The organism is Desertimonas flava (genome assembly GCF_003426815.1).
Classification (GTDB): Bacteria; Actinomycetota; Acidimicrobiia; order Acidimicrobiales; family Ilumatobacteraceae; genus Desertimonas; species Desertimonas flava.
Map to the genome: position 1 here is coordinate 55,681 of NZ_QKYK01000019.1, position 55,504 is coordinate 111,184.

Annotated in this window: 52 protein-coding genes, 1 tRNA gene and 1 riboswitch (1 of these 54 cut by a window edge); of the genes, 25 read left to right on the forward strand and 28 right to left on the reverse strand. The window is 70.3% G+C overall.

The window, feature by feature from the left end; genetic code table 11:
* From DN771_RS19340 to DN771_RS19355, 4 genes are all read right to left on the reverse strand, one after another.
* Window positions 1–492, reverse strand: partial view of a carbohydrate ABC transporter permease gene (locus DN771_RS19340; protein ID WP_116999201.1) — the 5' portion only. Its footprint begins 474 nt before the window's first position; 492 of the gene's 966 nt are visible here — the first part of the coding sequence; the start codon lies at window positions 490–492; its stop codon lies off the left edge, out of view.
* Between the two features lies 1 nt (window position 493).
* Window positions 494–2,569, reverse strand: a complete 2,076-nt coding sequence (locus DN771_RS19345; RefSeq protein ID WP_116999202.1) for a carbohydrate ABC transporter permease — start codon at window positions 2,567–2,569, stop codon at window positions 494–496.
* A gap of 129 nt (window positions 2,570–2,698) precedes the next feature.
* A complete protein-coding gene (locus tag DN771_RS19350) occupies window positions 2,699–4,237 on the reverse strand; it encodes an extracellular solute-binding protein (RefSeq protein WP_162942149.1) in 1,539 nt (512 codons plus the stop codon).
* A gap of 144 nt (window positions 4,238–4,381) precedes the next feature.
* Window positions 4,382–5,341 (reverse strand): putative zinc-binding metallopeptidase, encoded by a 960-nt coding sequence (locus DN771_RS19355; protein ID WP_116999204.1) that lies wholly within the window; start codon window positions 5,339–5,341, stop codon window positions 4,382–4,384.
* A gap of 116 nt (window positions 5,342–5,457) precedes the next feature.
* On the opposite strand from DN771_RS19355, the gene DN771_RS19360 reads away from it, so the two are divergent.
* On the forward strand, window positions 5,458–6,279 hold the full coding sequence (locus DN771_RS19360) for a crotonase/enoyl-CoA hydratase family protein (protein WP_116999247.1): 822 nt from the start codon (window positions 5,458–5,460) through the stop codon (window positions 6,277–6,279).
* Window positions 6,263–6,940, forward strand: a complete 678-nt coding sequence (trhA, locus tag DN771_RS19365) for a PAQR family membrane homeostasis protein TrhA (RefSeq protein WP_116999205.1) — start codon at window positions 6,263–6,265, stop codon at window positions 6,938–6,940. Before DN771_RS19360 ends, trhA begins: the two co-directional genes overlap by 17 nt.
* Before the next feature lie 19 nt (window positions 6,941–6,959).
* Here the strand turns inward: trhA and DN771_RS19370 are convergent, their stop codons facing one another.
* Window positions 6,960–8,201 carry a serine hydrolase domain-containing protein gene (locus tag DN771_RS19370; RefSeq protein ID WP_116999206.1) on the reverse strand — a complete coding sequence of 414 codons (1,242 nt, stop codon included), beginning with the start codon at window positions 8,199–8,201 and terminating at the stop codon, window positions 6,960–6,962.
* Window positions 8,202–8,260: 59 nt separating this feature from the next.
* On the opposite strand from DN771_RS19370, the gene DN771_RS19375 reads away from it, so the two are divergent.
* Entirely contained in the window at window positions 8,261–9,499 is a 1,239-nt protein-coding gene (locus DN771_RS19375) for a CaiB/BaiF CoA transferase family protein (protein ID WP_162942150.1), read from the forward strand.
* A gap of 48 nt (window positions 9,500–9,547) precedes the next feature.
* A complete protein-coding gene (locus DN771_RS19380) occupies window positions 9,548–10,564 on the forward strand; it encodes a sigma-70 family RNA polymerase sigma factor (protein WP_116999208.1) in 1,017 nt (338 codons plus the stop codon).
* Between the two features lie 63 nt (window positions 10,565–10,627).
* Here DN771_RS19380 and DN771_RS19385 read toward each other — a convergent pair whose 3' ends face one another.
* The gene (locus tag DN771_RS19385; protein WP_116999209.1) at window positions 10,628–11,431 is read right to left on the reverse strand and encodes a hypothetical protein; all 804 of its coding nucleotides are present in this window, start codon (window positions 11,429–11,431) and stop codon (window positions 10,628–10,630) included.
* Window positions 11,432–11,644: 213 nt separating this feature from the next.
* Here DN771_RS19385 and DN771_RS29665 point away from each other — a divergent pair, with 213 nt between their 5' ends.
* From DN771_RS29665 to DN771_RS19395, 3 genes are all read left to right on the forward strand, one after another.
* The gene (locus tag DN771_RS29665; protein ID WP_162942151.1) at window positions 11,645–11,977 is read left to right on the forward strand and encodes a hypothetical protein; all 333 of its coding nucleotides are present in this window, start codon (window positions 11,645–11,647) and stop codon (window positions 11,975–11,977) included.
* A gap of 95 nt (window positions 11,978–12,072) precedes the next feature.
* Window positions 12,073–13,176 carry a TerC family protein gene (locus DN771_RS19390; protein ID WP_227462412.1) on the forward strand — a complete coding sequence of 368 codons (1,104 nt, stop codon included), beginning with the start codon at window positions 12,073–12,075 and terminating at the stop codon, window positions 13,174–13,176.
* A 60-nt stretch (window positions 13,177–13,236) separates the two neighbouring features.
* Window positions 13,237–15,759 (forward strand): DEAD/DEAH box helicase, encoded by a 2,523-nt coding sequence (locus DN771_RS19395; protein WP_227462413.1) that lies wholly within the window; start codon window positions 13,237–13,239, stop codon window positions 15,757–15,759.
* Between the two features lie 57 nt (window positions 15,760–15,816).
* Here the strand turns inward: DN771_RS19395 and DN771_RS19400 are convergent, their stop codons facing one another.
* The 11 genes from DN771_RS19400 to DN771_RS19450 all read right to left on the reverse strand — a co-directional run bounded on the left by DN771_RS19400 (window position 15,817) and on the right by DN771_RS19450 (window position 28,166).
* Entirely contained in the window at window positions 15,817–16,560 is a 744-nt protein-coding gene (locus tag DN771_RS19400; RefSeq protein ID WP_116999211.1) for an ABC transporter ATP-binding protein, read from the reverse strand.
* Window positions 16,561–16,648: 88 nt separating this feature from the next.
* Window positions 16,649–17,638 (reverse strand): ABC transporter substrate-binding protein, encoded by a 990-nt coding sequence (locus DN771_RS19405; protein ID WP_116999212.1) that lies wholly within the window; start codon window positions 17,636–17,638, stop codon window positions 16,649–16,651.
* Entirely contained in the window at window positions 17,635–18,456 is an 822-nt protein-coding gene (locus tag DN771_RS19410; RefSeq protein WP_162942152.1) for an ABC transporter permease, read from the reverse strand. The genes DN771_RS19405 and DN771_RS19410 overlap by 4 nt, the downstream gene beginning before the upstream one ends.
* On the reverse strand, window positions 18,453–18,746 hold the full coding sequence (locus tag DN771_RS19415; protein ID WP_116999249.1) for a thiamine-binding protein: 294 nt from the start codon (window positions 18,744–18,746) through the stop codon (window positions 18,453–18,455). Before DN771_RS19415 ends, DN771_RS19410 begins: the two co-directional genes overlap by 4 nt.
* An 83-nt stretch (window positions 18,747–18,829) precedes the next feature.
* Window positions 18,830–18,930, reverse strand: a riboswitch (TPP riboswitch).
* A 57-nt stretch (window positions 18,931–18,987) separates the two neighbouring features.
* The gene (locus DN771_RS19420; protein WP_116999214.1) at window positions 18,988–20,688 is read right to left on the reverse strand and encodes an ATP-binding protein; all 1,701 of its coding nucleotides are present in this window, start codon (window positions 20,686–20,688) and stop codon (window positions 18,988–18,990) included.
* A 210-nt stretch (window positions 20,689–20,898) separates the two neighbouring features.
* Window positions 20,899–22,821: a DUF5107 domain-containing protein gene (locus DN771_RS19425; protein ID WP_116999215.1), complete on the reverse strand. Its 1,923-nt coding sequence runs from the start codon at window positions 22,819–22,821 to the stop codon at window positions 20,899–20,901.
* 7 nt (window positions 22,822–22,828) lie between these two features.
* Window positions 22,829–23,740, reverse strand: coding sequence for a carbohydrate ABC transporter permease (locus tag DN771_RS19430; protein ID WP_116999216.1), 912 nt, complete (start codon window positions 23,738–23,740; stop codon window positions 22,829–22,831).
* Window positions 23,741–23,950: 210 nt separating this feature from the next.
* Window positions 23,951–25,015 carry a carbohydrate ABC transporter permease gene (locus DN771_RS19435; RefSeq protein WP_205528665.1) on the reverse strand — a complete coding sequence of 355 codons (1,065 nt, stop codon included), beginning with the start codon at window positions 25,013–25,015 and terminating at the stop codon, window positions 23,951–23,953.
* On the reverse strand, window positions 25,012–26,454 hold the full coding sequence (gene ngcE, locus DN771_RS19440; RefSeq protein WP_116999217.1) for an N-acetylglucosamine/diacetylchitobiose ABC transporter substrate-binding protein: 1,443 nt from the start codon (window positions 26,452–26,454) through the stop codon (window positions 25,012–25,014). Before ngcE ends, DN771_RS19435 begins: the two co-directional genes overlap by 4 nt.
* Before the next feature lie 72 nt (window positions 26,455–26,526).
* Window positions 26,527–27,285: a sugar isomerase domain-containing protein gene (locus DN771_RS19445; RefSeq protein ID WP_116999218.1), complete on the reverse strand. Its 759-nt coding sequence runs from the start codon at window positions 27,283–27,285 to the stop codon at window positions 26,527–26,529.
* A complete protein-coding gene (locus DN771_RS19450; protein ID WP_205528666.1) occupies window positions 27,282–28,166 on the reverse strand; it encodes a MurR/RpiR family transcriptional regulator in 885 nt (294 codons plus the stop codon). The genes DN771_RS19445 and DN771_RS19450 overlap by 4 nt, the downstream gene beginning before the upstream one ends.
* 103 nt (window positions 28,167–28,269) lie before the next feature.
* Here DN771_RS19450 and DN771_RS19455 point away from each other — a divergent pair, with 103 nt between their 5' ends.
* Together DN771_RS19455 and DN771_RS29670 are read left to right on the forward strand one after the other, a co-directional pair.
* Window positions 28,270–29,256: an N-acetylglucosamine kinase gene (locus DN771_RS19455; protein WP_162942153.1), complete on the forward strand. Its 987-nt coding sequence runs from the start codon at window positions 28,270–28,272 to the stop codon at window positions 29,254–29,256.
* 115 nt (window positions 29,257–29,371) lie between these two features.
* The gene (locus DN771_RS29670) at window positions 29,372–29,515 is read left to right on the forward strand and encodes a hypothetical protein (protein ID WP_162942154.1); all 144 of its coding nucleotides are present in this window, start codon (window positions 29,372–29,374) and stop codon (window positions 29,513–29,515) included.
* Window positions 29,516–30,246: 731 nt separating this feature from the next.
* Here the strand turns inward: DN771_RS29670 and DN771_RS19460 are convergent.
* On the reverse strand, window positions 30,247–31,677 hold the full coding sequence (locus tag DN771_RS19460) for an HNH endonuclease signature motif containing protein (protein WP_116999221.1): 1,431 nt from the start codon (window positions 31,675–31,677) through the stop codon (window positions 30,247–30,249).
* A gap of 129 nt (window positions 31,678–31,806) precedes the next feature.
* A complete protein-coding gene (locus tag DN771_RS19465; RefSeq protein ID WP_162942155.1) occupies window positions 31,807–34,059 on the reverse strand; it encodes an arylsulfatase in 2,253 nt (750 codons plus the stop codon).
* A 105-nt stretch (window positions 34,060–34,164) separates the two neighbouring features.
* Here DN771_RS19465 and DN771_RS19470 point away from each other — a divergent pair, with 105 nt between their 5' ends.
* The 5 genes from DN771_RS19470 (at window position 34,165) to DN771_RS19490 (ending at window position 39,567) form a co-directional block, all read left to right on the forward strand.
* The gene (locus DN771_RS19470) at window positions 34,165–35,052 is read left to right on the forward strand and encodes a LysR family transcriptional regulator (RefSeq protein ID WP_162942156.1); all 888 of its coding nucleotides are present in this window, start codon (window positions 34,165–34,167) and stop codon (window positions 35,050–35,052) included.
* 114 nt (window positions 35,053–35,166) lie between these two features.
* The gene (locus DN771_RS19475; RefSeq protein WP_116999224.1) at window positions 35,167–36,123 is read left to right on the forward strand and encodes an acyl-CoA dehydrogenase family protein; all 957 of its coding nucleotides are present in this window, start codon (window positions 35,167–35,169) and stop codon (window positions 36,121–36,123) included.
* The gene (locus DN771_RS19480) at window positions 36,117–36,788 is read left to right on the forward strand and encodes a PIG-L deacetylase family protein (RefSeq protein WP_116999225.1); all 672 of its coding nucleotides are present in this window, start codon (window positions 36,117–36,119) and stop codon (window positions 36,786–36,788) included. Before DN771_RS19475 ends, DN771_RS19480 begins: the two co-directional genes overlap by 7 nt.
* Window positions 36,785–37,441 carry a class I SAM-dependent DNA methyltransferase gene (locus DN771_RS19485; RefSeq protein ID WP_205528667.1) on the forward strand — a complete coding sequence of 219 codons (657 nt, stop codon included), beginning with the start codon at window positions 36,785–36,787 and terminating at the stop codon, window positions 37,439–37,441. Before DN771_RS19480 ends, DN771_RS19485 begins: the two co-directional genes overlap by 4 nt.
* Before the next feature lie 8 nt (window positions 37,442–37,449).
* Window positions 37,450–39,567, forward strand: coding sequence for a catalase (locus DN771_RS19490; RefSeq protein ID WP_116999226.1), 2,118 nt, complete (start codon window positions 37,450–37,452; stop codon window positions 39,565–39,567).
* A gap of 60 nt (window positions 39,568–39,627) precedes the next feature.
* Here the strand turns inward: DN771_RS19490 and DN771_RS19495 are convergent, their stop codons facing one another.
* From DN771_RS19495 to DN771_RS19510, 5 genes are all read right to left on the reverse strand, one after another.
* Window positions 39,628–39,816, reverse strand: a complete 189-nt coding sequence (locus tag DN771_RS19495) for a CsbD family protein (RefSeq protein ID WP_116999227.1) — start codon at window positions 39,814–39,816, stop codon at window positions 39,628–39,630.
* Between the two features lie 72 nt (window positions 39,817–39,888).
* Entirely contained in the window at window positions 39,889–40,050 is a 162-nt protein-coding gene (locus DN771_RS29675; protein WP_162942157.1) for a GPGG-motif small membrane protein, read from the reverse strand.
* A 44-nt stretch (window positions 40,051–40,094) separates the two neighbouring features.
* Entirely contained in the window at window positions 40,095–40,718 is a 624-nt protein-coding gene (locus DN771_RS19500; RefSeq protein WP_116999228.1) for a Dps family protein, read from the reverse strand.
* Window positions 40,719–40,728: 10 nt separating this feature from the next.
* Complete coding sequence (locus tag DN771_RS19505) at window positions 40,729–41,541, reverse strand: glycosyltransferase family 2 protein (RefSeq protein WP_116999229.1); 813 nt, start codon at window positions 41,539–41,541, stop codon at window positions 40,729–40,731.
* A 67-nt stretch (window positions 41,542–41,608) separates the two neighbouring features.
* Window positions 41,609–42,469: a DNA-formamidopyrimidine glycosylase family protein gene (locus tag DN771_RS19510; protein ID WP_162942158.1), complete on the reverse strand. Its 861-nt coding sequence runs from the start codon at window positions 42,467–42,469 to the stop codon at window positions 41,609–41,611.
* A gap of 68 nt (window positions 42,470–42,537) precedes the next feature.
* Between DN771_RS19510 and DN771_RS19515 the strand changes: the two genes are divergently transcribed.
* From DN771_RS19515 to DN771_RS19525, 3 genes are read left to right on the forward strand one after another with little or no spacing between them, the layout of a single operon-like run.
* A complete protein-coding gene (locus DN771_RS19515) occupies window positions 42,538–42,906 on the forward strand; it encodes an ArsR/SmtB family transcription factor (protein WP_116999231.1) in 369 nt (122 codons plus the stop codon).
* Window positions 42,903–43,376 carry an SRPBCC domain-containing protein gene (locus DN771_RS19520; RefSeq protein ID WP_116999232.1) on the forward strand — a complete coding sequence of 158 codons (474 nt, stop codon included), beginning with the start codon at window positions 42,903–42,905 and terminating at the stop codon, window positions 43,374–43,376. Before DN771_RS19515 ends, DN771_RS19520 begins: the two co-directional genes overlap by 4 nt.
* On the forward strand, window positions 43,373–44,017 hold the full coding sequence (locus DN771_RS19525; protein ID WP_116999233.1) for a dihydrofolate reductase family protein: 645 nt from the start codon (window positions 43,373–43,375) through the stop codon (window positions 44,015–44,017). The genes DN771_RS19520 and DN771_RS19525 overlap by 4 nt, the downstream gene beginning before the upstream one ends.
* A 25-nt stretch (window positions 44,018–44,042) precedes the next feature.
* Here DN771_RS19525 and DN771_RS19530 read toward each other — a convergent pair whose 3' ends face one another.
* A complete protein-coding gene (locus tag DN771_RS19530; RefSeq protein ID WP_116999234.1) occupies window positions 44,043–44,498 on the reverse strand; it encodes an SRPBCC family protein in 456 nt (151 codons plus the stop codon).
* A gap of 215 nt (window positions 44,499–44,713) precedes the next feature.
* On the opposite strand from DN771_RS19530, the gene DN771_RS19535 reads away from it, so the two are divergent.
* On the forward strand, window positions 44,714–45,289 hold the full coding sequence (locus DN771_RS19535) for a YczE/YyaS/YitT family protein (protein ID WP_476700304.1): 576 nt from the start codon (window positions 44,714–44,716) through the stop codon (window positions 45,287–45,289).
* Window positions 45,290–45,721: 432 nt separating this feature from the next.
* Here DN771_RS19535 and DN771_RS19540 read toward each other — a convergent pair.
* Window positions 45,722–45,796: transfer RNA gene (locus DN771_RS19540), tRNA-Arg, on the reverse strand.
* Window positions 45,797–45,880: 84 nt separating this feature from the next.
* On the opposite strand from DN771_RS19540, the gene argS reads away from it, so the two are divergent.
* Window positions 45,881–47,614 (forward strand): arginine--tRNA ligase, encoded by a 1,734-nt coding sequence (gene argS / locus DN771_RS19545; RefSeq protein ID WP_116999235.1) that lies wholly within the window; start codon window positions 45,881–45,883, stop codon window positions 47,612–47,614.
* 105 nt (window positions 47,615–47,719) lie between these two features.
* Here the strand turns inward: argS and DN771_RS29680 are convergent, their stop codons facing one another.
* On the reverse strand, window positions 47,720–47,866 hold the full coding sequence (locus DN771_RS29680) for a hypothetical protein (protein WP_162942159.1): 147 nt from the start codon (window positions 47,864–47,866) through the stop codon (window positions 47,720–47,722).
* 422 nt (window positions 47,867–48,288) lie between these two features.
* On the opposite strand from DN771_RS29680, the gene lysA reads away from it, so the two are divergent.
* The 5 genes from lysA (at window position 48,289) to thrC (ending at window position 53,837) form a co-directional block, all read left to right on the forward strand.
* On the forward strand, window positions 48,289–49,572 hold the full coding sequence (gene lysA, locus DN771_RS19550; protein WP_116999236.1) for a diaminopimelate decarboxylase: 1,284 nt from the start codon (window positions 48,289–48,291) through the stop codon (window positions 49,570–49,572).
* A 58-nt stretch (window positions 49,573–49,630) separates the two neighbouring features.
* Entirely contained in the window at window positions 49,631–50,119 is a 489-nt protein-coding gene (locus DN771_RS19555; protein ID WP_116999237.1) for a type II toxin-antitoxin system PemK/MazF family toxin, read from the forward strand.
* Window positions 50,120–50,195: 76 nt separating this feature from the next.
* Window positions 50,196–51,059: an AAC(3) family N-acetyltransferase gene (locus DN771_RS19560; RefSeq protein ID WP_116999238.1), complete on the forward strand. Its 864-nt coding sequence runs from the start codon at window positions 50,196–50,198 to the stop codon at window positions 51,057–51,059.
* Between the two features lie 70 nt (window positions 51,060–51,129).
* On the forward strand, window positions 51,130–52,440 hold the full coding sequence (locus DN771_RS19565) for a homoserine dehydrogenase (RefSeq protein WP_116999239.1): 1,311 nt from the start codon (window positions 51,130–51,132) through the stop codon (window positions 52,438–52,440).
* Between the two features lie 11 nt (window positions 52,441–52,451).
* On the forward strand, window positions 52,452–53,837 hold the full coding sequence (thrC, locus tag DN771_RS19570) for a threonine synthase (protein ID WP_116999240.1): 1,386 nt from the start codon (window positions 52,452–52,454) through the stop codon (window positions 53,835–53,837).
* Between the two features lie 12 nt (window positions 53,838–53,849).
* Here the strand turns inward: thrC and DN771_RS19575 are convergent, their stop codons facing one another.
* Entirely contained in the window at window positions 53,850–54,719 is an 870-nt protein-coding gene (locus DN771_RS19575) for a hypothetical protein (RefSeq protein WP_116999241.1), read from the reverse strand.
* A 432-nt stretch (window positions 54,720–55,151) separates the two neighbouring features.
* Between DN771_RS19575 and DN771_RS19580 the strand changes: the two genes are divergently transcribed.
* Window positions 55,152–55,504 (forward strand): Rho termination factor N-terminal domain-containing protein (locus DN771_RS19580; RefSeq protein ID WP_193615388.1); only part of this gene is annotated, 353 nt, incomplete at its 3' end.

Genomic DNA, 55,504 nt, shown 5'->3' on the forward strand with positions numbered 1-55,504 from the left:
CGTCTTGTCGAGCCAGGGGATCGTGAGGTGGGCGCCGAAGTTGAAGAGGCGCAGCAGGGGCACGAGGGCCACCTGCAACGGGATCGCCAACAGCGACACCGTGGCGATGAAGAGCCCTTGGCGGCCCTTGAAGTCGATCCACGCGAACGCGTAGGCCGCGAACGCGGCGATGGCGATCGGGATGATCGTCGCCGGCAGGGCGATGGCCAATGAGTTGGCGAGGCCCGATCGGATCGTCGGCACGCCGGCCGCCGCATCGGCCAGCACCTCGCGGTAGTTGTCGAGCGTGAAGCCGTCCCAGTGACCGAGCAGCACGTTCCACCAGCCCGAGCGCGTCTGTACGGTCCGCTCGCGGAACGAGTTGACGAGCAGACCGAGCGTGGGGGTCATCCACACGACGACGAGGAGCCACAGCACCCACGTCGGCACCGAGCGCAGGAACCGGTAGAGCCGGTTGTCGGAGCGAGTGGGATCGATGATCGCAGCGCCCATCTCAGGCCTCCTTCTGCATCTTGCGGATGTTGTAGACCATCACGGGCAAGATGGCGACGAACAGCAGCGTGGCGTACGTGGCCGCTTTACCGTTGTTGACGGCGTTGACCTGCTCGATCATCTGGAAGGCGATCACCTGGGTGCCGCTCTGGCCACCCGTCATCACCTGGATGATGTCGTAGACCTTCATGACACTCACGATGAGCGTCGTGACGACGACCCCGATGGTCGGTAACAGCTGGGGCAGCGTCACCTTCCAGAACGTCTGGCTCGTCGTCGCCCCGTCGATGCTCGCCGCCTCGAGGAACTCGGTGGGCACGGCCTTGATCGCCGACGAGAAGATCACCATGGCGAAGCCGGTCTGGATCCAGATCAGCACGACCATCAGCCACATGTTGTTGAACGGGATGTCACGCACGACGTCGGGGATCGACGGCAGCTGGTTCTGAAGGGCCCGGTCCTCGACGATCTCGAAGCCGAGACCGCGGGTGACGAGCAGCACGCCGAGCAGGCCGAGCACGAAGGCGCCCCCGAGCGAGAAGCCGGCGCGCGAGTACTGCTGCGTCGCCACGCCCGTCCAGGCGATCCAGCAGAGGCCGGCAACGATGAGGGCGATCACGAAGAAGACGATCCACTTCTGCACCGTCGTGTTGCTGAGCTGACCGAGGCCGAACCAGATCGCGTTGAGCACACCGCTCTGCGGTTCGTTGATGTTCTTCGGCTTGTAGATCAGCCGCCAGATGACGCCCGCGCCGACGAACGAGATCGCCATCGGCAGGAAGATCAGCGACTTCGCGACGTTCTCACCCTTCGCCCGGTCGGCGAGTACGGCGACGGCGAGGCCGAACGCCGTCGACAGCAGCGTGACCGTGATGACCCACCAGAGGTTGTTGATGATCGAGCCGCGCAGCGTGCCGAGGACGAGGCAGGCGAGGAAGAAGAACCCGGTGAGGGCGGCGATCGTCGTGCCCGGTGTGTTCTCGAACGCCCGCCGGACCTTGCGGCCGTTGTAGACGCCGATGGCGAGCGCACCACCGACGAACACGATGGCGATCCAGAACAGCCGGCTGCCGAAGAAGTCCGGCCAGTCCCACCGCGACTTGTCGAAGAAGCTCGGCGCCGTGATGACCTGGTGGTAGTTGTCGAACCCGACGTTGTTGACGCTCCGCGCGTCTTGGAACGACTGGATGACCGTCTGCACCAGGGGGACGAGGAGCCCGCCGAGGATGAACGTCAGGGCGGGGACGAGGAAGATCCAAGAGCGCGAGCGCTGCTCGATCTCACGGCGGCGGAGGCCGTCGGGCCGGCTGCGCATCGAGATGGCCAGGCCGATGGCGGCGAGGGGGATGACCGTGGCGACGAGGGCCTCGGCGATCGAGCCGCCGTCGATGACGGTGCCGGCCTCGTCGGTGGAGGCGAACGTGGCGCCGCCCCAGGCGCCGATGAGCCAGCCGACGCCGCCGCCCGTGAGCGCCGACTGAACCAGCCGATCGCCCGAGGCCTTCTTGCTGAGCAGCCGTCGTCCCACGGCGATGGCGATGCCGATGCCGGTGCACACGAGGAGCTTCGCCCAGTCGAGGGCGGGCTGGCGCGACTCGTCGACGGCGACCGCCAGCAGCACACCGACACCGGCGAACCCGCCGACGGCGACCGGCAGCCGGGCCGACTGCAGTTGCTCGGAGGAGACCGCCAACATCACGGCGGCGACGGCGACGCCGCCGATGACGGCCCACAGCCACGGCCGGGCGGCCGTGTCGCGCAGGATGCGGTTGCCGTCGAGGGCGAGGAACGTGAGGAACCCGACGACGAATCCGGTGGCGGTCGCGAACTGGGTCCAGCGCGCGTACGCCCGGTTGAAGAGCAGGTTGGCGCCGACCCACGCACCGACGGAGATTCCCACGGCCGCGACCACCTTGAGGAGGGTGGTGCCGACCCGTGACGGCGTGACGTAGTAGATGAGGAAGACGGTGACGGCGACGGCCAGCACGGTCCTGATGATGGCGCCGGGAGTCCGCGGGAGTGGGAGTTGCCAGCTGCGCCGAGCAGTGTGTTCGGCGGCGATGTCGGTGGTGGTCAACGCTGAGTCCCCTCGTCTCTCGGGCCGGGTCGACATGAATGCTGCCAGATCGAGCGAGGGCTGCCGGTCACCCTGCGGTGACCGGCAGCCCTCGTCGTTGATCAGGTCGGGCTCAGCGTGACGGGGAGGTCACGGCCACGCCGCCTCGATGGCGTCGGTTGCCCCTTGGGCATCGACCTCACCGTTGACGAATGCCGTCGCCTGCGTGAGGAACGCCGTATTGACTTCGGCCGGCATCGCGTCGGAGCCGTCGAAGCCCACGGGGTCGGCGTTGAGCAGGATCTCGATGAATCCCTGCTCGAGCTCGTTGAAGAGCGACGTGTCGACACCATCGGCGGCGGTGAGGAAGCCCGAGCTGGCGCCTTCGCCGCTGTCGGCGGCGGCGAGCGCGGCCTGCGACTCCTGGCGGGCCGAGGCGTACTCGGCCGAGCCGAGGTACTGCATCACTGCCCAGACCTCGGGGCGGTCGGCGAACGCCGCGGCGTTGATGCCGCCGACGAGCGTCGGGTTGCCCTCGTTGGCCGGGAAGTAGAAGGAGTCGAGCTGACCCTCCTCGGTGCCGAAGGTTCCGCCGGCCTCGGCCAGGAACGAGGCGAAGAAGCTCGCCTGGCGGTGCATCAGGCAGTTGTCGTCGACGAGCGCCTGGGCGTTGTCGGGTCCGAACGCCGTGCCGGCGATCGAACCGCCCGCGGCGTACACGTTCTCAGGCGCCCACCAGCTCATCACCTGGTCGAAGTCGGCGACGATCTCGGGCGAGTTGAACGGCACCTCGTTGGCGACCCACTGGTTGTAGAACTCGATGCCCTGGTTGCGCAGGACGAGCTCCTCGATCCAGTCCGTGAACGGCCAACCGGTGGCCCCTTCCGAGCCGATGCCGACGCACAGCGGCGTGTTGCCGTCGGCGGCGGCCTGCTCGAGCAGTGCCGTGAAGTCGTCGAGGGTCGTGGGCACCTCGTAGCCGAGCTCGGCGAAGCGAGCGGGCTTGTACCAGACGAGCGACTTGAGGTCGGCCTTGAAGGGAACACCGAACTGGGTGCCGTCGACGTTCGTCAACGCCATCCACGAGTCACCCCACACCTCACCGACCGCCGCCACGACGTCGTCGGGCAGTGGGAAGGCGTCGCCGCTGGCGGCGAACCCGGCGATGCGGCCGGGCTGCGGGAACACGCCGATGTCAGGCGGGCTGCCGCCTGCGACCTGCTGGCCGATGTCGCTCTCGAAGCTGCGAACGCCGGTGTAGGTGATCGTCATCCCGTGCTCTTCGGCGAACACGTTGAGGGCCTCCTGCATGGCCTGGCCCTCGTTGGTGGTGTTCTCCTCCACACCCGACACGGTGACGGTGGTGCCGGCGAGGTCGTAGCCGTCGAGTCCGCTGTCGCTGCCGCGGCCTGCGCCCGCGCCGATGGCGCCCGCGTCGGGGGCGTCGCTACCGGCGGCGGCGTCGGTGCCCATGGCCTCGGTGCCCATGGCTTCGGTGCCCATGGCTTCGGTGCCCATGGCTTCGGTGCCCATGGCCTCCGTGCCCATGGCCTCGGTCCCGGCGGCCTCGGTGCTGGCGGCTTCCGTGCCGTCGGGCGGTGCGGTGGCACTCGCCGTGGCGGCGACGGCGGCGCCGCCGATCATCGTGGCTGCCGCGAGTAGCGACAGACCTCTTGTGCGCTTACGCATTCTTCCCCCTCGTCAAAGGAGCCAGCGGGGTTGCTGCTCGTTCGTGGTGAGCTGCCGGTTCTTCCCGGCCAGCCGACTTTTCCACACCGGGGGTTACCGGTCAAGAAGGCGTTTGTTACTGCACAGTGGGTCCTTGGGCCCTGGTCACGGCCGGAAGTGGACGACCTGCCAGCACGCCTCGATGCGGCGGCGGGCGCCGGACGAGAGGGCGAAGGGGTAGAGGTCGCGCATTCCCATCGCCCGGGCGAGCTCGTTGGCGGCGAGGCTGGCGGTGACCGCTGCAGAGACCCACTCCGCCGGGTCGAACGGAGCGGCGGGCGGTTCGATCACGCCCCAGGCGGCACCCGTGGAGACGACGTCGTGGATGTGCATCACCTGGGCCCACGACTCGGCGAAGTCCTCCCAGGGGTGCGCCGATGCGTAGAACGACACGTGCTCGTCGCGCCACGCACCGTCGTCGGTGCGGGCGTAGTGCCGGTCGAGCGCCGCCTGGTAGTCGGCGGTCTCGTCGCCGAACGTGGCGCGGAACGCGCCGAGGCGCTGGGGATCGCCGGCGACGTGACGGAGCCAGACGTAGTGGCCCAGCTCGTGGCGGATGTGGCCGAGCGGCGTGCGGTACTGCTCGCCGAGCGTCGATCGGATCTGCTCGCCGCGCGCCGGATCGGCTTCGTCGAGGTCGAGGGTGATCAGACCGCCGAGATGCCCGATCACCGCGGCGCCGCCTGCCGAACGGGATCGGTACGTGAAGCGCAGGGCCGGTTCGGTGCGCCACTCCACACCGAGGGCGGTGAGCTGCCAGAGTGCCCGCCGCTGCGCCGACAGGAACGGGATGAGCAGCGTGGGGCGGGCGTCGTCGGGTGCGTCGACGATCAGGCAGCTCGGGCACCACGCCGGGCCGCCGTCGGTGGTGACGGCCCCGTCGTCGGGACGCCAGTTGCATCGCCAGTCGTCGCGCTTGCGACACCCGCCGGTCACGGCCAGGTCCGCCACGTCGAGCCCTCCGTCGGGCAGCACGCGGAGGGTGAGGCTCGTCTCGCAACGCACGCAGCGCATCGAGTCGAAGAAGACCTCGTTGCCGCATGTCGGGCAGTGCAGCCGTTCCACGCCCGCAGTCTGGCCGCGCGATGGCGTCGTCGCACCGGGTTCGCCGTCACCTCACCGTCAGCTTGGCGGTGCGCCTCGATCTCCGGCGGGTCGTGCGCCGGCGCGAGCATGGGGCGATGAGCGAGACGAGTTCCGGCGACGCCGGCATCCGGGTGCACGACGACGGCCCGGTGCGCATCGTCACCATCGACCGGCCCCACCGCCGCAACGCAGTCGATTCCCGCGCCGGTGCGGCGATGCGAGAAGCGTTCGAGGCGTTCGACGCCGACGACGCGCTGTCGGTCGCCGTGCTCACCGGGTCTGGCGGCTACTTCTGCGCCGGGGCCGATCTCAAGGCATTGAGCGAGGGCGATCGGCGCCCGGTCGGCGCCGACCTGTCCACGCCCGGCCCGATGGGCCCGACCCGCATGCGGCTGTCGAAGCCGGTGATCGCCGCCATCGAGGGGCCGGCCGTCGCCGGCGGGCTCGAGCTCGCCGTGTGGTGCGATCTGCGTGTCGTGGCCGCCGATGCCGTGATGGGCGTCTACTGCCGGCGCTTCGGAGTGCCTCTCGTCGATCTCGGCACGATCAACCTGCCGCGGCTGATCGGCCACAGCCGGGCGATCGACCTGATCCTCACGGGACGAGGCGTCGACGGCGTCGAGGCCGAACGCATCGGGCTGGCCAACCGCGTCACCGAGCCGGGTGGAGCCCTCGCCGCTGCCGTCGCCCTCGCTCACGAGCTGGCCGCCCTCCCACAGTTGTGCATGCGCAACGACCGCCTGTCGGCCCTGGAGCAGTGGGATCTCGACATCGACGCGGCGATCCTCAACGAGGCTCGCCGGGGACGGGAGACGATCGCCAGCGGGGAGACGCTCGCCGGCGCTCAGCGCTTCGCGTCCGGTGCCGGACGTCACGGCACTCCGACCGACGCTCCCGGCGATGACGCGTCAGGCTGAGGTGATGGACACGGTCGCCGCGCTGGTCGTACGGCCGGCGTGGCGCGGGGTGATCCACCGGTGGTCGGTCCCGGTCGCCGTGACGCTGATGACGATCGTCGCCGTGCGCGCCCCGACGGGTGGCATGCGCGCCGCGTTGATCGTCTACGGCATCGGCATCGTCGGCATGCTCGCCGTGAGCGGGGTCTACCACCTGCCGTACGCGTCAGCCCGCCTGCGAGGAGCGCTGCGACGCGTCGACCACTCGACGATCCTGCTGGCGATCGCCGGCACGTACACCGGGGTCATCGTCGTCGGGCTCGACGGGGCGACGCGTGTCGTCCTGCTGACCGTGGCCTGGGTGATCGCCGGGACCGGCGTGGCGATCCGCATGTTGTGGATGCACGCCCCGTCGGGCCTCGTCGCCGCCGTCTACCTGGCGGCCGGATGGATGCTGCTCCTGCATCCCACGGCGTACCTCGGAGCCCTCGACGGCACCGAGTTGGCCCTGCTCGGCGCGGGCGGGGTGCTCTACACGGCCGGAGCGGTGGTGTATGCGCTCCGCCGGCCCGATCCGTGGCCCTCGACGTTCGGCTATCACGAGGTGTTCCACACGCTCGTCGTGCTCGCCGCCCTCTCCCACTGGGCGAGCATCTTCCACTTGGTCACGCGCACGGGCTGACCGGGTGGCCCGGGGAACGTCAGTCGACGAGGGCGGCCTTCACGAGGGAGCGCAGCAGAGGCCGGATCGGGTGGCTGTCGCTCGGCAGCAGCTGGGTCATGAACACCACCGTCATGTCGAGCTCGGGGTCGACCCAGAACGTCGTGCTGGCCGCACCGCCCCACCCGAACTCGCCGCGGGAGTAGGGGACCTTGGCCGCGGCGGGATCGATCACCACGCTGACGCCGAGACCGAAGCCCACGCCGTCGTAGGTGGTCTCGCTGAAGAACGGCCGGGCGACGGCCTCGAGGTCGACGTTGCCCGGGAGGTGGTTGGTGGCCATGTAGTCGACGGTGCTCGGCGCGAGGATCCGCGTGCCGTCGAGCGCACCACGCCCGGCGAGCATGTTGGCGAAGCGCACGTAGTCGCTCGTCGTCCCCACGAGTCCGCCCCCACCGAGCGACGCCGCGGGTGGCTTCTTGGCGGCGTCGCCGAAGGCGTCGAGACGCACCGCCGTGCCGTCGGCCGGTGACGGCGTGTAGAGGGCGGCGAGACGATCGACCTTCTCGTCGGGTGCGAACCATGACGTGTCGTCCATGCCGAGCGGGTCGAGCACCTCGTCCTGCACGACGTCCGCGAACGGACGCCCGGCGATCGCCTCGACGACCATGCCGAGCACGTCGGTGCTCATGCCGTAGTTCCAGGCCGTGCCCGGTTGGAACAGCAGGGGCAATGACGCGATGAGGTCGCACACCCCGGCGAGGTCGAGCCCGGCCGGCACGCCCCACTCCAGGCCGGCCTGGCGGTACAGCCCGTCGACGGGATGGGCGTTGGCGAAGCCGTAGGTGAGCCCGCTCATGTGGGCGAACAGGTGCCAGATGCGCATGGTCTCGGTGACGGGCTCGAGCTCGGGCTTCGTGCTCGTACCGCTGCGCCACACCTTCTGGTGGGCGAACGCCGGGAGGTACTTGGCGACCGGCTCGTTGAGCAGGAACTCGCCGCGCTCCCAGAGCCGCAGCGCCGCAACCGCCGTGATGGGCTTGGTCATCGAGTAGAGCCGGAAGATCGTGTCGTCGGCCACGGGCAGGTCGCTCTCGACGTCGCGGCGGCCGTACGACGAGAAGTGGGTCAGTTCGCCGTGCTGCGAGATGGCGATCTGCCAACCGGGCAGCAGGCCGCTGTCCACGAAGCGGGCGAGCCGGGCGTCGAGCTGGGCGAGACGGGACGGGTCGAGCGACCGACGCGTCGCGGGCGGCTGGGCAGGCGAGGACACGGTTGACATGTCGGTAGTTGAGCACGCTCGCTACCAGCTCGGCGCCACCGGGACGCGAGACTGTCGCCGTGCCGCTGCCACTCGAGGGAATCCGCGTGCTCGACTTCACACGCGTGCTCGCCGGACCTCACGCGACGCGCATGCTGTGCGACCTCGGCGCCGAGGTCATCAAGGTGGAACCGCCGGTCGGCGACATCACCCGATTCACCCGGCCCCGCATCAACGGCGTCGCCACGTACTACGCCCAGCAGAACGTCGGCAAGCGCAACGTGAGCATCGACCTGTCGGCGCCTGGGGCCACCGACCTGGTGGCCGACCTCGCCGACAGGTGCGATGTGCTCATCGAGAACTTCCGGCCCGGTGTGATGGACAAGCTCGGACTCGGACCGGCCGTGCTCCGCGCCCGCAACCCGGGCCTCGTGTACGTGTCGATCAACGGCTACGGATCGACGGGCCCGCTGCGGCACAAGATGGCGTACAACGTGGTGATCTCGGCGGAGGCCGGCCTCACCAAGTTCCAGGGTGACGCCCGCGGTGGCGTGTACGAGAGCGACCCGTCCGATCACGCCGACGTCTACTCCGCGCTGGAGGCGGCCACCGCGGTCCTCGCCGCGCTCGTCCGCAGGGAACGGACCGGAACTGGCGACTGGGTCGAGGTGTCGATGGCCCACACGATGCTCTACGTCAACGACCACCTGCACGATCAGCTCTTCGACGGCGACGTGGAACCGGGCACGATTCGTAGCTTCGGCACGCCGCAGTACGTCGTGCTCGAAGTGGCCTCCGGCGAGCGGATGGCAGTCAGCGGCCATCCCGCCGAGTCCGGATCGTTCGAGTACTTCGTGCGCGCTCTCGAGCTCGACGGGCTCGGCGACGACCCGCGTTTCGGCACCGTGGCCGACCGCCTCGAGCACTTCGCCGAGCTCCGCGCGATCGTCGCCGAGGCGGCGCTGCGGATCCCGGACTCGGCGACGTTCGAGCGGCGCTTCGCCAACCACCGCTTGGCGTCGGGCGTGGTGCAGTCGGCTCGAGCGCTCGCCGATTCGGAGTGGGCCCGGCACCGCGGCGTCATCCGATCGATCCCCGACCGTTCCGGTGGCGAGATTCGCGTCCCCACCGGGCCGTGGCAATTCGCCGACGCCACGCCCGACGGGCCGACCGGCTCGGGCGGCTCGGCCGGCGACATCGTGAGCCACCGCGGTGAGGACAACCGGGCCGTGCTGTCCGACGTGCTCGGTCTCGACGAGGCGACGATCGACGACCTCGAGGACCGCGGCGTGCTCTCGTCGCGCGCGCCACGCGTATAGCAAAACTGTCCAAGTCAGAGCCACTTGCTCTGCCCCTACCATGGGCGAATGTCGCCTGAACCCTCCCTCTCGGCGCCCGTCGTCACCCTCCCCGTGAAGACCCCTGTCGCGGCCGACCTCGAGCCCTACCGCAAGCAGCTCACGGGCTACTGCTACCGCATGCTCGGCTCGGCCTCCGAGGCCGAGGACGCCGTCCAGGAGACGATGATCAAGGCGTGGCGCAACCTCGACCGCTTCGAGGGTCGGGCTTCGCTGAAGTCGTGGCTGTACCGGATCGCCACCAACGTCTGCCTCGACATGGTGCAGGGCCCGCAGCGGCGGGCGCGCCCGATGGACCTCGGGCCGGCCTCGAGCGCCGACAGCAATCTCGGCGCGCCGGCCGGCGAGGCCACCTGGCTGCAACCGGTGCCCGACGGTCTCGTCCTGTCGGGCGAGGGTGATCCGGCCGAGGTCGCCGCCGAGCGCGAGACCATCAAGCTGGCGTTCGTCGCCACGCTGCAGCATCTCCCATCACGCCAGCGGGCGGTGTTGATCCTGCGCGAGGTGCTGCGGTGGCAGGCCACCGAGGTCGCCGAGCTGCTCGGTACCACCGTGGCGTCCGTGAACAGCGCGCTGCAGCGGGCCCGCGCCACGCTCGAGTCGATCGACCCCGAGGCCTTGAGCTCGCGTCCGATCGGAGCCGACCATCAGGCGCTGCTCGACAACTTCCTCGCCGCCTTCGAGGCCTACGACGTCTCGTCGATCGTGACCCTGCTCCGGGACGACGTCGAGTTCTCCATGCCTCCGTTCCAGCTGTGGCTCGAACGGCCCGAGGAGGTCGCCAAGTTCCTCATGGGACAGGGCATCGAGTGCAAGGGCTCCAAGCTCCTCCCGGTCCAGGCGAACGGCCAGCCGGCGTTCGCGTGCTACCACCCGGCCAAGGACGGCGACGGCTACGCCCCGTGGTGCCTGCAGATCTTCGACATCGAAGGCGACAAGATCGTCGGTTGGCACAACTACCTCAGCCTCGACCACACGCTCTTCCCCCTCTTCGGCCTCCCCGAGAGGTTGCCCGCCGACGCCTGAGTCGTTTCGTCCTCGGCGAGCACCGTCGCTGCGCTCCTCGCTCGCCTGCGGCGAGTCCGTGGCCTACAGAGTGCAGCGGGGGTCGTTGGGCAGGGTGGCGTCGGCGACGATGATCTCGCCGTCGAGGAGGTAGCCGCCGGTCGCCGTGTCAGTCTCGCCGTCGTTGGGGAGCTCCACGCAGTCCCCGTCGACCGGATCGCCGGCCAGCGGCCACGGGCGGTCGACCTCGCCGGACCAGTAGCCGCCCATACGCACGATCCACTCGTCGGGGACGTACGGGGAGAACTTCGACAGCTCGCTCGCGAAGTTGTCCTCGAGCTCGAACAGCGCCGCGCGCAGTTCGTTGTACGCGCGGCGGTTCGCCTGCTCCTCAGCGGTGAGCCCATCGCTGTAGTTCGGCGCGTACACCGAGTGTTCGACGCGTTCGCCGTCGATGTCCAAGACGAGATCGCTCGACGGCGAGTCGGTGATCAAGGGGTCGCCGAAGTCGAGATCGTCGTCGAGCAGGCCGAGGTCCTCGATCTGTTCGATGAGGTCGTCGACGGCGTCGTCGGAGAGCGTCGCCCATTCGTAGGCGCCGGGCGGCGCCGGCGGCGCCATCCGAGGAACACCGCGCGGCGACGCGGCGGCGAAGCCCTCCGGCACGTACCAGTCGCCCATGTCGGCGCGGCGATAGACACGACCGTCCTCGTACACGACGACGGTCCCGCGATCGAGGTTGACCAGTTGACCCGCCGGCTCGCGATGGCCGGCCACCTCGGAGATCACCACCGCAGCGGTCGCACCTGGCGCCGCCGAGGCGACACCTGCGGCGGAACCGGTGCCGGCGGCGGCGAGGGCGGTCAACGTGAGGGCACGGCGAAGCATGCCGTCTTCGACGCCAGCCGGGACCTCCCGGTTCCAGGCGGGGTCAGGTTTCCTGGCCGGTGAGGGTCCCGTCGTCCGCGGCCATCCCGGAAAAGTCGTGACCCATGCCAGATAGGCTGCAGGCGATCCGCAGTGGACCCCACCGTCGCACCCCTTCCCTCACGACAGGCGAGGGGACCGGTCCGACTGGTCGGAGTGCTCATCGGCCGTCTGATGATCGCTGCGCTGGCCGCTCTCGGTCTCGTCGTTCCCGCCGCGTCGGCCCACGCCAACATCGGCACGGTCGTCGCCGTGGCGACGACCGCTGATGACGCCCATCACGCCGGCTCGGTCGACGCGACGGCCGTGTCGGTCGCCAGCCGCACCGCCAGGCAGCGCCGGTCGCCGCGCCTGCTCGACGTGCTCGGCCGACTCGTGCGGACGATCAGCAGTCTCGCCGTCACGTCATGGACGATGCCCGCCCGCATCGTCGGGGGCGTGCCGCCCGGGCGGGCGCCACCGGTGTTCGCAGTGCCCGTCCCCGGCCCCATGACCATCGCCGCCTGACGCCCGACTCCGGCCCGGGCCCATTCACCGCGGCTGGCGCCCTTGCTCGTTCCTCGCGGCGATCGCCGCTGACCCCTTCTCTCCAGGAGTTCCTGTTGCCCCTTGCTACCTTGACCGGCCCGCTGCTCGCCCAGCTGCCCGTCAGCCGTTCGCCTCTGACGGGCTGGCGCCCGTCGCGGGCCGTCGCCGCCGGAGGATCCAGCGACGACAACTTCGTCAGCTTCGACGTCCCCGCGTGGGTGTGGCTCACCCTGGTCGGCGCGATCGTGGTCATGCTCGTCGTCGACCTCCTGCTCGTTCACCGGACGGCGCACGTGATCACGATCAGAGAGGCGTCGATCGAGTCGGCCATCTGGATCTCGATCGGCCTGCTCTTCGGCGTGGTGATGCTGGTCTGGCAGGGCGGCGCGGCGGCCGGCGAGTACTACTCCGGCTTCCTCATCGAAAAAAGCCTCTCCGTCGACAACGTGTTCGTCTGGGCGGTGATCTTCTCGTTCTTCTCCGTGCCTCGCCAGTACCAGTTCCGGGTGCTCTTCTGGGGCATCTTCGGAGCTCTCGTCCTGCGGGCGATCTTCATCTTCGCCGGGGTCGAGCTGATCGAGCGGTTCGACTGGATCCTGTACGTCTTCGGTGCCTTCCTGCTCTACACGGCGTTCAAGATCGCCCGGCACGACGAGAACAAGCAGGTCGACTACAACAGCAACGTGGCCATGCGCCTGGTTCGCCGGTTCATCCCGACGACCGACCAGTACGACGGCCAGAAGCTCTTCACCAAGCAGGAGCGCACGAGAGACGGCGTCACCAAGATGGTGCGGGTCGCCACGCCGCTGTTCGCCGTGCTGGTGCTGATCGAGGCGACCGACGTCGTCTTCGCCGTCGACTCGGTGCCCGCCGTGCTGGCCGTCAGCCGCGAACCGTTCCTCGTGTTCGCGTCCAATGCCTTCGCCATCTTGGGGCTGCGGTCGCTGTACTTCCTGCTCGGTGGGATGCAGGGCAAGTTCCGCTATCTCAACGTCGGCCTCGGCGTGATCCTCGCCTTCGTCGGCATCAAGATGCTGCTCATCGGCGAGCCGTTCGAGATCCACATGCCGACGCCGGTGTCGCTCGGCGTCATCGGTGTCGTCCTCGCCGTCGCCGTGACGGCGTCGATCCTCGCCGACAAGCGCGACACCGAGGCTGGAGTGGCCCCGAAGCACTGACGTGGAGGTAACAGATGGTGCCTGGCACCATCTGTTACCTCGGCCCGCCATGATGGCGGGGTGAGTCTCTTCGACCGTCTGCCGCCCGCCGGCTCCGATCCCGTCGACATGGTCGACGCCTTCGGCGCCTGGGCGGCGGACGGTGGACGGCCGCTCTACCCGCATCAGGAGGAAGCGGCCCTGGCGCTGGCCGCCGGCGATCACGTCGTGCTCGCCACGCCGACCGGCTCGGGCAAGAGCCTCGTGGCCACCGTGGGCGTCGCCCTCGCCCTTAACCGGGGCGAGCGAGCCGTGTGGACGGCACCGATCAAGGCCCTCGTCGCTGAGAAGTTCTTCGAACTGGTCCACCTGCTCGGCGCCGAGCGGGTGGGCCTGGCCACGGGCGACGCCGCCATCAACACGTCGGCGCCGGTGCTCGTCTGCACGGCCGAGGTCCTCGCCAACCAGGCGCTGGCCGAAGGCCCGGCGAGCGACGTCGGCTACGCCTGCCTCGACGAGTTCCACTACTACGACGACCGCGACCGGGGCTGGGCGTGGCAGGTCCCGCTACTGGAGCTGCACCGGTGTCAGTTCTTGCTCGCCTCGGCGACGCTGGGCGACGTCACCCCGATCACCGACGATCTCGAACGGCGATCGGCCCGCCCGGTGGCGATGGTGACGTCGGTGCACCGGCCGACGCCGCTGTACCACCAGTGGCGGATGACGCCCGTCGCCGAGTCGGTGTCCGAGGCCGTCCGCGACGGGCTCAGCCCCGTGTACGTGGTGCACGGCACGCAGGCGGCGGCGATCGAGCGGGCCCAGGCGCTCGTGAGCCTGCCGCTCACCACCCGCGAGCAGCGCGAAGCCATCGCCGCCGCCCTCAAGGGCACCCGGCTCACGCACGGCTTCGGCAAGACGCTCGGCCGGCTCCTCGCCAACGGCGTCGGCGTGCATCACGCCGGCATGCTGCCGCGCTACCGGCGTCTCGTCGAGCGGCTCGCCGGCGACGGACTGCTGGCGGCGATCTGCGGCACCGACACGCTCGGCGTCGGCGTGAACATCCCGATCCGCACCGTGCTGATGACGGCGCTCACCAAGTTCGACGGGTCGCGTGTGCGTGTCTTCACTGCCCGCGAGTTCCACCAGCTGGCCGGCCGCGCCGGCCGCCCGGGCTTCGATCCCGACGGCCACGTGTGGGCTCAAGCGCCCGACCACGTGATCGACAACGCCCGGGCCCTCGCCAAGGCGGGAGACGATCCCAAGGCCCGGCGCAAGGCGGTGAAGGCCAAGCCGCCCGAGCGTTTCGTGCACTACGACGAGACGACGTTCTCCCGGCTGGTCGACGCCGCGCCGGAGACGCTGCGGTCGCGGTTCAAGGTGACGGCCGACCTCGTGGCCACCGTCCTGGCCCGACCCGACGGACCCGCCGCCCTGAAGGAGTTGCTGGCAACGAACCACGAAGCGCCCGATCGCCGGCGGACGCACCGGCGCCGGGCGATCGCCGTCTACCGGAGCCTCGAGGCGGCCGGCGTGGCCGAGCGGCTCCGCGATGCCGAGGGTCGGTGCGCCGGCGTACGCATCGGCTCGCTCGACGACGGCGCGCCGTTCACGAGCGTGTCGAGGGTCCGGCTGTCGTCTCCGCTCGCCGCCTTCGCCATCGAGGTGGTCGCCACACTCGATCGCGACGACGCCGCCTACGACGTCGACGTGCTGAGCGTGGTCGAGGCCGTGCTCGAGGACCCCCGTCAGGTGCTGATGGCACAGGAGGACGCGGCGCGGGCTGCGGCGATCGCCCGCATGAAAGCCGACGGTGTGGAGTACGAGGAGCGCATGGAGCGGCTCGAGGGCATCACGTGGCCCAAGCCGCTTGCCGAGCTGCTGGCGTCGTGCCACACCACCTACCGCACGAACCACCCGTGGATCGATGCGTGGCCGGCACCGAAGTCGGTGGTGCGCGACATGCTCGAGAGCGGCGACACGTTCTCGACGTTCGTGCGCCGCTACCGGCTGGAACGGAGTGAAGGGCTCGTCCTGCGCTATCTCGCTGATGTGTGGCGGACGCTGTCGGACACGCTGCCGGCGGCGGCCATGACGCCGACGCTCGACGACGTCGTGGAGTGGCTCGGGGCGATGATCCGGGCGACCGACGCGACATTGCTCGACGAATGGGAGCTGCTGTCGACCGGAGCGGTGACCGAGCGGGCAGAGACGGACGCGCCGACGTTGGCGCCCGCCGGCCCGCCGGCGGCGTGGCGGACGGCCGTGCGGACGGCCGCCTTCGGCTGGGTCGAGCTGCTGGCCGCTCACAATCACGAGGCGCTCGCCGCCCGCACCGGCTGGACCGTCGAGCGCATCGACGAGGCGATGACGCCGTACTGGTCGCAGTACGACACGCTGCTCATCGATGGCGACGCTCGGTCCTCGGCGTACTTCGACCTCGCCGACGAACCGGCCGCCGACGGGCCCGGCCGCTGGCTCGTCACGCAGCGCCTCGCCGATCCCGATGGCGACGGCGAGTGGCGCCTGGTCGCGTCGGTCGATCTCGCCGCGGCGCTCGAGGAAGGGGCACCCGCGCTGCAGCTGGATTCACTCGGTCCGTTCTGACGGGCGCGATGAGCGATGGGGCCGCCTGGCGGCCCCATCGCTCATCGCGCCGCAGGATCAGCCGACGGAGGACGCGGCGAGGTCGGCGAGGATGGCGGCCCGGGCGCCGACGAAGTCGCCGGCGAGTTCGATGCCTTCGGGACGCGGGCGGGGGAGGAGCACGTCGTGGACGGCGGTGACCCGTGACGGGCGGGGCGACATCACGACCACGCGGTCGGCGAGCAGGAGCGCCTCTTCGATGTCGTGGGTGACGAGGATCGTCGTGCGGGGCTGGTCGACGTGCAGCTGCTCCAGCCACCGCTGCAGCTCGCGGCGAGTGAGCGCATCGAGCGAGCCGAGTGGCTCGTCGAACAGCACGACCGGCGCAGGCGACAGATGGGTGCGCAAGACCGCGACACGCTGCCGCATCCCGCCCGACAGTTGGGCCGGCCACGCTCTGGTGAACCCGCCGAGCCCGAAGCGATCGAGCAGGTCCGAGGCCCGCCGCCGGCTCGCGGCGCGGTCGACGCCGGCCGCGTCGGCGGCGAGGGTGGTGTTCGACAGCACCCGCCGCCACGGCAGGAGCAGGTCCCGCTGCGGCTGGTAGGCGGTCAGCCCGGGCTGCGGCGCGGAGTCTCCGAGACGCACGTCGCCGGCGCTCGGGGCGACGAGGCCGGCGGCGACGCGCAGCAGCGTGGTCTTGCCGGCGCCGCTCGGCCCGACGACAGCGACGAACTCGCCGGAGGCCACGTCCAGGTCGAGGCCGCCGAGCACGTCGACGCCGCCGAACGACACGCAGACGCCTTCGAACCGGACACGCATGCCGGAGTCGCTCAGCAGTCGGCCGAAGGAGGACCGTTACGGTTGGTGCCTGGCACCAACCGTAACGCTCTAGGGGGCACGGGCGACGTCATCCCAGGAGGTCGTTGGTGTAGGCGGCGGTCACGTCGACCTCGTCCTCGAGCAAGCCGGCGTCGGTGGCGAACGCGGCGAACTCGGCCCACACCTCATGGTCCTGGTTGCCCCAGGGAACGTCGCCGTCGGTGAACCGACTGGCGTAGTACTCGGCGGCGGCGTGGACGAGGGCGGCGTCGACCTCGGGCGCGGCGGCGAGCAGGTCGTCGGCGGCCGCGGCCGGATCCTCCGCCGCTGCAGCGTATCCCAGGCGCGAGGTGTCGAGGAACGCGGCGAGCAGTTCCGGCTCATCGGCGATCGTCGCTTCCGACGCGGCGAACAGCGGCGTGTACCAGTCGGGGATGCAGTCGATGTGATCGGCCAAACGCAGCTCGACGATCTCGCGGTCTTCGATCACGCTGGCGCGCAAGCCGTCCCACCCGCTGAACACCCACGCCACGTCGAACGCCCCCTGGTCCATGCCGGCGAGGTAGTCGACGTCGCCGATCTCGACGAACTGCACCTCGTCAGGGTCGCCGCCGTCGCACTCGACGAGGCGACTGATCAGCTCCACCTCGAGCGGACCGCCGTAGCCGCCGTAGCGCTTGCCCTCGAGATCGCGAGGGCGCTCGATTCCGCTCTCGGCGAGGGCGATCAGGGATGAGTCGTTGTGCGGCAGGATCGTCGCGATCGAGACGATCGGGATGCCGGCGGCGCGCGCCGGCAGGAGGCCTTCGGCCACCGTGATGCCGACGTCGATCTGGCCCGAGGCCAGCGCCGTGGCGACCCCGTCGGCGCCGGGCTCGACGATCGTCACGTCGAGGCCGGCCTCGTCGTACCAGCCGCGCTGTTCGGCGACGTAGATCCCGAGGTGATGGGCGTTCGGGGACCAGTTGAGCATGACCGTGAGGTCGGAGGCTTCCGGGGTCGTCGCTCCGACCGGCGTCGATGCGGTGACCGTGGACATGGCCACGAGGGAAGCGGCGAGAAGGGGGGAACGGTTCATCGGTGGTCCTTGTCAGGAGTCTGGGTCGTGGTGGTGGTCGTGGTGGTGGTGGGACGGTCGGCGGCGCGGAGCCACGGGGTGGCGAGGCGGCCGATGGTCGAGACGGTGGAGTAGAGGACGATGCTCGTGACGGCGATGACGACGATCGCCACCAGCACGCGGTCCATGCGATAGCTGGCGCGGACGCGGTTGAAGTACACGCCCAGCCCTCGTTCGGCGCCCATCCACTCGGCGACGATGGCGCCGAACATGGCGTAGGCAGCGGCGATGCGGACGCCGGAGAAGAACGGCCCGGCGGCGTGGGGGATGCGGATCCACCACAGCGTGTGCCAGCGCGACGCACCCATCGTCGCGACGAGGCCGACGAGATCGTCGTCGGCACTCGCCAGCCCGTCGATCGCCGCCACCGCCACGGGGAAGAACACGACGAGGGCCACGACGATGAGGCGGGGCAGGGTGCCGAAGCCGAGGAACGACACGAGGATCGGGGCGAGCACCACCGACGGCACGCTCTGCGAGGCCACGAGCAGGGGCTGCATCGACCGGCGCAACCAGGGCACGGCGGAGAGGGTGGCGGCGACGAGGACGCCGGTGCCCACGCCGATGGCGAGGCCACTGCCGGCGATCTGCGTGGTGGCGGCGAGGTGTCCGGGCAGCACACCCTTGACCTCGCCGAACGCGCCGGCCACGTCGGTGGGCGGCGGCAGCGTGTAGGTGGGCACGTCGAAGAGGCGCACGCCGACCTCCCACACGGCGAGCAGCAGCGCGACTCCGGCCACCGGCGGTCCGGCCCGCCGGGCGATGGCCGCGGCCGTCACTCGCGGAACTTGCCGGTGAGCCCGGCGATCGTCGGTCCGCTGTCGCCCGCCGACTCGGCGAGCTTGACGATCGTGATCACCGAGTCGGCGCCGGAGGTGAGGCAGGCATCGTGGGTGGCTCGAGTCAGCGCCCAGGCGGTGTCGGCGGGTGCCTCGAACGTGGTGCCGAGGGCACCGACCTCGTAGACGACGCCGGCCGCGGCGATGGCGGCGATCGCCGCCTCGACGTGGCGGTAGGGGTCGTCAGGCGTGCCGGCGGGGCGGGGGAGGACTTCGATCTCGACGATCACGGCGGGTTCCTTTCGTCGCTCCGGCTGGTCGCCAAGGAGCCACGGAACACCGCCGTCGGCCCCGACGAGAGCGTCGGGACGTGGTGCGCTGCTGACCGCGTTCCCTTCGCTCGCATGACCGAGAGCAGGTTCATGGGGTGGTCCCTGTCGGGATCTCAGCCTGGCGGCCCCCCCAGCGGTGGTTCGACGACAGCCTGCCATCTCGGCGTCGCCGGATCAAAGCGCGGTGTGGCCGACGAGATCAGGAGGGGCCCGTTCGCCGCCCGGTTCCCCGCTCGTCGAGGCGCCGCAGCTTGGACAGCTGGGCGGGCGGCGTCCACTCGCCGACGAGAGCGAGCGTCGCCGCTTGGGCGGCGGCGACATCGTTCTCGTCGCCGAGGAGCAGCGCCAGCTCCCAGCCGCGGCGGTAGGCGCCGAGGCGGGCGCTGAGATGGGGTCTGTCGGCGTCGTCGATCGTTGTCGCCAGCCGGATCGCGTCGGCCGTCCGGTCGTGAGCGAACTGAGCCAAGCGGGCCCGGCGCCGCGGTCCGATGTGCGACCCCTGCATGCGGAGCCGCGCCAGGGCGACCGCGGATCGCTGGTTGGCGGCAGCCACCACGGTGCCCCGGGGGACGTCGATGGACGTCGCCATCTGGTAGCTCTCCTCGGCCGCCCGATCCGCGGCGTCCAACCACCGCCGCGGCCGCGGCGATTCCGCCGCCGCATGGCGGAGCAGGCTGGCCGCCGTCTGACGTTGCTGTTGCTGCCAGATGAGGCGATCGGAAGGCTCCTTGAACTCGCTCAGGGCGTTCATCCGACCCAGCGTTCGACGGGCCATCCGGTTGTAGCCGAGGAGGTCGGCGAGCTCGGCCAGCTCCTGGGCAGCTCGCAGCGAGACGGAGAACAGGTGCGAGACCCGTTCCGGCCACTCGGGTGACCGTGGAGCCCGGTGGGCGCGGACCGCCTCCCCCGCCTCGAGCCCGAGGGCGACGGCTTCGAAGCCGGATTGGAGCCCGTCGATCGTCTCGGATTCACGAGCGACGATCGTGTTGAGGGCGAGCATCGAGGCGATCAGGTCGGTGCCGACCGCCGATGGCGGACGGCGGGCCACGGCGTCGCGGAGCAAGCCGATCAGTTCCGGCGCGACCGGATCCCCGACCCGGACCGCGGCCTCGGCGGCGCCGACCGCGTTGCGAATGAGATCGGCAGCGTCGTCGTCGTGCTGGGCGAGGTGGCCGGCGAACACGTCGGCGACGCCTTCGGGAAGTCGATCGACGGTGGCGAGTCGCCGGGGACCGAAGAGTCGTTCGACCGTGACGTCGCCGGGCTCGCGAACGGCCAGGCGCTGGAGCGCCGTCCACAGCATCGACCACGCCAAGCGGCGCAGGCGCGCGCGTTCCTGCCGGTGGGTCGCGGCGACGAGTGGGGCGCGGAGTCCGTGCTCCGCCTCGTACAGGAGCAGTGCCCGCTCCGCCTGGTGGAGCCCGGCGTGGCCGGCGGGAACGTCGGCCCAGGCGAGCAGCAGCGCCGCTTCCCGCCGCTGGCGATCGCACCGGGCATCGGGCGGGAACGGATCGCACCACCGCTCCGGCGTCGGGACACCCCATCGCCGGGGGAAGTCGAGGCGGTGGATCTCCGTGGCGAGCTGAGCTTCGACGCCCTGGATGAGGTCGTCGACGGTGTCGACGGCCAGCCCGCGCCGGGCGTCGACGGTGCGCAACGTGGCGGCGATCGCGTCGCGCCGCTCGGGCAGCTGGCCGAGCCCGCGGAAACGGACGAACGCATCGGCCGCCCGGCGGTCGTCGACCGAGGTGTCGGCCCAGTGCGCCAACGTGCGACAGACGCCGGCGAGGTTGGTGCCGAGCGGGGCGCGCAGTGAGTCGTCGACGTCGACGAGGTCGATCGTGCCGCCACGCAACTTCCGCACGGTGACGAGCAGCGCGGGCAACCAGCTCTCGGGCACGGCGTCACAATATGTCGGATCGAGCGCACGACACGTCGCATTCTCGTGGCGTACGTTGTGGTCGACCCAGCGGGATGAATGGCGGACCTTCCCGCTGGGTCCAAATTGCGAAGCAGCCGTGGTTGCGGGGGTGGGCAGATCGGCGGACGGGTGGCGTGTGGGGCCGCCCGTTCGCCGATCGAGGGCTGCGCCCCAGGGCCTGGCCCCGACTCACGCATGCATGCGGAAGTCGTAGCGCTCGGGAAGGGGAAGGTCGGGGTGGACCATGAGCCAGAGGGCGTCGAGGCTGCGCTCGCCCTCGCGCAGGTCGGCGATGTCGACGCCGGCCTCGAGGATCGCCGCGGCCCGCGCCGCCGCGCCCGACTCGGCCGCCGCCCAGGCCTCCAGCAGTCGCACCCGCCCGCGCGACCGTACGCCGGTCGGCAGGGACTCGGCGAGCTCGACCGCGTCGCGGGGGCGGCCGGCGTCGAGGAGCCGGGCGAGTGCCTCGACGGCCAGGCGCCAGCTGTGCGGCGCTCCGTGTGCCGCCTCGACGGCGAGGGCGGCTGCCTCGTCCGCGCGGCCCCGATCGCGTGCGGCGACGGATCGGCCACGAAGGGCCCACGGAGAGCGCGTCATCCGCAATGACGCGTCGTAGTGGGCGACGGCGGCGTCGAGGTCACCACGGCCGTGGGCGATGGCGGCCCGGTGGTACTCGGTGAGCCACGTGGTCGGGGCCGCGGCGAGCCGGGCGTCCCAGTCACCTCCGTGGACATGCGACACGAGCTCCGATCCGGCGAGTGCGCCCGTCTCGAGCAGCTCACACCACGGCGCCTGCTCGGGACCGAGCGAGCCATCGTCGAACGGCGTGCCCGTGTCGCCGCACCACGACTCCCCGGCGGCAGCGCGGCGGCGGCGCTCCAGGGCGCCCCAGCCCGTCCCGGTACCGAGGACCTCGGCCGGCGCGAGGTCGAGAACCTCCGTGGCGTCGGCGTGCCACGATGCGAGTGCGTCGGCCGGGACCGACCGTTCCACGCCACGGCCGGCGCTGGTGACGGCGTCAGGCCACGGTGCGTCAGCCGGCGCGTCGACGCGAACGGGTCCGAAGGTCTCGGTCCAGCACCAGTCGGTGCGCGGCGGCATCACGACGTGCTCGTACTGCGTGGGCGCGAGGCCGCCCTGGATCTCGGCGTAGCGGGTGTCGGCGCCGCCCGACAGCCATCGCTGCCACCGCTCGCCACCGCGTCCGGTGCCCCACACGAACAGCTTGCGTCCCCGCAGCATGGCGGTCGACGTGTGAGCGATGCCGGTGCCGTCCGCTCCGACCGCGACGATCCACGGGCGCTGGTCGGTGGCGACGTCGAAGAACCAGTCCGCCGCGCGGCCGACGGAGGCGGGGACGGTGGAGTCGCCGTCGGAGCGGTCCGGCACGTCGACGACGTCGAGGCCGTCGGGGTAGACCGTGCGGAACGCCCGGCCGGCCGGAGCGATCACCCGGGTCCCCGCGTCGGCGACCACGGCGGCGTTCGTCCACCAGTACATCGGCCGGCTCGCGTCGTTCACGTTGCGGACCCGCACGGTCGCGGCAAGAGCGCCGGCGCCCGGTGGCAGCCACAGGTCGACCTGGAAGATCACCTCGCGGAGACGCTCCCACTCCCACAGGCGCAGCAGCGGTGAGCCATCGGGCCGTTCGACGCGAGCGGCGAACAGCGACGACATCGTCGTCGGGGAATGACCCCGTGTGCCGATGTTCCATTCCACGCCGCCGGAGAACCAGGCGTTGCGGAGGGCGAGGTTCGCCGGTTGGAGGACGGGGTTGACGTACAGCAACTCGCGGCGGGCGCGCTTGTCGTACAGCGACCAGAGCCGCCCGCCGAGATCGACGGCGACCGTTGCGCGCAGCGCGTCGTTCTCGAGCACGGCGACGCGGTGGTCGGCGGCGGCGAGCGAGCGGCCGTAGTCGTCCTGCGGGGTGTAGGGGAAGAGCGACGGCGGCGAGCCGGACGTCGCACGAGCGGCGACGTCGCCCGGGACGCCCGATCCGATCCAGCCGGGAGCGTCGGGCCGATGCAGCAACGGCAGCCGGCTGGCCGGTCCCACCGCCGCCGTCGGCAGCGACATCGACGTGAGCACCAGCGAGGCCGCCGCCGTCACGTGGCGATCACTTCATCGTGCCTTGGGACACCGATCCCGACAGCTGGCGTTGGAAGACGACGTACATCACGAGCACCGGAACGACGGTGATCATCACGGCGGCGAACAACGAGCCGAAGTCGACGGAGTAGCCGGCGCTCGACGCGAAGCGGGCCATGCCCTGGGACAGCACGTAGTTGTCCTGTGAGCTGTTGAGGGCGACGGGCAGGAGGAACTGGTTCCACAGGCCGAGAAAGTTGAAGATCGCCACCGACGCCAGTCCCGGCCGGGCCATCGGCAGCATCACCTGGAAGTACGTGCGCCACTCGCCGGCACCGTCGACGGCGGCGGCCTCGGCGATCTCGTCGGGCAAGCGGCGGAAGAACGGGTAGAGGAAGAACACCGTGAACGGCAGGGCGAACGCCACGTAGACGGTGATCAGTCCGGGCAGCGTGTTCAGCAGATGGAACGACTTCATCTGCTTGAACAGCGGCACGATCGCCAGGAACACCGGGAACGTGAGGCAGGTCAGCATCATGTAGTAGATGGCCCGGTTGCCCGGAAAGTCGAACCGGGCCAGCACGTAGGCGCACATCGAGCCGAGCGTCATGACGATGACGAGGGCGCAGCCGACGACGATGACGGTGTTGAGGAAGTAGTTCCCGAAACTCTCCTCGGTCCACGCCGTGCGGTAGTTGTCGAAGTTCCAGTTGGCCGGCAGCGAGAACGGCGACTCGAAGATCTCTCGCGACGTCTTGAACGACGACAGCAGGACCCACAGGAGCGGGAGGATGACGATGACCGACCACAGGGTCAGCACGACGTGCGACACGGTCGCGACGGCGCGGTCGCCCCCCGTCGCCGGCGCCGCGTCACCGCGCACCGGCACGTCGCCCGACGGCGTCTGCGCCTCAGGAGCCGACATCTCGACCACCGTCATGCCGTTCCTCCAGGGGGCTGCGCCCCCCGACCCCATCGCATGCCGGCTCGCTGGCGCTCGCACGGCATGCCTGGCGTGAGCATGCTCCGAAGACTCCGCACGCTCACGCCAGTCCTCCAGGGGGCTGCGCCCCCCGACCCCATCGCATGCCGGCTCGCTGGCGCTCGCACGGCATGCCTGGCGTGAGCATGCTCCGAAGACTCCGCACGCTCACGCCAGTTGCACCCGGTCCTTGCCTCCGGTGAGGCGGTTGACGCCGAACACCAGCCCGGCGAAGGTCAGCGTGATGACGGCCATCGACACGCCGATCGCGCTGGCCCGCCCGGCCTTGCCGTCGACGAAGGCGGTCGAGAACAGCTCCTGGCTGAGTGTGCGCGTCGAGTAGTTGGGCCCGCCGGTCGGCGTGAGCGCCTGGGCGTACACGAACCCGTCGAGGGCGAGGATGCCGAGGTAGATGTACGCCGTCTGCACGGCGTCGCGGATGAGCGGCAGGGTGATCCTGGTGGACATCTTCCAGCGGCCGGCGCCGTCGATGCGGGCCGCCTCGTAGAGCTCGGCCGGGACCCCCTTGATGCCGGCGAGGAACAGCACCATGTAGAAGCCGACCATGCCCCAGATGATCACGAACATGACGGCCCAGCGGGCGGTCGATTCCTTGCCCAGCCAGGCGAACGTGTCGAAGCCGTTCTCGCCGACGAGGCGGCCGATCAAGGGGAGGTCGTTGAGCCAGCCGAGCACGGCGTCGACCGGCGTGCTGGTGAGCAAGCCGTTGAGCAGCCCGTTGGAGGGGTCGAACATCTTGCTCCAGATGAGACCGATGACGATGGCCGGAACCACGTACGGGAAGAACGACACGACGCGGTAGAAGCTCGAGTTGCGGATGCCGCGGAGTTGCCCGCGGCTGGACCCGCCGATGCTGATGAGGGTGGCGAACGTGAGGGAGATGCAGATCGTGACGAACGGGATGATCAGTCCCATGAGGACGTTGTTCTTGACGGCCTTGCGGAAGATCGGGTCGTCGAACAGGTCGCCGAAGTTGTCGAAGCCGATGAAGTTGAACGTCGACTTGAAGCCCGTCCAGTCGGTGAGGGCGTAGTACGCGGCCTGGACGAACGGCCACACGACGAAGACGACGACCACCGCCACCGGGATGACGAGGAACACGAACATGAAGCTGACGTAGTCGAGCGTCAGCCGGCGCCGGCGTCCCGACCGGCGCCGTCCCCGGGCGGCCAGCGGGCCGCCCGGGGACGAGGCAAGGGTCGGAGTTGTCACTCCACCGGGATCTTCTCGATCGAGTCGTCCTCGCGGACCCGGTCAGTGAGGGACTGCAGGTCACCCGTCAGGTCCTCGACCGACTTGCTGCCGTCGAGGAACGAGTTCCAGATCGGCAGCATGTCCTGGTTCATCCCGTAGGTGCTGACGAAGTTGAACGTGAAGATGTCCTCGCCGGCCGCTTCGAGCATGGCGATCTGCGACGCCAGGAACGGTGACTGCTCTTCGGGCGGCGGCACCGCGCCGTTGACGATGGTCGGGGCGAACCGCGTGGCCGCGAAGTTCGTCGCCGCCTCCTTCGACAGCATGATGCGCAGCAGCTCCTTGCCACCGGCCACGTTCTTGGCGTCGCTCGGCACGATGAACGGCTCGCCGGCCGTGGAGTGCAGGATGTTCGGGGACACGGCGTTGGCGGTGACCGGCATCGAGGGCACGCCGGCCATCTCGAAGCCCTCCATTGTCTGCTCTTTCATCTCGTTGGCGATCCACGAGCCCGAGGGATAGAGCAGCGCCTCCTGGTTGAGGCTCCACTGGGCCTGGGCGTCGGTGAAGAACGTGCCGCCACCGCCCGGCTTCATGTAGCCGGCGTCGATGATCTCCTTGAAGATCGTGAACACGGCCTGCACAGCGGGATGCGACCAGCACTCGGGCTCGAGGTTCTCGAGGGCGAGGCGCACCTCGTCGCCGCCTTCCTTGATGGCCGACTCGATGCACAGCGTCTGGTAGTACGTCGCCGCCTCGGTGCCCCACAGGAAGAGGTACTTGTCCGCCTCCTTGGCCTTGGCGCCGAGGTCGAGGCACTCCTCCCACGTGGCCGGAGGCGTCCACCCGTTCTCCTCGAACAGGCTGGCCGAGTACCACACGGCGTAGACCGTCATCACGTAGTTGATGGCGGCGAACTTGTCGCCGAACGTGCCCGGTGACGTGACGCCCGGGAACAGCGTGTCGCGGATCGTCGTTCCCTCGAGGTTGGGCGCATCGAGGACGTCGTTGAGGTCTTCGAGCTGGTCGAGGATCGTGTTGAAGCCGATCTGCTCGCGGCCCGAGTTGTCGATGAGGTCGGGCGGGTCGCCGCTGGCGAACCGCGGCTGCAGCTCGGTGGCGATCTGCGTCGACGGCTTGACCTCGACGGTCGTGTCGGCGTGGGTCTGCATGAAGATGTCGGCGGCGAAGTCCACGTAGTCCGTGGCGTAGCCGCCGTCGAAGATGACGGCCTCAACCTCGGACCCGGCTTCGATGCCGAACGGATTGGCGGTGTCGCCGGCGGGCGTCGTGGTGCCGGCGAGGCGTCCCGGCCGCGCCGCGGCGACGCGGTTGCCCCCAGCGAGGTACGGCGACAGGGCGAGGCCGGCACCGGCGGCTGCGGCACCGCTGAGGAACCGGCGACGCCCGATGGCAGATGAGTTGGACGGTGTCTTGTCGTTGTCTGATGTGGTCATGGTGGATCTCCACGTTCCTTCTGGATCGTGCCGGCGAACCGGGCGTCTGAATGCCCTCGCGGGCAGGATGGGTCAGGCCGTGCGACGGATGCGGCCGCGGTACGCGTCTTCGAGCGCGTGGTTGTGTTCGTCACCTCCTGGAATGTTGGCCGAGATGTACACGGGTGGCTTCGCGCCGGAGTCGCCGAGGCGTTCCGCCACACCGATGGTGAGGAGTTGGGCGATGAACGCCGCGGTGATCGACGAGACGGCCCCAACTCCGGTGCCGTCGTCGAGTGTGAGCGCGGTGTCGCCGTAGGGCGCGAGGTTGTCGATGACGACGTCGGCGATCTCGCTGAGGCGCTTGCCGCTCGGGTGCTTGGGCGTCACGGCGTTGGTGTGCTCGAGGCTGGTGACGCCGATGAGCCGGTGGCCGCGCTCCTTGGCGGCGAGGGCGACGCCGACGATCGATCCGTTCACGCCGGAGTTCGAGGCCACGATGAACACGTCCTCGGGGCTGGTGGGCGTGACGGCGAACAGTTCCTCGACGACGGAGTCGTCGCGTTCGAGCTGGCCGCCGCTGAGGATCGACGTGTCCCGCCCGCCGTAGAGGACGAGGTCGCGCAGGGCCATCGAGCTGGTGGGGATGAGCCCGCCGGCGCGGCCGACGACTTCCATCACGAACGCCTGCGAGTGCCCGGTGCCGAAGGCCTGCACGACGCCGCCGGCCCGCAGCGAGGCCGCGATCAGGTCGCAGGCGGCATCGATGCTGGCGGTTGCCTCCGGCTCGATGAGCCGCTGGAGGCGGGAGGTGACCTCGTGGAGGTAGGCGGACGTGATGGTCTCGTTCACGGCGACGATGAGCTCCTGCTGGTTCCGCGGGCGCGGGTGGGGGGACGGCGATGCGACGTCACGGCCAGGCGAGTGGCGGCGAGGCGGTCGGCCGTGGTGGTGAAGTCCTGCTGGGCGACCAGGAGGTACAGGAGGTCCAGTACGAGGATCTGGGCGTAGCGAGCCGAGGGATCGTCGGGCTGGGCGGCATGGTGCGGCGAGGCGTTGATGATGCAGGCGTCGGCGACGCGGGCGATGGGCGAGTTGCGGTCGCGGGTGATGGCGACGGTGAAGGCGCCGTTCTCCTTGGCCACCTCGAGCATCTCGATCGTCTCTTTCGTCCGGCCGCTGTTGGAGATGCCGATGGCGATCGAGTCGCTGGTGAGGATGGCGGCGCTCGCCAGGCCCTTGTGGACCTCGTCCCACGCGTGGGCGTTGACGCCGATGCGATAGAGGCGGCCCTGCAGGTCGGCGGCCATCGTGCCGCTGTTGGCGATGCCGTAGATGTCGAGATGACGGCACGCCCAGATCGCCTTGGCGATGCGTGCCACCTCTTCGATGTCGACCAGGGCGGCCGTGGCCTCGAGGGCGCGGGCGTGGGCGCTGAGCAGCTTGCCGAGCACGTCGGCAGGGGCGTCGTCGGGGTCGTAGGACCGGCCGATGTCGGTGCGCCACGACTCGGAGGCGTCGTCGCGTCCGAGCTCGGTGGCGAGGCCGACGCGCAGCTGGACATAGCCGGAGTAGCCGACGAGGCGACAGAACCTCGTGACCGTGGCGGCGGAGGTGCCGGCCCGGCGGGCGAGCTCGGTGATCGACAGGTGGAGCGGCAGGGCCGGGTCGGCGAGGATCAGCTCGGCGATCTTCGTCATCGCCTCCGACATCTGCGGGAGGTTCGCGCGCATCCGGCTGATCGCCCGCGGCTGCTCTCTCCGCCGTCGCGCCCCCGCGCTCGTCATGTGAAAATTTGTACCACACGTTCGCGGTGCGTGTGACAGGATCTTGTCAGTGAGGGTTCTGGGGGTCGATGTCGGCGGGACGTCGACGCGCGCCACTGTCGTGGCCGGCGACGGCCGGGCGCTCGGGTACGGCGTCGCCGGCAGCGGCAATCCCACGGCATCGGGCGTGGAGTCGGCTGCTGCGGCCATCGTCTCCGCGTCCCGGGCGGCGATGCAGCAGGCCGGCGTGGCGGTCGAGGACGTGGACGTGGGTGTGGCTGGGATCGCCGGTGCGGCCGGTGCCTTGGGCGCCCGGTTGCGGGCCGCCCTCGCCGACGCCGCCTTGACGACGTCGTTCTCCTTCGAGGGTGACCTGCTCGCCACGTACTGGTCGGGGACGCTCGAGCCGTGTGGCTATGTGCTGGTCTCGGGCACCGGCGCGGTCGCCGCTCGGGTCGTGGACGGCCGGCTGGCGGCGGTGCGTGACGGGCTTGGTTGGCTCCTCGGGGATCGGGGATCGGGGTTCTGGATCGGTCGGCGGGTGATCCGGGCGGTGCTGGCGATGCTCGATCATCGGCGGCCGCCCACCGTGCTCGCCGATCTCGTGCTGGCCGACTTGGGCGTCGACCCGTCGGAGGATCCGTGGGAGCACGGACGGACGCTCGTGCTCAGCGAGACGACCGATCGGCTCTATCAGTTGCGTCCCGCCGACCTCGCCCGGTTCGCCCCGATCGCCTTCGCCGCCGCCGACGCCGGCGACGACTACGCTCGGCAGATCGTCAGTGACGCCGTGCGGGAGCTGTCGGTGACGATCCTCGGCGTCGTTGAACCGGACGTCGTCGGCCCGTTCGTCTTCGGCGGGAGCGTGCTGGCGAACCGGCCGGCGATGGTTGCGGGCGTGGAAGACGGTCTTTGCCGCGCCGGCCTCGACCCTGCGGTCACGACCGTCGACGACGGGCTCGTCGGCGCCGCAGTTCTCGCCCTACGGCGTGGCGGCGTCGACGTCGGTCGAGCCGTGCACGAGCGGATCCGCACGTCGCTCGCCCTGCTGCGCTGACGGAGCAGCGATCGAGCGCGTGCCGCTCGACACGGCCGGGGATCGTTGACAGCGGTCGTGGCCAGGCGGATGATCGAGGTAGGCAACGAAGTGGTTGATCACCGTGGAGGTGTCAATGACCCAGCTCACCGTTCACCAGTGCCCGTACTGCGAGCTCCGGTTCGGCTACGCCAACGATCTCAAGGATCACGTGGTCACCGATCATCCCGACCACGCGGCCGAGTTGGTCGCCGTCGAGTTCCACGAGATCCCTCGCTGAGGCTTTTTCTTGGTCACCCCTGGCGGCCGTGCCGGGGGTGACCGATCGCCGCGGCCGTGGCCTTGCTGCGGTCTCGGGGCTCATGCCAGATCGGTGTTGCCAACACGATCGGACGGGTGCAGGCGCGCCGTCGGTTGCGGTGTCTTGCCTTGATGGGTGGGGTAGTGGGTCGATGCCGCGGCCGGGTGTGGGCCCGGGGACGGGGTCACGCTGTGTCGGTGCTGCCGACACGTTCTGATGGGTGTGGCCGGGCTCTGGGTTCGGTGGTCTGCCTTGATGGCGGGGTATGGCGCTGGGCTGTTCTGGTCGGCTGGCCGTTGCGGCGGGTACCGCTGAGTCGGTGGTGTTTGCGCCGTCCAACGGGTGCAGGCGCGCCGTCGGTTGCGGTGTTTTGCCTTGATGGGCGGGGTACTGGGTTGATGCCGCGGTCGGGCGTGGGCCCGGGGGCGGCGTCACGCTGCGTTGGTGCTGCCGACACGTTCTGACGGGTTTGGCCGGGCTCTGGGTCCGGGTGGTTTGCCTTGATGGCGGGGTACGGCGGCATCTCGTACTGGCCGGTGACGGTTGTCGCGGCTGACGCCAGGTCGGTGATGGGGGCACGCTTCGACGCCGTCACGCTTCGACGCCGTCACGCTTCGACGCCGTCACGCCGTCACGCCGTCACGCCGTCACGCCGTCACGCCGGTGATCGGTCGACGGGTGCGGTCGCGTCGGGTTCGGTTCGGCGGGGTTCAGGCGGTGTGGGGGAGGGGGCCGGGATCGGCGGTGGTTCGTCGTCGCCGGTCGAGGTGGGGATGGTGTTCTTGGTGGCCGTTGGGGTGGGTGACGGTGAGGGTGCGGGTCGTCGCGTCGAGGGTGAGGTGGAGGTGGTGGTCGTGGATGAGGTGGTGGTGGCGTTGGCAGGCGGGAATGAGTTTGTCGATGTCGGTGGTGCCGTTGTGGGGAGGTCCGAAGGGGGTGGTGTGGTGGATTTCGCAGCGGTCGAACGTGACGTTGCAGTCGTTGAATGCGCAGGTGGGGTACATGATGCGGAGTTGTCGGCGTTGATCGGCGTTGGCGAGTCGGTGGGCTCGTCCCAGGTCGACGACGACGCCGTTGCCGTTGAGGACGGCGGGGATGATGTCGGCGTTGCAGGCGAGGTGGCGGACGGTTTCGACGGGGAGGCGGGTGCCGTCGGACGTTTCGCAGCAGCGACCGGGCCGTGACCACGAACCAGCAGCTGTCGCGGCGAGTTCGTCGGTCGGCGGGTCGGCTGGGGTGCCCGCCGACGTGTCCGTGTCGGTCTCGGTGCTGATGTCCGTGTTGCCGCGGGCTGCCGTGCCGGTGTCGGCTGCGGTGGCGGTGTCGTGGAGGAGTGTTTGCAGGTCGATGAGGACGACGAGTTCGGTGCGGGATCGGCCGTTGCTGCGGACGCCGAGGATGAGGTTGGCGATGGCGTCGGCGACGAGTTGTTGGTGGGTCCGCTGGTCGTCGGGGTCGTCGCGTGCGGTGCGGTGGAGTCGGTCGATCTCTTCGTCGATGGCTTTGCGGACGCGGGCGCCGGTTTCGGGGTCGAATTGGGCGAACAGTTTGGTCATGCCGGTGGCGTGGTCGGTCCACAGGTTGGCGGTGCGGTCGGCTCGTTGTTGGTGGAAGCGTTCGAGCTCGCGGGCGCGGTCGTAGTCGTCGACGAGGCCGCGGACGTGGACGCGGTATTCGTGGAGGCCCATCGTGAGCGCGGCGGCCGACAGGCCCTGCCGGTGGCGGTCGAGGAAGGCGGCCCGTTCGTCGTTGGACAGCCGGGCGGTTGCTTGGTTGACGGCGTCGGCGTAGCCGCCGGAGAGGTCCCCGCGCCGGGTTGCGTCGCCGAGTGAGGGCAAGGAGTCGAAGAGTTCGGAGCGACGAGAATCTTGCTCGGTGGCCTTGTTCGACCGCTGCCCATGGGGATCGAGCGTGCGGCCCGAGGTGACCGCGGCGGGAGCGCCGGCCGGCTGGAGATCGCGCGCCTTGCGGGCGAGGTCGGCGCGGACCCCGTCGATCATGTTGGCGGCGCGTGTCGCCTGGATACTGGCCTGGCGCAGAGAGTCGGCCGTGAACGTCTCGATCGCGAGGTCGCCGAACGCCGCCCCGAGCGCGTCGACGGCGGCGATGAGCCGGTCGATGTCGGGACGGGTGGTTGCCATGTCGAAACGCTAGCCGAGAGCGCGGCGGTGGCGCAACAGTTGTTCGTATATTTCGGAGAAAGATCTGACTGTCCGCGTAGATCGGCACGATCGCTGCGATCAGCGCGGACAACCCGGTACGTGGGTTGCTCAGTCGGCACGAACGGCGGTCGCGGCCGAGCCGGCGCCGTCGACGACCGTCCCCTCGGCGAGCGTGATCGTGACCGCGTCGAAGTCGCCGCGGTAACGGGCGGGCGGCGCGTACGCCGACGACACGGGCGACAGTCGGTTCTCGCCGACCTCGATCCCGTTGCCTCCCGAGTAGAACGGGACGACTCGCCGGATCGGTGTCGACGCCACCCGGTTCTCGTCGATCACGAGATGGACGACCGGGCCGTCCGTCGTCGTTTCACGATCGAAGCCGACGACACGCGCGTCGGGCCCGCAGGGGAGCGGTGTGGACACCACGTCGACCTCGCCGAAGCCGTTGTGCTCGTATCGGAGCTCGCCGTCGGCGACGTACAGCACGTAGCCCGCGAAGCGCCCGCCGAACGACACCAGCACGCCGTCGTCGTCGGCACGCCGCCCGTTCAGCGTGACCCGTACCGAATGGTCCGACCCGGTGAGGGGGATCATCGCCGCCTCGCTGATGCGATCGGTGCCGCGCCACAGCACGACCTCCCGGACATGCTCGTTGGGCTGGCCGTCGCGACTGAGCGCCCGGTCGAGGAAGCGATCGTCGAGTGGCGTCACGCCGTAGCGACCCGCTTCGTGCCACCACAGGTCGACGAGCTGACGGAGCCGGGCCGGCTCCTCGACGGCCAGGTTGCGGTGCTCGGAGAAGTCCTCGGCGAGGTGATACAGCTCCCACTCCTCGTCCTCGAACGCGGCGCCGGGCAGGTGCATCGTCGTCGCCTTCCATCCGTCGTGATAGATGCCGCGGTGTCCGCCCATCTCGAAGTACTGCGTGCGCCGTCGGCCGCCGGTATCGCAGCCAATCAGGGCGGGCACCATCGACACTCCGTGCATCGGGATCTGATCGATGCCGTCGACCGCGCGGGTGGGCTCGACGTCGCACAGCTCGAGCAGCGTGGGGACGAGATCGATGGCGTGGCAGAACGAGCCGTCGACCCGGCCCGGCGTGGCGACCCGCCCCGGCCAGCGGACGATGAGCGGCGCCCGCACCCCTCCGCCGAACGTGTGGTGCTTGTACCACTTGCCCGGCGTGTTGCCGGCCTGCGCCCAGGCCGTCGGGTAGATCGGGTACGAGGCCGGGCCACCCAACGCGTCGAGCCGGGCGAACGACTCGTCCGGCGTGGCCGCCATGCCGTTGAGGGGGATGAGTTCGTTCCACGAGCCGGCCAGCCCACCTTCGCCGGCCGCGCCGTTGTCCGACACGACGACGACCACCGTGTCGTCGAGGCAGTTCGTCCGGCGCAGGGCGTCGATCAGCCGGCCGATCTGGGCGTCGGTGTGCTGGAGGAATCCGGCGAACAGCTCCTGGTAGCGCGCGAACAGCGGGCGGTGCTCGGCCGGCACGTCGTCCCACGACGGCAGGCCGGGATTCGCCGGCGGCAGCTGCGTGCCGGCGGGGATGATGCCGTCGGCGAGTTGCCGCCGGTACCAGCGCAGCCGCGTCTCGTCCCACCCATCGTCGAAGCGGCCGGCGTGCGTGTCCCGGTACGGCGGAGGAACTTGATGCGGACCGTGGCACGCGCCGTACGCGAGGTAGAGGAAGAACGGACGGTGCGGGCTCGCCGAGCGATGGGTGGTGATCATCGTGATCGCCTCGTCCGTGAGTTCCTCGCTGAGGTGGTAGTCCTCGTCGTCGGACGGGTGCACGACGTGGTTGTCGCGCACCAGGTTGGGTCGGTACTGGTCGGTCTCCCCGGCGAGAAACCCGTAGAAGCGGTCGAACCCATGGGCGAGAGGCCAATGGTCGAACGGCCCGGCCGGATTGATCTCGTGCATGGGTCCGAGGTGCCACTTGCCGACCGCGTAGCAGCCGTAATCGGCGCGGCGCAGGTGCGCGGGGAGCATCGCGGCGCGCTTCGTCACCTGCTCGCGCCCGTTCGGGAATCCGGAGGGGAAGCCGGTGATCATGCTCATCCCCGCCGTGTGGTGGTTGCGGCCGGTGAGCAGACAGGCCCGCGTCGGCGAGCACAGCGGCGTCACGTGGAAGTTGTTGAGCCGCACGCCGTCTGCGGCGAGGCCGTTGATCACCGGGGTCTCGATGTCGGAGCCGTAACAGCCGAGCTGGGCGAACCCGACGTCGTCGAGGACCACCACGATGACGTTGGGCCGGCCGGCTCCCGTCGTCGGCAGAGGCCACCACGGCGTCGACTCCGAGAGGGTGCGGCCAACCGTTCCGGCGAAGTCAGGTTCGAGAAGATGTTCGATCACGACCGGATTGTCCCCGTCCCCGGGCGAGCGGGGAAGTGAAGAGTCGTCCGGTCGGTGATGGCCGTGATTCATGACCTGAGGAGAGCGGCGGCGTACCCTGCGCGGGTGGACGCCTCGTTCGATCTCAACCTGCTGCGGGTCTTCGACGCCGTGATGCGCGAGGGCAGCGTCACGCGGGCCGCCCGGTCGCTCCACGTCACGCAGTCGACGGTGAGCCACGCCCTCGCCCGACTGCGCGTCGCCGTCGGCGACCCGCTCGTCGTTCGCCGCGGGAACGCGATGCACCCCACGTCGACCGGGCGGCGCCTGGCCGTCGAGGTGCACGACATCATGGGCCGGATCCGCGCCAACTTCGCGCCGGCCGAGTTCGAGGCGGCCAGTTCACGCCGGCGCTTCGTGTTCGCCCTGCCCGACACGCTCGTCGGGCCGTTCGGCATCGCGCTGCTCGGTCAGGTCGCCGTCCACGCGCCCCACGCCGGGCTCGAGCTGCGACGCCTCACCGACACCACCGCCGACGAGCTGGCCGCCGGTTCGGTCGACGCTGCGCTGAGCGTCCCCGGGCGCCTCGTCGGGGCGCTGCGCTCGGCGCCGCTCCTCGACGTGACGTGGCAGGCGGTCGTCAACAGCACTCACCCGTTGGCCGGCGCCACGCCGGACCTCGCCGAGCTCGCCCGCTGGCCACACGCCGTCGTCGCCGACGCTCCGGTCACCGAGCTCGTCGGCTCGCTCCTCGCCGCCCGCGGTCTCGAACGGCGGATCGGGGTCGTGCTGACGACGTCCGCACTCGTCACCCGTGTCGTGGCAGCGACGGAGTTGATCGGGTTCGTCCCCTCCACCGAGCACCTCGAGCAGTCGGTGCGGTCCGTCGCCCTTCCACCCGAGGTCCACGGTCAACCCCACCACCTGTTCTGGGGCGCCGCCGAGGCCGATCCCGCCTGCGCGTGGTTCGTGGCGACGCTGCTCGCGACAGCGGCCGCCATCACCGACGGCTGACGCGGTCGACCACCGCCCCACCCGGGAGCGCGTGAATCAGCGGCGGCCAATCGGGGTAGCTGAACGCATCGCGCGCGACCGCGCCGGTGCCACCGGCCGACGATGGGAGTTCACGTGACCGACAGCTCGACGACACCGGATGTCATCGAGCGCGCTCGAGCCGTCATCGCCGACCTCGGAGAGCTCCCGTTACCCGGCCGCGGGGCGACGTTCGAGCGGTGGCAGCGGCTGGCCGGCGTCGGGGTCGAGGACGTCTCGGTCGTGCGGATCGTCGAGGGCCACTACGACGCTGTGGCGATCCTCGCCGAGCTCGGCGCCGATCCGCTCGACGGCGGCCTGGCCGGAGTCTGGGCCGCCCGACCCGGCGAACTCGTCGCCGAGCGAACCCGTCGTGGCTGGACGCTGTCGGGAGAGAAGCCGTTCTGTTCCGGCTCGGTGCTGCTCGACACGGCCCTCGTCACGGCGGTGTCGGAGGACGGGCCCCGCTTGTTCCGCATCGACGCGCACGCACCCCGGGTGGTCGCCCGTTCATGGACGCCCCTCGGGATGGCCGCCACGCGGAGCGAGACGCTGTGCTTCGACGAGATGGGCGTGCCTGACCACGACGAGGTGGGCAAGCCCGGTGACTACGTCGACCGACCTGGGTTCGGTCATGGCGGCAGCGGTGTCGCCGCCTGCTGGTGGGGCGGCGTCGCCGGGCTCGTTCCGGCGCTGGCCGCGGCAGCCACCGACGGCTCCGACGATCGCGTCCGCATCCTCGGCTCGATCGTCCTGGCGCTGGAACAGAGCGCAGCGTTGCTGCACACCACCGCGGATCGCATCGACCGCTCGCCCGCCGATCGCGACGGCGCCGTCTCGTGGGCCGCGACGGCGCGGTCGTCGGTCGCCGCAACCGCTCGCCTCGTCTTGGCTTCCGCTGCCGCTGTGCTGGGGACGAGCGCGCTCGCCGGCGACGCCGCGGTCGGGCAGCGCATGGCAGACCTGACCATGTACCTCACGCAGTACCGCGACGACGAGCTGATCGACGGCGGTCGGCGCGTGATCGAGTCGGGAGAGCTCCGCCTGTGTTGATCGGCACGTGGACCCGCCCGCTTCCGCTGTTGCCCGAGCGCGTCGTGGTGATCGCTCCCCATCCCGACGACGAGGTGCTGGGGTGCGGGATGACGATGCGTTGGCTGAGCGACCGGGCCTGTGACATCTCCCTCGTCGCGTGCACCGATGGTGAGGGGTCGCACCGCCGGTCCGCGGCGGTGTCGCCGGAGCAGCTGCGAGTCTGGCGTGCCGAGGAACGCGCTCGCGCCTTGGAGCTGCTCGGGCTCGCGCCGTCGGTCCTCCGGCTCGGTCTGCCCGACGGAGAGCTCGCCGAGTCGACGGCCGAGCTCACCGACGCCCTGACCGCCGCCATCGCCGGAGCCGATGTGGTCATCGCACCGTGGCTCGGCGACGGCCATCCCGATCACGAGGCGGTGAGCCGCAGTGCCGCACGGGCGGCCCGCCGACGCCGCCTCCCGTTGTGGTGCGTTCCCGTGTGGGGCAAGGTGCGCCGCTCCCGTCCCTACGACGGGCGCGTCTCGAGACTCCGCCTGAGCGCCGACGCCCAGGAGGCCAAGGCGGCCGCAGCGGCGGCGTTCGTCAGCCAACTCCGACCCGTCGGCGCCGGCCCGCACGACGGGCCGGTGGTCCACCCGAGCGAGCTGACGGCGATGCTCGACGGTGAGGAGGTGTTGCTCTGGTGAGCCGGGCGCCGTCGAGTGGCCCGCAACCGACGTCCGATGCCTACTTCGCCGAGATGTGGGGACGGGCCGACGACCCGTGGGACCACGGGTCGCGCTGGTACGAGAAGCGGAAGTACGGCCTCACGGTGGCGGCTCTCCCGCGGCCGCGCTACCGGCGGGCCTTCGAACCGGGCTGCGGCGCCGGCTTCCTCACCGCGGCGCTGGCGTCACGGACCGACCATCTGCTGGCGATGGAGCGGTCACCGCGCGGCGTCTCGGTCACCCGGCGCCGATGCGCGGCCATGCCGGGCGTCGACGTCCGACGCGGCCGCATCCCCCACGACTGGCCGGCCGACACGTTCGACCTCATCGTGCTGTCCGAGGTGCTCTACTACCTCGACGACGACGGTCTCGCCCTCAGCCTGCGGCGAGCCGGCGAGAGCCTCGAGCCGGACGGCCACCTGATCGCCGTCCACTATCGCCCGCCGGTCGAGGAGCATGCGCGGCTCGGCGACGACGTCCACGGCGCACTCCGCGCGGCCCTCGGCGAACCGATGGCGACCTATCAGGACGCCGAGTTCGTGCTCGACGTCTTCTCGTCGCCGCGCCCTGTCGGCGGATCCACACCGTCCTCACCATCACTCTCACAACCACCGGCCGATCGGCCGACCTAGGAGGAAACATGGCGACCAAGCCTCGAGCCGTCTCCAAGCGTGCTGCGAAGTCACGTCAGAAGACCCCACCGGACACCAAGATCGGCAACGGCGGGGAGACCCACCAGCTCGCCACCGACACCGTGCTCACCACACAGCAAGGCACACCGGTCGCCGACGACCAGAACACCCTCCGGCTGGGGGAGCGGGGTCCGGCGCTGCTGGAGGACTTCCACTTCCGCGAGAAGATCTTCCACTTCGACCACGAGCGCATCCCCGAGCGGGTGGTGCACGCCCGTGGCTACGGCGCCCACGGCTACTTCGAGACGTACCGGCCGCTGACCGAACTGACGCGGGCCGACGTCTTCGCCCGTGGCGGCGAGCGGACTCCAGCGTTCGTTCGCTTCTCCACCGTCGCCGGTAGCAAGGGTTCGTTCGACCTCGCCAGGGATGTGCGCGGCTTCGCCGTGAAGCTCTACACGCAGGAGGGCAACTGGGACCTCGTCGGCAACAACATCCCGGTGTTCTTCATCCAGGACCCGATCAAGTTCCCCGACATGGTCCATGCCGTCAAGCCGGAGCCAGATCGCGCGTTCCCGCAGGCGCAGTCGGCCCACGACAACTTCTGGGACTTCGTGTCGCTGATGCCCGAGTCCACGCACATGCTGATGTGGGTGATGTCGGACCGGGCGATCCCCCGCTCGTTCCGGTTCATGGAGGGCTTCGGCGTCCACACGTTCCGCTTCGTCAACGCCAAGGGCAAGTCGCGATTCGTCAAGTTCCACTGGAAGCCCGAGGCCGGGATGCAGTCGGTGTTGTGGGACGAGGCGGTGAAGATCAACGGGGCCGACCCCGACTTCCACCGTCGCGACCTGTGGGATGCGATCGGCCAGGGCGACTTCCCGTCGTGGGAGCTCGGCATCCAGGTGTTCGACGACGACTTCGCCGACCGCTTCGACTTCGACATCCTCGATCCGACCAAGATCATCCCCGAGGAGATCGTGCCGGTCGAGCGCGTGGGCCGGCTCGTCCTCGACCGGGTCGTCGACAACTTCTTCGCCGAGACCGAGCAGGTCGCGTTCTGCACCCAGAACATCGTGCCGGGCATCGACTTCACGAACGACCCGCTCCTCCAGGGGCGGAACTTCTCCTACCTCGACACGCAGCTGAAGCGGCTCGGCAGCCCCAACTTCACCCACATCCCCATCAACGCGCCGAAGTGCCCGTTCGCGTCGTTCCAGCAGGACGGCCACATGGCGATGCGCAACCCGGTGGGCCGGGTGAACTACGAGCCCAACTCGTGGGAAGGGGCCGACCGGGGTCCGCGCGAGGACCCGGTGCGCGGCTTCACGAGCTATGCCGCCGAGGAGGGCGGGGCGAAACGCCGCCTCCGCCCGTCGTCGTTCGCCGACCACTACAGCCAGGCGCGGCAGTTCTACCGGAGCCAGCAGCCGCTGGAGCAACAGCACATCATCGAGGCGTTCACGTTCGAGTTGTCGAAGGTGGAGACCCCGGCCATCCGTGAGCGCATGGTGGCCAACCTGCGCAACGTGGACGAGGACCTGGCCCGCGGCGTCGCCGATGGGCTCGGGCTCCCGCAGCTTCCTGCTCCGTCGGCGCCGGCCGTCGAGCCGCGTGACGACCTGGCGGCCTCGCCGGCCCTCAGCATCCTCGCCAACGCTCCCGACAGCTTCGCCGGTCGCAAGATCGGCCTGCTCGTCGCCGATGGCGCATCGGCCGCAGCCGTCGCTGCCGTGCAGCGAGCCGCCAAGGCCGAAGGTGCCGTCGTCGAGGTGATCGCCGCCACGATCACCGGCGCCACCCTGGATGACGGTCAGCTGCTCCCCGCCGACCAGAAACTGGGCGGTGGACCGTCGGTGCTCTACGACGCCGTCGTGGTCCTCGCCACCGAGCCGGGGGCCGAGCTGCTCGCCACGCAGCCGCCGGCGAAGGAGTTCGTCACCCACGCCCACGTGCACGGCAAGTTCGTCGGATACACGCCGGGCGCAGCACCGCTGTTCGACGCCGCCGGCGTCGTTCCCGACGACGGCTACGTAGACGTGCAGCGCCGCGGCGGCGCCAAGCAGTTCGGCGCGGTGTGCCGGTCGCTCCGCCACTGGCCCCGGCTCGTTCCGCCCACCGGCTGACCCCGTACGCGACGAGGCCCGGCAGTCGCCTGCCGGGCCTCGTTCGCGTCGTGGGCGGGACTATCGGTCCTTGAACTTGTCCTTCACCGCGTCGACGGCATCGTCGAGCTTCTCCTTGGCCGAGTCGAGGGCGTCTTTCACCTTGCCGCCCTTCTCGTCGATCTCACCTTCGCGCTTGAGATCGTCGTCGTCGGTGAGATCACCGGCCGCCTGCTTGATGCGGCCTTTGGCCTGATCCATGTTGCTCATGTCGTGTGCCTTTCTTGTGTGGGACAGGTCGTGTGATGAGCGCGTGTCGTTGGAGCCCGGCACGCGCTCCGGTCAGTGTTCGGCGCTGCGCCGGAAGATGCTGTAGCCCCCGGGGCCGACGAGACATCCGGCGACGATCAGGACGACGCCGAGAATGATCTGGCCCTGGAAGAGCTGGACGATCCCGACCACCACCAAGATGGCGGCGAGGATCCAGAGCAACGTGCTGGACATTTCAACCTCTGCTTTCCGATACGGCGGGATTGCCGTTCGACCGATCAGCGACGCCGTCCGCGCGCCGCGCGAGCGGCGCCCGTCTCGGAGGTGGCGTCACTGGTGACCAGCGAGCCGCTCGAGTTCTCGAGGTGGGCTCGCACGAACCAGTGGTACTGCTCGAGGGTGGCCGTCTGGCTGATGACCAGATCCTGGGTGACCGGGTCGAGCTCCTCGAGCGCTTCGATGGCGTCGCGGTGGGAATCGATGACGCCCGTGTAGACGAGATCGAGCGCCCCGAGATGGGCCTGGACGGTGTCCCGGCCGAGCGAGTAGTCGTCCCATGACCGGGTGGCGACGAGATGGCCGGGCAAGCCGTTGGGCTCGCCACCGAGCGTGGCGATGCGCTCCGCCGTCGCGTCGACCATCAGCGCCACGCCCTCGTACTGCGGGTCCAGCATCTGGTGCACGGCGATGAAGCCTGGCCCGGTCACGTTCCAGTGGATGTGCTTCAGAGTCAGCGTGAGGTCGGTCAACGAGACCAGCCGATCGGCGAGGATGTCGACGACCGACTTGCTGGCCTCGACGTCGAGGCCGGGCGTCGTGAACGCCACGACGTTGCTCTCCTTCGCCGCTGCCTTCTTCGCAGGGGACCTCTTCGAGGCCGACTTGGCCGGTGCTGCTGGCATGTGTTCTCCTTCAATCGCAGACGACGGATGCGTACCCGTCGCGGGCGATATCCATGTCGGCGCGAGCCGGTCCGGCGAGGCGCCGGAGGTTGGCGGAGAACCCGCCGCGCACGCGACCGTGCGCTCGGCTGCTCGTAGTGACGGTGACGTCGGTGGGCTGGACCCGCATCGCTCCGACCTCCCCCAGGCGCCGCCAGAGGCGGTGGTCCTCGCCGATCACGGTGCGCCGGCTCCACCCACCCCCTGCGAGATACGCATCCGCCCGGACGCCCAGGTTGGCTCCGTGGACGTGACGGTGGGCCGCGCCGTCGGCGGCATACACCCCACCGAATGCGGCGAACACGCCGGGATCCGTCGATGCCGGGTCCAGGGTCACGATCCCGGCCACGGCGTCGTGGCCTCGGTGGGCGTGGCGGAGCTGCCGCTCCAGCCAGTCGGCCGGCACGACGCAGTCGGCGTCGGTGTGGGCGAGCCACACGCCGCCGGGTTCGATGGTGTCCATGATGCCGAGCGCCGTCGCCACGCCTGCCCTGCGGGCTCCACCAGCACTGCGCCACGTCCCTTCGACGACCTGGAGTGAGGCGGCTAGGGGGGCCCGGCGGGCGCGAGCGGCGGTGGCGTCGCGGCAGGAGTCGGCGGCCACGACGACCGTCACCGGCTGGTGGATGCGCCGGGCCGCCCGGTCGACCGATTCCAGGCACCGTTCGATCAGGTCCTCCTCGTTGCGGGCCGGGACGGCGACCACGACGTGGGTGACGAGGCGGGTCATCGCCGGTGCGCTGCCCCGCGAGCCATCGGACAGCCCCGGGGGCAGCGAACTCATGCCGGCCTACGTACCCGCCGCGGCGCGGTCCAAGCGCGACCTGACGGGATGTGCCCGGCACATCCCGTCAGGGGCGGCGGCGGAGGTTGCGGCGGGCGGGGTGGAGGGCGAGGAGGCGGTCGATGCGGGCGCGGTCGACGGTGCGTTCGTCGGTCATCGGCTGGCAGTGCGGGCACCACACACTCACCCGGCGCCACGGGCTGTCGGCCTCGGACCACCCGTCGAGACGTGTCCCGCACAGCGGGCACGGCCGGCCGCGCTTGCCGTAGACCCAGTGGTCGGGTGTCGACATCCGGCGGCCTGTCGTGTTCCGGGGCCCTCGCTGCATCGTGTAGCGGATGATCGCCACACCGACGTCGACCAGGTCGACGAGACCGGTGATGGTGCCAACGGGTTGATTCGGCGACACGCCGGCGATGAACGGCACCTCGACGGCGAAGACGTTGCCGAACCCGGCCACGTTGCGCTGGTCGAGCAGGGCCGCCGCCACGGGCACGGCGCCGTCGTGGGTCAGACGGAGCGCGACGAGGTCGAGGTCGGGTGGATCGGCGGCGCACACGTCGGGCCCGAGGTGGCCGACGACACGTGACTCGTCGGAGGTGGACAGCAGTTCCAGCACCGGCACGTCGACGGCGGTGAGCATGCCGTTGGCGAACGACAACTCGAGCCGGCGCCGGAACGGGGAGGCGTCGGCTCGACGGCCGACCACCATCGCCCCGTCCATCCGGAGGTGGGCACGCAGCGTCCGCCCGTCGTCGAAGCGGATCAGGAGATGCTTGCCGACGGCGTCAGCGCCGATGAGCGTCGCACCGGTGAGATCCACACCCACGAGTCGTGGATGACGAGTGACGCAGCGGGTCACGACCTGCCCGGCGAGGCGCTCGTTGATCCGGCCGGCCAATCGCCGGATCGAGTCTCCTTCGGCCACGCCCACAGTCTGGCGTGGGAAATGGTTAGCCCTTGCGCTAAGTAAGGGACGATCCTATACTTAGCCGAGTGGCAAAGTATTCAGGGGCGCTCGAGGCCGCCCGACTCGACGACGTGTTCGGCGCCCTCGCCGACCCGACACGGCGCAGCGTGATCGGCCAACTCGGACGGGGTCCGGCCAGCGTCGGCGATCTCGCCCGGTCCTCCCCGATGACCCTGCCGTCGTTCATGAAGCACATCCGGTACCTCGAAGCGGTCGGCCTGATCCACACGACCAAGGAGGGCCGGGTACGTCGATGCGCGCTCGACCGCGAACGGCTCGCCGTCGTCGACGGATGGCTCGCCGAACAACGGGCCATCTGGGAGGGCCGGACCGACCGCCTCGAGCAGTTCGTCACGTCCACCGACGCCAACGACCCCCGACAGGAGCACGTATGAATCCCGATCTCGATCTCACGCTCGATCGCGTCATCCGGGCCAGCCCGGACGCGATCTGGCAGGCGTGGACGGAACCCGCTCGGCTCGCCGCCTGGTGGCTCCCGGCGCCGACACGCTGTCGCGTGGAGCGCCTCGAACCGGTGGCGGGCGGGGCGTTCGTCACGTCGATGAGCGAGGACGGCACGGCGTTCGTCCCCCACCTCGATGCCTGCTTCCTCGTCGTCGACGCCGGCAAGCGGCTCGTGTTCACCAACGCCGTCGACAGCTCATGGCGCCCGGCAGCGCCCGATCCGGTGTCGATGACCGCCGAGATCGCCCTCCATCGGCATGCGGACGGCACCGACTATCGCGTGCTCGTCCGCCACGGTGACCGCGCGGCGCGAGATCGTCACGCCGAGCTCGGGTTCCTCGACGGCTGGGGCACGGTCACCGATCAACTGGCGCGTCTCGTGGAAGGGGGCGCGCGATGAAGCTCACGTTGACGCAGTTCGTCACGCTCGACGGCGTCTATCAGGGACCCGGGTCGCCGGACGAGGACCGTACGGGTGGGTTCACCCGCGGTGGGTGGATGGTCCCGCACATGGACGAGACGTTCACCGCCCGGGCCGCCGATTGGCTGTCGCGGGCCGACGCCCTCTTGTTCGGTAGGCGGACCTACGAGGCCTTCGCCGAGGCGTGGCCGCAGATCACCGACCCCGACGATCCGTTCACCGAGCGGATGAACGGGCTCCCGAAGTACGTCGCGTCGACCGCGCTCGTCGAGGCGTCGTGGCAGCCGACCACCATCCTGCGCGGCGACATCGTCGCCGAGGTCGCCGAGCTCAAGTCCCGCCCCGGCGGCGAGCTCCAGCTGCACGGCTCGGCGACGCTCTCGCAGAGCCTGCTGGCCGCCGGGTTGATCGACGAGATCCGTCTCGTCGTCACCCCGACCGTCCTCGGCGAGGGGCGCCGCCTGTTCGCCGCATCGGGACCCGCGGTCGGCATGCGCGTCACCGAGGCCAGCACGACGCCCGGTGGGCTGACGATCCTCACCTTCGAGACCGTCACCGCCCCCGAGTACGGCACCTACGAGGGGGTCAACGCGATGTCCGGCGCGGATCGCGCCGACTGACCCGGCCGCGCCTGGCGCGACGTGGCTACTCGAGTGCCGCAGCGAGGCGTTCGAGCGTGCCGCTGATCGTCTGGCGGTTCCGCTCGGTGCGGTCGTCGATGCCGGAGATCTGCTTGCTGAGCTCGAGCGCCGACTCGGGTCGCAGGTCCTCGTTCCACTCGGTGACTCGTGATCCCGTCGCCGTCGGCTCGATGCGGTACCCCCACGTGGAGTAGTGGACATCGAACATCGAGCACTCGAACGTGAATGCCCGGCCGGGATCCGCCTCGACGACCTTGCCCTGGGTGGTCCACCGGTGCTCACCGTTGCGGTTGTGGCCGTCGAACGTCGCACCGACCGCCGGGCCGGTGACGCCGTCGTGCCAGTCGCAGGCGTAGCACTCCTGCGACCATTCGCCCATTCGTGTCACGTCCGAGATCGCCGCGTAGACCGCCTCGGGCGACGCGGCGATCTCACGGGAGACCTCGATGCGTTCGGCCATGCCGGGTGAGTCCAGCACAGCGCGACCGCTCCCGACGACCCGGGCCAGATGGCGGGGCGGGGGTACCGACATCAGAGTGGGTGAGCGGCTATCCGAGCGTGCGCGGGTGACGGGTAGGTTGCCCGCCCGTGAACCGCTTCTGGCCGGAGGACCGTGCCGTCCATCGCCTCGTGCGCTGCGTCGTCGGCCTCGCGATCTTCGGACTCGGGGTGGCGATGCTGATCGACGCCGATCTCGGTGCGGCACCCTGGGACGTCTTCCACACCGGCGTCAGCGATCTCACCGGCATGCCGGTCGGCACCGTCATCATCCTCGTCGGCGTCGCTCTCCTCGGCTTGTGGATCCCGTTGCGGGAACGGGTGGGCCTCGGCACGATCCTCAACGCCGTGCTGATCGGAGCCACCGTCGACGTCGCGCGTCCGGCGATCCCCGACGACCTGCCGCTCCTCGTCCGCGTCGGGCTGATGGTCGGCGGCGTGGTCGTGATCGCCATCGGGTCCGGCCTCTACATCGGCGCCGGCCTCGGGCCCGGCCCGCGCGACGGCCTGATGACCGGCCTCGGCCGCCGTGGCATCTCCATCCGTGCGGCGCGGACTGGTCTCGAGCTGAGCGTGCTGCTGATCGGCGTGCTGCTCGGCGGAGCGATCGGCGTGGGCACGGCCGTGTTCGCCCTCGGGATCGGTCCGCTCGTCCACGTGACCGTGCCGCGGCTGAGCATCGAAGGTCCTCGAAGCGCGGATCTCGCGGCGGCCGCCGCTCCGTCCGCGCGTCCGGCTCAGCCGTCCCAGTAGAGCTGCCACGGGTCGGGGAGCAGCTCGCGCAACGGGGCCGACCGGCCGTCGGAGCAGCACCGTGGTGTCGACATTGCCGGTGTCGATCTGAAACGTAGTTGTGCGTACGGGGTGGGCCTCGGGGAGCGCGCTGGGTCGGCACTTCGGCTGGGGCCGTCGCGCCTCGCCGGAGGTCGGTCCGCCTCGCCGGTGACGGCTGCTGCTCCGACGGTGAGGTGATCGACGTCAGTGGCCGGGTGGACGCTGGACCACGTCGAGAGTCTGGGGCTCGATCGTGCCATTCGGTGATCGGGGGCGGGATCGTGACGAAAACCGACACGATCCAGCCCTCGAAACATCCCCACGAGCCGCGCCGACGTCGAGACCCCGGAAACGACGACGGTCCGAGTCGTGATGACTCGGACCGTTGGCGATGTCTCGCGACATCACGTGTGGTGCCCTCGGCAGGATTCGAACCTGCGCACACGGCTCCGGAGGCCGATGCTCTATCCCCTGAGCTACGAGGGCTGGGTGTAGCGGAAGCAGGTTACCGGCGAGCGCGGGCAACGCACTGCGTGAACGGGCGGCGGTCCGGCCAGAATTGAGCGCACCATGGCCGACCTGATCACCCTGCTGTCCGAACGTCTCGCCGCCGCCTTCGACACCGTCGCCGGTACCGCCGGCAACGACCCGGTGGTGCGACCCTCGGATCGCGCTGACGCCCAGGCCAACGGGGCGCTGCCGCTGGCCAAGCAGCTCGGCCGCAACCCGCGCGAGGTCGCCGAGGCCGTCGTCGCCGCCGCCGAGCTCGACGGCGTCGCCACGGCCGAGATCGCCGGACCGGGGTTCATCAACCTCACGATTGACGACGACTTCCTCGGCGCCACGGTGGCGTCGGTCGCCGCCGACGAGCGCCTCGGCATCGCCCGCCAGGCCTCGCGCCGGATCGTCGTCGACTACTCGGCCCCCAACGTGGCCAAGGAGATGCACATCGGTCACCTCCGCACGACAGTGATCGGCGACGCCGTCGTCCGCATGCTCACGTTCCTCGGCCACGACGTGATCCGTGAGAACCACATCGGCGACTGGGGCCGGCCGTTCGGCCTGCTCATCCAGTACCTGCTCGACGAGGCTGCGGCCGGCACGATCGACCTCGAGCACCTGCCCCTCCATGCCCTCGACGACGCCTACAAGGCGGCCAACACCCGGTTCGCCGAGGACCCCGAGTTCGCCGAGCGGGGCCGGGCCCGGGTCGTCCTGCTGCAACAGCGCGATCCGGAGACGATCGCCCTGTGGACCCGGCTCGTCGAGGCCAGCGAGGACTACTGGACGGAGCTCTACGGCAAGTTGGGCATCCTGCTCACCAACGACGACGTGGTGGGGGAGAGCTTCTACGAGGACCTCATGCCCAAGGTCGTCCAGCAACTCCACGACGCCGGCCTGCTGCAGGAGTCCGACGGCGCCCAGGTGGTGTTCCCGCCGGGATTCACCAACCGCGACGGCGACCCGTTGCCCCTCATCGTGCGCAGCAGCGCCGGCGCCTTCACCTACGCCACGAGCGACCTGGCGTGCGTCGCCGATCGCACCGGGCGCCTCGGCGCCGACACGCTCGTGTACGTGGTCGGCGCTCCCCAGTCCCAGCACCTGGCGATGGTGTTCGCTGTGAGTGAGATGGCGGGCTGGCTCACCCCGCCGGCCGAGGCGGTCCACGTCCCGTTCGGCAACGTGCTCGGGCCCGACCGCAAGATGCTGAAGAGCCGCAGCGGCGATCCCGTTCGCTTCATCGACGTCGTCGACGAGGCGATCACCCGCGGTGTCGCCGCCGTCGCCGAGAAGAATCCCGAGCTGGTCGGCGACGCGCGCGAGTCCATCGGGCACGCCGTCGGCATCGGGGCGCTGAAGTACTTCGACCTGTCGACCGACCGCATCAAGGACTACGTCTTCGACTGGGACCGGATGCTCTCGTTCGACGGCAACACGGCGCCCTACCTGCAGTACGCCCACACGCGGATCTGCTCGTTGTTCCGCCGCGCCGAGGTCGACCGGGCCACGGTTCGTTCGCTCGCGCCGCAGGTGCGGGAGCCGGCCGAGCGGGCCCTCGCCGTCCGTCTCCTCGGCTACGAGGCCGCCGTACTCGAGACGGTCGAGCGGTACAGCCCACACCGGCTCTGCACCTACCTGTACGAGCTCTCGTCGGACTTCACCGCGTTCTACGAGCACTGCCCGGTACTGCGCGCCGAGTCCGACGAGATCCGGCTGAGCCGGCTGGCGCTGAGCGACCTGACCGCACGGGTGCTCGCCCACGGCCTCGGTCTGCTCGGTATCGAGGCTCCCGAACAGATGTAGCCCGGACGCGGCGAGGGCACCGTCGGCCGTGGCCGACGGTGCCCTCTCTGGTCCCGTCGCGGCTCGAGAGAGCCGCGGCTAGGTAGCGGGATCCTCGAGCGGCGCTTACTTGCGCCGCCATCGATGTCGTTGCTGGATGCGCGGCGGCGGTACGGACCGCCGGACGCGGGCTTCGCCCGCAGCGCGACGCAGCGCCTCGTGGTGCTGCTTCGCCAGCATGATGACGACGTCTGGATGGGTGGACTGGTACATGGGATGCTCCTGATGCGTGGGTGGTCGAGAGAGAGGGGCGTACCGCGCCGAAGGTCGGCGGGGCTGCCGTGGATGGAACGGGTTCGCGTGCCGGCGACCGAGCGCGCCGCGTCCCGTCGGGAGGGCGTGCAGGCGCAGCCGGACTCGCAGCGCGAGATGTCCGGCCGTGGTCAGCGCAGAGTCAGTGCGTCAAGCAAGCGCGAGAGCGCCGCACACGTGGCCGCCTCCGGGGGCGCCGGCGATGGCGAGCGTCGACTCGGCGAACGTCGTCTTGATCATCGTGGGGCCTCCTTTCGGTCGGGGCAGTTGCTCGTTGCTCACGTGGTGAGGACGAGTCTGCGGTGCGGACGGAGACCAGCATGACCGATCGGCGAGAACGAACCAAGCGAGTTTCGCGCGGCCGCCGTAGATTCGGATTTCGCATGAACAACGCCGGTGCCATCCCGTTCGGTCTCCTGCCCGATTCGGCGACCGTGTCGAGCGACGGCTCGCTCGAGATCGGTGGGTGTTCGCTGCTCGACATCGCCGCCGAGTTCGGTACCCCCGCGTTCGTCTACGACACCGACCACATCCGCACCCGCTGTCGGGAGGCCATCGAGGCGTTCGGTCCCGGCCGGGTCGTGTACGCCACCAAGGCCTTCCTGTGCCGGGCCGTCGCCCGGCTCGTGTACGAGGAGGGCCTGCTGCTCGACGTCGCCAGTGGGGGCGAGCTCCACGTGGTTCGTTCGGCCGGCGTGCCGGCCTCGGCGTGCACGATGCACGGCAACAACAAGAGCGTCGCCGAGCTGCGGCTGGCGATCAGCGAGCGGGTGCGGCACATCGTGGTGGACAGCTTCGACGAGCTCGACCGACTCGATGCCCTGCACGCCGAGGGGCTCCCCGCGCCCGACGTGTTGCTGCGCATCACGCCCGGCGTCCACGCCCACACGCACGAGTACATCGCCACCGGTCAGGACGACTCGAAGTTCGGCTTCAACCTGGGCAACGGCGACGCCGAGCTCGCCGCCAAGCGGGCCGCGTCGTCGACATCGGTGAACCTCGTCGGGCTCCACTGCCACATCGGCTCCAACGTCTTCGCCGCCGACAGCTACGCCAAGGCCGCCGAGCTGATCGCCGGGTTCGCCGCCCCCTACGAGCTGCCCGAGCTCGTCGTCGGCGGAGGGCTCGGCGTCGCCTACGTCACCGGTGAGCAGGCCCCCACGATCGCCGACTGGGCGGCGGCGGTGGCCGCCGGCTGCCGGGCCGCCGGGGTGACCTCGAACGTGTCGGTCGAACCGGGACGAGCCATCGTGGCCTCGGCGGCCGTCACGATCTACGAGGTCGGCACGATCAAGCCGATCCCCGGCGTGCGCACCTACGTGGCCGTCGACGGCGGGATGAGCGACAATCCGCGGCCGGTGCTCTACGGCAGCGGCTACGAGGCCTTCCTGCCGCGAGCACCCGAGGCCGAGCGGCCCTACGCCGCTCGCGTCGTCGGCAAGCACTGCGAGTCGGGTGACATCCTGCTCTTCGACGCCAGGCTCCCGGCCGACGTCGCCGTCGGCGACCTCCTGGCCGTTCCCGTGACCGGCGCGTACGGGCACTCGATGGGGTCGAACTACAACAAGGTGCCGCGCCCGCCGGTGGTCTTCGCCGCCGGCGGCGAGGCCCGCGCCGTGGTCCGTCGCGAGACGATCGACGACCTGCTGGCCACCGATCTGGGCTGACGGGCCGCGGTCGCCCGAACCGCGGCGTCGGCGGCGCCGTCTGCCTACCCTGGTCGCTATGGCAGGTCTCATCGCCAAGCTCAGTCGGGCGGTCCGGCGCGCCACCGCCACCGTCAGCAACCGCGAGCGGAACACCGGACGGGTCGAGCGCCGCGAGCGCCCGACGGCCCGGCCGGTGGAGTCCGGCATTCGCATCGCGTACTCCCCACAACTGGACGGCGACCCCGACCCCGGCGAGGTCGTGTGGACCTGGGTGCCGTTCGAGGACGACCCGACGTTGGGCAAGGACCGCCCCGTCGTCATCATCGGCCGGCGGGGCGACGACCTCTCGGGCGTCGCCCTCACCTCCAAGGGCAAAGCCCGCGACGACTACGTCGAGGTCGGCACCGGCGACTGGGACGGTCGACACCGTCCCAGCTACGCCAAGGTCGACCGGCTGCTCGACGTCGACCCCGGCGAGGTCCGGCGCGAGGGCGCGATCCTCAACCGGCGCCAGTTCGACGACGTGATCGAAGCGGTGCGCCGGCTGCATGACGTCGCCCGCTGAGCCTCGTCGCGCCCGTCGTCGACCCTCCCGAGGGGTCCGCCACGTCGGGCGGGCGTTTCAGTAGGTTCTCGGTCGGATGTCAAGCACTGCCGCCAGCCTTCGAACTGACGCAACTGCGGGCGCCCCGCCCCGCCTCGCCGCCGTGCCGGCAGCCCGCCCGGCCGTTCCCGTCACCCAGGCCGACATCGCCGGCGACCTGCGGGATCTCGGGCTGGGTCGGGGTGACGTCGTGCTCGTGCACTCCTCGCTGCGCTCGCTCGGCTTCGTCGTTGGCGGCGCCCAGGCGGTCGTCGCCGCGCTCTTCGACGTGATCGGTCCCCGTGGCACGCTGGTCGTGCCGACCCACTCTGGTGCGTGGTCCGAGCCGAGCCACTGGTCGGGCGATCTGCCCGAGGAGTGGTTGGCGACGATCCGCGCCAACACGCCGGCGTTCCATCCGCGGCTCACGCCCACGCAGGGGATGGGCGCCATCGTCGAATGCGTGCGTCGCTGGCCGGGGTTCATGCGGAGCTGGCACCCGCGTGTCTCGTTCGGTGCGGTCGGTCCGCAGGCCGAGACGATCCTGTCCGACCACGCCTGGCCGTCGGGGTTCGGCGAACGATCGCCCGTCGGCCGGCTCTACGAGCTCGGCGCCCGCATCCTCCTGCTCGGCGTGTCGCACGCCAACTCCTCGGCGCTGCACCTCGCCGAGCAACGGGCCCACTGGCCGGGGAAGCGTTGGATCGACCAGGGCGCCTCCGTCACCGTCGACGGCGAGCGACGCTGGGTCCAGTGGCGCGAACTCGACCACGATCCGTCGGACTTCGACGCCATCGGCGAGGCGATCGCCGAGGCCCGGGTGGAGACCGTCGGCTGGGTCGGACGCGCCCAGGCGCGCCTGATGCCGGTGCGCGACGCCGTCGACGTCGCCGTCGACTGGATCTCCTCGCACCGCGCGTAGCCCCCGGCCCGGCACCGTTCGCGAACGGGCACGGTGAGAAATCCGCCCGGCCATTAACCTCGGTCTCGCTATGACCGCTGCGGCCGCTCCCCACGACCAGCCCACTCGCGTCCGGATCGGAGTGCTCGGCTGCGGCAACGTGGGCGCGGCGTTCGTCCGCCTGGTCGGCGAGCAGGCCAAGGAGATCGAGACGCGCACGGGTGTCCACCTCGAAGTGACGCGCATCGCCGTGCGCAACCTCTCCCGCGACCGCGGGCTGGACATCGACCCGTCGCTGTTCACGAACGACGCCGGCGACATCGTCGCCGATCCCGACATCGACCTCGTCGTCGAGGTCATCGGGGGCATCGAGCCGGCACGCGAATTGATCAGCGACGCCCTGACGGCGGGCAAACCCGTCGTGACCGGCAACAAGGAGCTGTTGGCCAACGTCGGCGTCGAACTGTTCGAGACAGCCGACCGCGCCGGCGTCGACCTCCTCTTCGAGGCGGCCGTCGCCGGGGGCATCCCCATCGTGCGAGCGTTGCGTGAGAGCCTCCGCGGCGAGCCGATCCGCAGGGTGATGGGCATCGTCAACGGCACCACCAACTACATCCTGACGAAGATGACCGATCACGGCGCCACGTACCAGTCGGCGCTCACCGAGGCGCAACAGCTCGGTTACGCCGAGCGTGACCCGACGGCCGACGTCGAGGGCTTCGACGCCGGGGCCAAGGCGGCGATCATGGCCTCGATCGCCTCCGGATCGAAGGTGGTGGCCGGCCACGTGTACCACGAGGGGATCTCCCACGTGTCGGTGGCCGACATCGAGGTGGCCCGCCGGCTCGGCTACGTCGTCAAGCTGCTGGCCATCATCGACCTCGACGCGGCGAACGGTTCGGTGGCCGTGCGCGTCCATCCGGCGATGGTGCCCGACCACCATCCGCTCGCCAGCGTCCGCGACAGCTACAACGCGGTCTTCGTGGAGGGCGACGCCGTGGGGTCGTTGATGTTCTACGGCCGCGGGGCTGGCGGCAACCCGACGGCCAGCGCCGTGCTGGGTGACGTGATCGACGCCGCCGTCAACCTCGCCAAGGGCACCCACGGAACGCTCGGCTCGTTCGGCCGCGCGCAGATCCGGCCCATCGACGAGACCACGTCGGAGTACCTGCTCGGGCTCGAGGTGGTCGACGAGCCGGGCGTGCTCCATGCCGTCACCGGCGTCCTGGCGGCCAACGGGGTGAGCATCCGCGCGGCTGAACAGGAAGGGCTGGGCCCCGAAGCCCGGCTGGTGTTCATCACCCACGCGGCCAAGGAGTCGGCCATCCAGACCACGGTGCAGGGCCTCCGCGATCTCCCGTCGGTCCGCAGCGTCTCAGGGCTACTCCGGGTCGTGGGCTGAGCGCGTCGACCATGCGCTACGTGTCCACTCGCGGCACGGCACCCGAGCTCGCCTTCTCGGACGTGCTCCTCGCCGGTCTCGCCACCGATGGCGGCCTGTACGTCCCGTGCCGCTGGCCGGAGCTGCCGTCCGCCGACGAGCTCGACTCCTGCAGCACGTACGCCGAGGTCGCCGCGGCGGTGATCCAGCCGTTCATCGGCGACGACATCGCCGCCGACGAGATCGCCGCGATGTGCGCCGACGCCTACGGCACGTTCCGCCACGACGCGGTCGTGCCGCTGGTGCAGGTCGGCCACCGCCAGTGGATCGCCGAGCTGTTCCACGGCCCGACGCTGGCGTTCAAGGACGTCGCGCTGCAACTGGTCGGCCGTCTCTTCGACCACGTCCTCGCCGCCCGCGACGAGCGGGTGACCATCGTCGGCGCGACGAGCGGCGACACCGGGTCGGCGGCGATCGAGGCGGTGCGGCACTGCGATCGCGTCGACATCGTCATCCTCTACCCGCGCGGGGGCCCGAGCGAGGTGCAGCGACGTCAGATGACCACCGTCGACTCGCCGAACGTGCGCGCCGTGGCCGTGGAGGGGACCTTCGACGACTGCCAGGACCTGGTCAAGGCGATGTTCAACGACTCCCCGTTCCGGGAGCGCATGCGCCTGTCTGCCGTCAACTCCATCAACTGGGCCAGGGTGATGGCCCAGACCGTCTATTACGTCACCGCCGCCCGCGCCCTGCGGCAGCCGATCACGGCGTGCGTCCCCACCGGGAACTTCGGCAACATCTTCGCCGGTTGGGTGGCCCAGGCGATGGGGGCGCCGATCGCCGACTTCATCGTCGCCTCGAACACCAACGACATCCTCACCCGGTTCGTCAACGACCGCGACATGTCGATGCGCCCGGTCGTGCCCACCAGCAGCCCGTCGATGGACATCCTCGTGTCGTCGAACTTCGAGCGGCTGCTGTTCGAGATGAACGGCCGTCAGGGCGCTCGGACCGCCGAACAGCTGATCCGCTTCCGCGAGGTGGGTCGCCTCGACGTGCCGGCCGACCTCCATGAGCGGTGGATCGACGGCCGCTTCCGCGCCGCACGTTTCGACGACGACGAGGTCGCCGCCGAGATGCGCCGGATGTACCAGGGGTGCGGGCTGCTGATCGACCCCCACACGGCGACGGGAACCGCCGCGGCCCGCCGCCTCGCCGGCGATCTTCCGGTCGTCACGATGGCGACGGCCCATCCGGCGAAGTTCCCCGATGCCGTCGCTGCGGCGACCGGCGTGACGCCGGCGCTCCCGGACCACCTGGCCGACCTGTTCGACCGGCCGGAGCGCAGCGACGTGGTCCCCGCCGACCTCTCGGTCGTCGAGGACTACGTCGCGACACGGTTCCCGCCCGAGCGTTGACCGGCTCGGTGCTCAGCCCGTCGTGGCCGGGGCGTCCATCGACGCTGTCCCCGGCACCTCGATCGTGTCGCCGGTGACCGTGAACTCCTGCACCATGCCGTGGACGAAGTGCGGCGCCGGCTCGTCACCCATCGGAGCCGACCCGGCAGGGGCGCTGGCGTCGGACGGGGGTTCCGACGGCCCCGACTCGGCCGCCAGCATCTGCTCCAGCACCTCGGGCGTGGTTCCTTCGGGGATGAAGCAGACGGCGATGTAGTCACCGGGTGCGAGGTCGGCGACGGTGTGTCCCGTCTCGCCGGGAGCGGCGAACGCCACAGCGAGGACCTGCACTTGGGTGAACGCCTCCTCCTCGGGCATCGCGAGCAGCTCCTCGGCCGACGCCGTCACTCCGTCGTTCTTGCGGACGAGGATGATCTCGTGCATCTCCTCGCCGTTGTTGGTCAGCGACACGACGGTCGGGCCGGACGCCAACTCCTCGGGCAGGCCGCCGAACGCGTACTCCGTGGCGAGTACCTCGACGGCGGCGAACCCACAGTTGGCTTTCACGTAGTCGATCATCTCGCCGTACGCGGCGTTGAACTCCGGCGTGGGCGGGCCGTCCATCGGCGCGTTGTCGATCGCCGCGGCGACCGCGTCGGCGAGGTCCGCGGGAGCCGCCTCGGTGACGGCCGCGACGGCAGGCTCGATCATCGCCGGGTCGCCGGACGACATCGCCGTCTCCAGCGCGAGATGCGCCGTGCAGTAGGCCATGGCATCGCTGCTCGGTGGCGCCGGCTCGGTGCCGGCGGCCGCCAGGCCGGCCGGAAGGGTGACCGAGGCGACCGCCATCGCCACGCCGATGTAGCGGCGCGAGGACGCGCCACGAGAGAGAAGGTGTTGCATGATTGCTCCTGTTCGATCCACCGCGCTGAAAGCGAACGGAAATCTAGGTCCGCTGGCGGCCGGCCGCCACCGATTTATTCCACCGATCGGTGGCAATAGCCCAATCGTCGTGGGTTTGCGAGCGGTCGGCGCCGTGGTTATCGTGGAGTCCGTACCTGGACTCAGGTACGAGCTCGTTCCACGACCGTTGATTCGTCGGGCGTTCGCGTCCGTCGATTGAGCGCTTGTGCTGCACGAGATGACTTCTCCTCGACGGTGTGCCGGTGGCGTCGCTCCCTGCGTACGAACCCGAGTTCCCTGCCCCTCGCCCCCCGTCCGGAGTCTCAACCGGGAAGAACCGCCAGCAGTGCACAAGCTGGCAACACACGCCCAGCGACTGTCGCTGGGAACACCACGCCGGCCCTGGCCGTCGGTAGAGCAAAGAGGTACCCCGTGGCCGCTGAGGCACTCGAACAATCAGTCCTCGAATCGAAGGATAAGGACCAGCTGCTGGCGATCGCTAAGGCGCTCGGTCTCAAAGCCACCACCCGTACGAAGAAGTCCGACATCATCGGCGCGATCCTCGACACCACCGGGGGATCCACGGCGAGCGCGCCCACCGACGGCGCTGCCCCGGCCACCGCACCCGAGCCCGACGTGGTCGCCGAGACCCTGCCGTTCACCGCCGACGAGACGCCGGCGTCGGGTGGCAACGGCACCAGCGACGCCGCCCCCGCGGACGCTCCCGATGAGGCCGCCGCCGAGCCGGCGCCCGCCGCTGCGGCCGCAACGGCGACCGCCGCGCC

What these genes read in the sequence shown, in the direction of transcription:
- DN771_RS29675 (WP_162942157.1), bottom strand. Translation starts at nt 40,050, where the DNA reads ATGTCCAGCACGTTGCTCTGGATCCTCGCCGCCATCTTGGTGGTGGTC.
- DN771_RS19490 (WP_116999226.1), top strand. Translation starts at nt 37,450, where the DNA reads ATGGCGACCAAGCCTCGAGCCGTCTCCAAGCGTGCTGCGAAGTCACGT.
- DN771_RS19460 (WP_116999221.1), bottom strand. Translation starts at nt 31,677, where the DNA reads ATGGCAACCACCCGTCCCGACATCGACCGGCTCATCGCCGCCGTCGAC.
- DN771_RS19430 (WP_116999216.1), bottom strand. Translation starts at nt 23,740, where the DNA reads ATGACGGTGGTCGAGATGTCGGCTCCTGAGGCGCAGACGCCGTCGGGC.
- DN771_RS19535 (WP_476700304.1), top strand. Translation starts at nt 44,714, where the DNA reads ATGCTGATCGACGCCGATCTCGGTGCGGCACCCTGGGACGTCTTCCAC.
- DN771_RS19405 (WP_116999212.1), bottom strand. Translation starts at nt 17,638, where the DNA reads ATGAACCGTTCCCCCCTTCTCGCCGCTTCCCTCGTGGCCATGTCCACG.
- DN771_RS19565 (WP_116999239.1), top strand. Translation starts at nt 51,130, where the DNA reads ATGACCGCTGCGGCCGCTCCCCACGACCAGCCCACTCGCGTCCGGATC.
- DN771_RS29680 (WP_162942159.1), bottom strand. Translation starts at nt 47,866, where the DNA reads ATGTACCAGTCCACCCATCCAGACGTCGTCATCATGCTGGCGAAGCAG.
- DN771_RS19500 (WP_116999228.1), bottom strand. Translation starts at nt 40,718, where the DNA reads ATGCCAGCAGCACCGGCCAAGTCGGCCTCGAAGAGGTCCCCTGCGAAG.
- DN771_RS19350 (WP_162942149.1), bottom strand. Translation starts at nt 4,237, where the DNA reads ATGCGTAAGCGCACAAGAGGTCTGTCGCTACTCGCGGCAGCCACGATG.
- lysA (WP_116999236.1), top strand. Translation starts at nt 48,289, where the DNA reads ATGAACAACGCCGGTGCCATCCCGTTCGGTCTCCTGCCCGATTCGGCG.
- DN771_RS19370 (WP_116999206.1), bottom strand. Translation starts at nt 8,201, where the DNA reads ATGTCAACCGTGTCCTCGCCTGCCCAGCCGCCCGCGACGCGTCGGTCG.
- DN771_RS29670 (WP_162942154.1), top strand. Translation starts at nt 29,372, where the DNA reads ATGACCCAGCTCACCGTTCACCAGTGCCCGTACTGCGAGCTCCGGTTC.
- DN771_RS19450 (WP_205528666.1), bottom strand. Translation starts at nt 28,166, where the DNA reads ATGCGCGCGAACCTCCCGCAGATGTCGGAGGCGATGACGAAGATCGCC.
- DN771_RS19525 (WP_116999233.1), top strand. Translation starts at nt 43,373, where the DNA reads ATGAAGCTCACGTTGACGCAGTTCGTCACGCTCGACGGCGTCTATCAG.
- trhA (WP_116999205.1), top strand. Translation starts at nt 6,263, where the DNA reads ATGACGCGTCAGGCTGAGGTGATGGACACGGTCGCCGCGCTGGTCGTA.
- DN771_RS19560 (WP_116999238.1), top strand. Translation starts at nt 50,196, where the DNA reads ATGTCAAGCACTGCCGCCAGCCTTCGAACTGACGCAACTGCGGGCGCC.
- ngcE (WP_116999217.1), bottom strand. Translation starts at nt 26,454, where the DNA reads ATGACCACATCAGACAACGACAAGACACCGTCCAACTCATCTGCCATC.
- DN771_RS29665 (WP_162942151.1), top strand. Translation starts at nt 11,645, where the DNA reads ATGATCGCTGCGCTGGCCGCTCTCGGTCTCGTCGTTCCCGCCGCGTCG.
- DN771_RS19555 (WP_116999237.1), top strand. Translation starts at nt 49,631, where the DNA reads ATGGCAGGTCTCATCGCCAAGCTCAGTCGGGCGGTCCGGCGCGCCACC.
- DN771_RS19400 (WP_116999211.1), bottom strand. Translation starts at nt 16,560, where the DNA reads ATGCGTGTCCGGTTCGAAGGCGTCTGCGTGTCGTTCGGCGGCGTCGAC.
- DN771_RS19380 (WP_116999208.1), top strand. Translation starts at nt 9,548, where the DNA reads ATGTCGCCTGAACCCTCCCTCTCGGCGCCCGTCGTCACCCTCCCCGTG.
- DN771_RS19520 (WP_116999232.1), top strand. Translation starts at nt 42,903, where the DNA reads ATGAATCCCGATCTCGATCTCACGCTCGATCGCGTCATCCGGGCCAGC.
- DN771_RS19360 (WP_116999247.1), top strand. Translation starts at nt 5,458, where the DNA reads ATGAGCGAGACGAGTTCCGGCGACGCCGGCATCCGGGTGCACGACGAC.
- thrC (WP_116999240.1), top strand. Translation starts at nt 52,452, where the DNA reads ATGCGCTACGTGTCCACTCGCGGCACGGCACCCGAGCTCGCCTTCTCG.
- DN771_RS19385 (WP_116999209.1), bottom strand. Translation starts at nt 11,431, where the DNA reads ATGCTTCGCCGTGCCCTCACGTTGACCGCCCTCGCCGCCGCCGGCACC.
- DN771_RS19530 (WP_116999234.1), bottom strand. Translation starts at nt 44,498, where the DNA reads ATGGCCGAACGCATCGAGGTCTCCCGTGAGATCGCCGCGTCGCCCGAG.
- DN771_RS19505 (WP_116999229.1), bottom strand. Translation starts at nt 41,541, where the DNA reads ATGAGTTCGCTGCCCCCGGGGCTGTCCGATGGCTCGCGGGGCAGCGCA.
- DN771_RS19575 (WP_116999241.1), bottom strand. Translation starts at nt 54,719, where the DNA reads ATGCAACACCTTCTCTCTCGTGGCGCGTCCTCGCGCCGCTACATCGGC.
- argS (WP_116999235.1), top strand. Translation starts at nt 45,881, where the DNA reads ATGGCCGACCTGATCACCCTGCTGTCCGAACGTCTCGCCGCCGCCTTC.
- DN771_RS19495 (WP_116999227.1), bottom strand. Translation starts at nt 39,816, where the DNA reads ATGAGCAACATGGATCAGGCCAAAGGCCGCATCAAGCAGGCGGCCGGT.